This is a genomic window from Bradyrhizobium sp. Cp5.3 (genome assembly GCF_000426265.1).
In the GTDB taxonomy this organism is placed as follows: Bacteria; Pseudomonadota; Alphaproteobacteria; order Rhizobiales; family Xanthobacteraceae; genus Bradyrhizobium; species Bradyrhizobium neotropicale.
In genome coordinates this window covers 115,344-170,219 of sequence record NZ_AUFA01000009.1, presented here as the reverse complement: position 1 = coordinate 170,219, position 54,876 = coordinate 115,344, and the positions used below count along the sequence as shown (strand labels likewise).

57 protein-coding genes, 1 tRNA gene and 1 pseudogene (2 of these 59 running past the window's edge) are annotated in these 54,876 nt (G+C 65.6%); 20 read left to right on the top strand and 39 right to left on the bottom strand.

Annotated elements, in window-relative coordinates:
- From hisD to K289_RS0114755, 4 genes are all read right to left on the bottom strand, one after another.
- A protein-coding gene (gene hisD, locus K289_RS0114770; RefSeq protein ID WP_027552235.1) for a histidinol dehydrogenase crosses the window boundary here: on the bottom strand, positions 1–76 show its start. The gene continues 1,220 nt to the left of window position 1, outside the view; the window shows 76 of its 1,296 coding nt (coding positions 1–76); it begins with the start codon at positions 74–76; the stop codon falls past the left edge of the window.
- 136 nt (positions 77–212) lie between these two features.
- The gene (locus K289_RS0114765; RefSeq protein ID WP_027552234.1) at positions 213–662 is read right to left on the bottom strand and encodes a DUF2948 family protein; all 450 of its coding nucleotides are present in this window, start codon (positions 660–662) and stop codon (positions 213–215) included.
- Positions 663–744: 82 nt separating this feature from the next.
- Positions 745–1,404: an NAD(P)H-binding protein gene (locus tag K289_RS0114760; protein WP_027552233.1), complete on the bottom strand. Its 660-nt coding sequence runs from the start codon at positions 1,402–1,404 to the stop codon at positions 745–747.
- A 17-nt stretch (positions 1,405–1,421) separates the two neighbouring features.
- On the bottom strand, positions 1,422–2,360 hold the full coding sequence (locus K289_RS0114755) for an SDR family oxidoreductase (protein ID WP_027552232.1): 939 nt from the start codon (positions 2,358–2,360) through the stop codon (positions 1,422–1,424).
- 89 nt (positions 2,361–2,449) lie between these two features.
- On the opposite strand from K289_RS0114755, the gene K289_RS0114750 reads away from it, so the two are divergent.
- On the top strand, positions 2,450–3,091 hold the full coding sequence (locus tag K289_RS0114750) for a TetR/AcrR family transcriptional regulator (RefSeq protein WP_027552231.1): 642 nt from the start codon (positions 2,450–2,452) through the stop codon (positions 3,089–3,091).
- A 48-nt stretch (positions 3,092–3,139) separates the two neighbouring features.
- Here K289_RS0114750 and K289_RS0114745 read toward each other — a convergent pair whose 3' ends face one another.
- The 5 genes from K289_RS0114745 to K289_RS0114725 all read right to left on the bottom strand — a co-directional run bounded on the left by K289_RS0114745 (position 3,140) and on the right by K289_RS0114725 (position 7,286).
- Complete coding sequence (locus K289_RS0114745; RefSeq protein ID WP_027552230.1) at positions 3,140–3,964, bottom strand: alpha/beta fold hydrolase; 825 nt, start codon at positions 3,962–3,964, stop codon at positions 3,140–3,142.
- A gap of 124 nt (positions 3,965–4,088) precedes the next feature.
- Positions 4,089–4,598, bottom strand: a complete 510-nt coding sequence (locus K289_RS0114740; RefSeq protein ID WP_027552229.1) for a hypothetical protein — start codon at positions 4,596–4,598, stop codon at positions 4,089–4,091.
- A 232-nt stretch (positions 4,599–4,830) separates the two neighbouring features.
- A complete protein-coding gene (locus K289_RS0114735) occupies positions 4,831–5,139 on the bottom strand; it encodes an EthD family reductase (protein WP_027552228.1) in 309 nt (102 codons plus the stop codon).
- Positions 5,140–5,369: 230 nt separating this feature from the next.
- A complete protein-coding gene (locus tag K289_RS0114730) occupies positions 5,370–7,076 on the bottom strand; it encodes an FAD-dependent oxidoreductase (protein ID WP_027552227.1) in 1,707 nt (568 codons plus the stop codon).
- Between the two features lie 27 nt (positions 7,077–7,103).
- Positions 7,104–7,286 (bottom strand): hypothetical protein, encoded by a 183-nt coding sequence (locus tag K289_RS0114725; protein WP_027552226.1) that lies wholly within the window; start codon positions 7,284–7,286, stop codon positions 7,104–7,106.
- A gap of 320 nt (positions 7,287–7,606) precedes the next feature.
- On the opposite strand from K289_RS0114725, the gene K289_RS0114720 reads away from it, so the two are divergent.
- The 3 genes from K289_RS0114720 (at position 7,607) to K289_RS0114710 (ending at position 11,596) form a co-directional block, all read left to right on the top strand.
- Positions 7,607–7,681, top strand: a tRNA-Thr gene (locus K289_RS0114720).
- Between the two features lie 139 nt (positions 7,682–7,820).
- Entirely contained in the window at positions 7,821–8,831 is a 1,011-nt protein-coding gene (locus tag K289_RS0114715; RefSeq protein ID WP_027552225.1) for a luciferase-like monooxygenase, read from the top strand.
- Between the two features lie 257 nt (positions 8,832–9,088).
- Positions 9,089–11,596, top strand: a complete 2,508-nt coding sequence (locus K289_RS0114710; protein ID WP_245283919.1) for an autotransporter outer membrane beta-barrel domain-containing protein — start codon at positions 9,089–9,091, stop codon at positions 11,594–11,596.
- Positions 11,597–11,882: 286 nt separating this feature from the next.
- Here K289_RS0114710 and K289_RS44400 read toward each other — a convergent pair whose 3' ends face one another.
- Positions 11,883–12,851, bottom strand: coding sequence for an AraC family transcriptional regulator (locus tag K289_RS44400; RefSeq protein ID WP_051310578.1), 969 nt, complete (start codon positions 12,849–12,851; stop codon positions 11,883–11,885).
- A 121-nt stretch (positions 12,852–12,972) separates the two neighbouring features.
- Positions 12,973–13,941, bottom strand: a complete 969-nt coding sequence (locus tag K289_RS47710) for an AraC family transcriptional regulator (RefSeq protein ID WP_051310577.1) — start codon at positions 13,939–13,941, stop codon at positions 12,973–12,975.
- Between the two features lie 231 nt (positions 13,942–14,172).
- On the opposite strand from K289_RS47710, the pseudogene K289_RS53060 reads away from it, so the two are divergent.
- The 4 genes and pseudogenes from K289_RS53060 to K289_RS0114685 all read left to right on the top strand — a co-directional run.
- Positions 14,173–15,009: pseudogene (locus K289_RS53060) on the top strand (adhesin); the annotation flags it as partial.
- Between the two features lie 18 nt (positions 15,010–15,027).
- On the top strand, positions 15,028–15,411 hold the full coding sequence (locus tag K289_RS52245; RefSeq protein WP_245283916.1) for a YadA-like family protein: 384 nt from the start codon (positions 15,028–15,030) through the stop codon (positions 15,409–15,411).
- A gap of 2 nt (positions 15,412–15,413) precedes the next feature.
- Positions 15,414–15,818: a hypothetical protein gene (locus tag K289_RS44385; RefSeq protein ID WP_035684747.1), complete on the top strand. Its 405-nt coding sequence runs from the start codon at positions 15,414–15,416 to the stop codon at positions 15,816–15,818.
- Positions 15,819–15,901: 83 nt separating this feature from the next.
- On the top strand, positions 15,902–16,720 hold the full coding sequence (locus tag K289_RS0114685; RefSeq protein ID WP_245283915.1) for a LuxR family transcriptional regulator: 819 nt from the start codon (positions 15,902–15,904) through the stop codon (positions 16,718–16,720).
- Between the two features lie 85 nt (positions 16,721–16,805).
- Here K289_RS0114685 and K289_RS0114680 read toward each other — a convergent pair whose 3' ends face one another.
- Genes K289_RS0114680 through K289_RS0114655 form a run of 6 tightly spaced genes read right to left on the bottom strand, consistent with a single transcriptional unit; the run spans position 16,806 to position 21,429 of the window.
- On the bottom strand, positions 16,806–17,681 hold the full coding sequence (locus K289_RS0114680; protein ID WP_027552221.1) for an amidohydrolase: 876 nt from the start codon (positions 17,679–17,681) through the stop codon (positions 16,806–16,808).
- A gap of 13 nt (positions 17,682–17,694) precedes the next feature.
- Positions 17,695–18,090, bottom strand: a complete 396-nt coding sequence (locus K289_RS0114675) for a RidA family protein (RefSeq protein ID WP_027552220.1) — start codon at positions 18,088–18,090, stop codon at positions 17,695–17,697.
- A gap of 26 nt (positions 18,091–18,116) precedes the next feature.
- Entirely contained in the window at positions 18,117–18,920 is an 804-nt protein-coding gene (gene hpaH, locus K289_RS0114670) for a 2-oxo-hept-4-ene-1,7-dioate hydratase (protein ID WP_027552219.1), read from the bottom strand.
- Positions 18,921–18,923: 3 nt separating this feature from the next.
- Positions 18,924–19,784 (bottom strand): fumarylacetoacetate hydrolase family protein, encoded by an 861-nt coding sequence (locus tag K289_RS0114665; RefSeq protein ID WP_027552218.1) that lies wholly within the window; start codon positions 19,782–19,784, stop codon positions 18,924–18,926.
- A gap of 58 nt (positions 19,785–19,842) precedes the next feature.
- Positions 19,843–20,460 (bottom strand): flavin reductase family protein, encoded by a 618-nt coding sequence (locus K289_RS0114660; RefSeq protein WP_027552217.1) that lies wholly within the window; start codon positions 20,458–20,460, stop codon positions 19,843–19,845.
- A gap of 3 nt (positions 20,461–20,463) precedes the next feature.
- A complete protein-coding gene (locus tag K289_RS0114655) occupies positions 20,464–21,429 on the bottom strand; it encodes a tripartite tricarboxylate transporter substrate binding protein (protein ID WP_027552216.1) in 966 nt (321 codons plus the stop codon).
- 142 nt (positions 21,430–21,571) lie between these two features.
- Here K289_RS0114655 and K289_RS0114650 point away from each other — a divergent pair, with 142 nt between their 5' ends.
- The 4 genes from K289_RS0114650 to K289_RS0114635 all read left to right on the top strand — a co-directional run bounded on the left by K289_RS0114650 (position 21,572) and on the right by K289_RS0114635 (position 25,127).
- The gene (locus K289_RS0114650) at positions 21,572–22,375 is read left to right on the top strand and encodes an IclR family transcriptional regulator (RefSeq protein WP_027552215.1); all 804 of its coding nucleotides are present in this window, start codon (positions 21,572–21,574) and stop codon (positions 22,373–22,375) included.
- A 97-nt stretch (positions 22,376–22,472) separates the two neighbouring features.
- On the top strand, positions 22,473–23,768 hold the full coding sequence (locus K289_RS0114645; RefSeq protein WP_027552214.1) for an O-acetylhomoserine aminocarboxypropyltransferase: 1,296 nt from the start codon (positions 22,473–22,475) through the stop codon (positions 23,766–23,768).
- A gap of 4 nt (positions 23,769–23,772) precedes the next feature.
- Complete coding sequence (locus tag K289_RS0114640) at positions 23,773–24,555, top strand: alpha/beta fold hydrolase (RefSeq protein WP_027552213.1); 783 nt, start codon at positions 23,773–23,775, stop codon at positions 24,553–24,555.
- 68 nt (positions 24,556–24,623) lie between these two features.
- Positions 24,624–25,127 (top strand): DUF6496 domain-containing protein, encoded by a 504-nt coding sequence (locus tag K289_RS0114635; RefSeq protein ID WP_027552212.1) that lies wholly within the window; start codon positions 24,624–24,626, stop codon positions 25,125–25,127.
- 20 nt (positions 25,128–25,147) lie between these two features.
- Here the strand turns inward: K289_RS0114635 and K289_RS0114630 are convergent, their stop codons facing one another.
- A complete protein-coding gene (locus K289_RS0114630; RefSeq protein WP_027552211.1) occupies positions 25,148–25,369 on the bottom strand; it encodes a hypothetical protein in 222 nt (73 codons plus the stop codon).
- A gap of 390 nt (positions 25,370–25,759) precedes the next feature.
- Here K289_RS0114630 and K289_RS0114625 point away from each other — a divergent pair, with 390 nt between their 5' ends.
- Positions 25,760–26,491: an SDR family NAD(P)-dependent oxidoreductase gene (locus tag K289_RS0114625; RefSeq protein WP_027552210.1), complete on the top strand. Its 732-nt coding sequence runs from the start codon at positions 25,760–25,762 to the stop codon at positions 26,489–26,491.
- A gap of 199 nt (positions 26,492–26,690) precedes the next feature.
- Here K289_RS0114625 and K289_RS0114620 read toward each other — a convergent pair whose 3' ends face one another.
- The 9 genes from K289_RS0114620 to phnG all read right to left on the bottom strand — a co-directional run bounded on the left by K289_RS0114620 (position 26,691) and on the right by phnG (position 33,763).
- Positions 26,691–27,302, bottom strand: a complete 612-nt coding sequence (locus tag K289_RS0114620; RefSeq protein ID WP_027552209.1) for a pyridoxamine 5'-phosphate oxidase family protein — start codon at positions 27,300–27,302, stop codon at positions 26,691–26,693.
- Positions 27,303–27,423: 121 nt separating this feature from the next.
- The gene (gene phnN, locus K289_RS0114615) at positions 27,424–28,020 is read right to left on the bottom strand and encodes a phosphonate metabolism protein/1,5-bisphosphokinase (PRPP-forming) PhnN (protein ID WP_027552208.1); all 597 of its coding nucleotides are present in this window, start codon (positions 28,018–28,020) and stop codon (positions 27,424–27,426) included.
- Positions 28,017–29,174 carry an alpha-D-ribose 1-methylphosphonate 5-triphosphate diphosphatase gene (locus tag K289_RS0114610; protein ID WP_027552207.1) on the bottom strand — a complete coding sequence of 386 codons (1,158 nt, stop codon included), beginning with the start codon at positions 29,172–29,174 and terminating at the stop codon, positions 28,017–28,019. The genes phnN and K289_RS0114610 overlap by 4 nt, the downstream gene beginning before the upstream one ends.
- 13 nt (positions 29,175–29,187) lie before the next feature.
- On the bottom strand, positions 29,188–29,886 hold the full coding sequence (gene phnL / locus K289_RS0114605; RefSeq protein WP_027552206.1) for a phosphonate C-P lyase system protein PhnL: 699 nt from the start codon (positions 29,884–29,886) through the stop codon (positions 29,188–29,190).
- A gap of 8 nt (positions 29,887–29,894) precedes the next feature.
- A complete protein-coding gene (gene phnK, locus K289_RS0114600; protein WP_027552205.1) occupies positions 29,895–30,692 on the bottom strand; it encodes a phosphonate C-P lyase system protein PhnK in 798 nt (265 codons plus the stop codon).
- On the bottom strand, positions 30,685–31,581 hold the full coding sequence (locus K289_RS0114595) for an alpha-D-ribose 1-methylphosphonate 5-phosphate C-P-lyase PhnJ (protein ID WP_027552204.1): 897 nt from the start codon (positions 31,579–31,581) through the stop codon (positions 30,685–30,687). Before K289_RS0114595 ends, phnK begins: the two co-directional genes overlap by 8 nt.
- Positions 31,578–32,681 (bottom strand): carbon-phosphorus lyase complex subunit PhnI, encoded by a 1,104-nt coding sequence (locus K289_RS0114590; protein WP_027552203.1) that lies wholly within the window; start codon positions 32,679–32,681, stop codon positions 31,578–31,580. Before K289_RS0114590 ends, K289_RS0114595 begins: the two co-directional genes overlap by 4 nt.
- 4 nt (positions 32,682–32,685) lie before the next feature.
- Entirely contained in the window at positions 32,686–33,294 is a 609-nt protein-coding gene (gene phnH / locus K289_RS0114585) for a phosphonate C-P lyase system protein PhnH (RefSeq protein ID WP_027552202.1), read from the bottom strand.
- Between the two features lie 4 nt (positions 33,295–33,298).
- Positions 33,299–33,763, bottom strand: coding sequence for a phosphonate C-P lyase system protein PhnG (gene phnG, locus K289_RS0114580; RefSeq protein WP_027552201.1), 465 nt, complete (start codon positions 33,761–33,763; stop codon positions 33,299–33,301).
- A gap of 106 nt (positions 33,764–33,869) precedes the next feature.
- Between phnG and phnF the strand changes: the two genes are divergently transcribed.
- The gene (phnF, locus tag K289_RS0114575) at positions 33,870–34,601 is read left to right on the top strand and encodes a phosphonate metabolism transcriptional regulator PhnF (RefSeq protein ID WP_027552200.1); all 732 of its coding nucleotides are present in this window, start codon (positions 33,870–33,872) and stop codon (positions 34,599–34,601) included.
- Between the two features lie 173 nt (positions 34,602–34,774).
- Here the strand turns inward: phnF and phnE (K289_RS0114570) are convergent, their stop codons facing one another.
- The 4 genes from phnE (K289_RS0114570) to phnC all read right to left on the bottom strand — a co-directional run bounded on the left by phnE (K289_RS0114570) (position 34,775) and on the right by phnC (position 38,384).
- Positions 34,775–35,623 (bottom strand): phosphonate ABC transporter, permease protein PhnE, encoded by an 849-nt coding sequence (phnE, locus tag K289_RS0114570; RefSeq protein ID WP_027552199.1) that lies wholly within the window; start codon positions 35,621–35,623, stop codon positions 34,775–34,777.
- Complete coding sequence (gene phnE, locus K289_RS0114565; RefSeq protein WP_027552198.1) at positions 35,620–36,504, bottom strand: phosphonate ABC transporter, permease protein PhnE; 885 nt, start codon at positions 36,502–36,504, stop codon at positions 35,620–35,622. Before phnE (K289_RS0114565) ends, phnE (K289_RS0114570) begins: the two co-directional genes overlap by 4 nt.
- Positions 36,505–36,580: 76 nt before the next feature.
- Positions 36,581–37,516, bottom strand: coding sequence for a phosphonate ABC transporter substrate-binding protein (gene phnD / locus K289_RS0114560; protein WP_027552197.1), 936 nt, complete (start codon positions 37,514–37,516; stop codon positions 36,581–36,583).
- Between the two features lie 58 nt (positions 37,517–37,574).
- Positions 37,575–38,384, bottom strand: coding sequence for a phosphonate ABC transporter ATP-binding protein (gene phnC, locus K289_RS0114555; RefSeq protein ID WP_027552196.1), 810 nt, complete (start codon positions 38,382–38,384; stop codon positions 37,575–37,577).
- Between the two features lie 174 nt (positions 38,385–38,558).
- On the opposite strand from phnC, the gene K289_RS0114550 reads away from it, so the two are divergent.
- The 3 genes from K289_RS0114550 to K289_RS0114540 are packed head-to-tail and all read left to right on the top strand — an operon-like array spanning position 38,559 to position 41,137.
- Complete coding sequence (locus tag K289_RS0114550; protein ID WP_027552195.1) at positions 38,559–39,230, top strand: chloramphenicol acetyltransferase; 672 nt, start codon at positions 38,559–38,561, stop codon at positions 39,228–39,230.
- Entirely contained in the window at positions 39,227–40,420 is a 1,194-nt protein-coding gene (locus K289_RS0114545) for an alpha-D-ribose 1-methylphosphonate 5-triphosphate diphosphatase (RefSeq protein WP_027552194.1), read from the top strand. Before K289_RS0114550 ends, K289_RS0114545 begins: the two co-directional genes overlap by 4 nt.
- An 18-nt stretch (positions 40,421–40,438) precedes the next feature.
- The gene (locus tag K289_RS0114540; protein WP_027552193.1) at positions 40,439–41,137 is read left to right on the top strand and encodes a DUF1045 domain-containing protein; all 699 of its coding nucleotides are present in this window, start codon (positions 40,439–40,441) and stop codon (positions 41,135–41,137) included.
- A 3-nt stretch (positions 41,138–41,140) separates the two neighbouring features.
- Here the strand turns inward: K289_RS0114540 and K289_RS0114535 are convergent, their stop codons facing one another.
- From K289_RS0114535 to K289_RS0114505, 7 genes are all read right to left on the bottom strand, one after another.
- The gene (locus K289_RS0114535; protein ID WP_156917992.1) at positions 41,141–41,734 is read right to left on the bottom strand and encodes a hypothetical protein; all 594 of its coding nucleotides are present in this window, start codon (positions 41,732–41,734) and stop codon (positions 41,141–41,143) included.
- Positions 41,735–41,817: 83 nt separating this feature from the next.
- Positions 41,818–43,218 carry a selenium-binding protein SBP56-related protein gene (locus tag K289_RS0114530; protein ID WP_027552191.1) on the bottom strand — a complete coding sequence of 467 codons (1,401 nt, stop codon included), beginning with the start codon at positions 43,216–43,218 and terminating at the stop codon, positions 41,818–41,820.
- 275 nt (positions 43,219–43,493) lie between these two features.
- Positions 43,494–44,435 (bottom strand): dihydrodipicolinate synthase family protein, encoded by a 942-nt coding sequence (locus K289_RS0114525; RefSeq protein WP_027552190.1) that lies wholly within the window; start codon positions 44,433–44,435, stop codon positions 43,494–43,496.
- Positions 44,436–44,566: 131 nt separating this feature from the next.
- Positions 44,567–46,648, bottom strand: a complete 2,082-nt coding sequence (locus tag K289_RS0114520) for a methyl-accepting chemotaxis protein (RefSeq protein WP_027552189.1) — start codon at positions 46,646–46,648, stop codon at positions 44,567–44,569.
- Positions 46,649–46,767: 119 nt separating this feature from the next.
- Entirely contained in the window at positions 46,768–47,538 is a 771-nt protein-coding gene (locus K289_RS0114515) for an enoyl-CoA hydratase (protein WP_027552188.1), read from the bottom strand.
- A 13-nt stretch (positions 47,539–47,551) separates the two neighbouring features.
- Complete coding sequence (locus K289_RS0114510) at positions 47,552–47,920, bottom strand: MarR family winged helix-turn-helix transcriptional regulator (RefSeq protein WP_198024712.1); 369 nt, start codon at positions 47,918–47,920, stop codon at positions 47,552–47,554.
- Positions 47,921–48,060: 140 nt separating this feature from the next.
- Positions 48,061–48,735 (bottom strand): TetR/AcrR family transcriptional regulator, encoded by a 675-nt coding sequence (locus K289_RS0114505; RefSeq protein ID WP_027552186.1) that lies wholly within the window; start codon positions 48,733–48,735, stop codon positions 48,061–48,063.
- Between the two features lie 91 nt (positions 48,736–48,826).
- Between K289_RS0114505 and K289_RS0114500 the strand changes: the two genes are divergently transcribed.
- The 3 genes from K289_RS0114500 to K289_RS0114490 all read left to right on the top strand — a co-directional run bounded on the left by K289_RS0114500 (position 48,827) and on the right by K289_RS0114490 (position 53,507).
- On the top strand, positions 48,827–50,101 hold the full coding sequence (locus K289_RS0114500) for an HlyD family secretion protein (protein WP_035684742.1): 1,275 nt from the start codon (positions 48,827–48,829) through the stop codon (positions 50,099–50,101).
- Positions 50,043–51,665, top strand: coding sequence for an MDR family MFS transporter (locus tag K289_RS0114495; RefSeq protein WP_027552184.1), 1,623 nt, complete (start codon positions 50,043–50,045; stop codon positions 51,663–51,665). Before K289_RS0114500 ends, K289_RS0114495 begins: the two co-directional genes overlap by 59 nt.
- A gap of 120 nt (positions 51,666–51,785) precedes the next feature.
- Complete coding sequence (locus K289_RS0114490; protein ID WP_027552183.1) at positions 51,786–53,507, top strand: ATP-dependent Clp protease adaptor ClpS; 1,722 nt, start codon at positions 51,786–51,788, stop codon at positions 53,505–53,507.
- 30 nt (positions 53,508–53,537) lie between these two features.
- Here the strand turns inward: K289_RS0114490 and K289_RS0114485 are convergent, their stop codons facing one another.
- A protein-coding gene (locus K289_RS0114485; protein WP_371260813.1) for a tannase/feruloyl esterase family alpha/beta hydrolase crosses the window boundary here: on the bottom strand, positions 53,538–54,876 show its 3' portion. It continues 272 nt past the right edge of the window; the window shows 1,339 of its 1,611 coding nt (coding positions 273–1,611); its start codon lies off the right edge, out of view; the stop codon is at positions 53,538–53,540.

Here is a 54,876-nt window from a genome sequence, read left to right as displayed (position 1 = left end):
CCTCGCGCTTGGCGGCGAGGAAGGCCGCAAATCGCTGGTCAAAATCGGCGCTGCTGCGGTCGAGACGAACGGGCATTTTGGCGTGGCTTCTGGCTGGTCTTTTGGGGCGGATCGGCTCACCCGATCCCCTGCTCAATGGCGCGGCGGGGAAGCGGCGTCAACCCTTGGTCACCCCTTCGGGGATGTCGCTGGTATACCGCCGAGCGCCGGTTTCACCCCTCCCCCGCGATCCCCAGCCCGGTCCCGAGCACATCCGCCCCCAAATCGGTCAGCTCGCATTCCAGGCACTCGACATCGAGACGGATGGCGCCGCCATCGGCGAACAGGAGCAAGGCACTGCCGCCGGGCTCGTCGGCGCGGCCGTCCCGGGGATGAAACTCGATGCCGATGAGGTCCAGAACCGTCTCCGGCGCGGCGAGATCGATGTTGCGCGACTTGCAGGCGAGCACGCGGTCGAAGCGGAGCGCCGCGACCAGCCGGCGCGGCTCGGCCTCGCCGTCCAGCGTCTGCTCCCAGTCGAGCCGGCTCATGCCGACCACCAGCCGCTTCTCGCCCTGCCGCCAGATGATGTCGGCGGTCTGCACGCGGGCATCCTGCACCTGGGTCGAGATCACGGCGAGATCGTCGGCGTCGAGCGCGATCATCTTGAGTTGGGGAGACATCGCCGGCACCTCTCCTTCGACGCGGAATCAGCTCAACGCGCGGGAGCGCCAAGATTTCCGCGCAAGCTACCCGGCCGGCGGGCTAGAGGCCATTGATATCGACCATCTCCAGCACGTTCCGCGGATAACCCTCCCGGGCGACCCGGATCATGGCGCGACCGACCTGCTCGGTCGAGGTCACGTAGCTGGGCGCGAGGCGGCGCAGCACCGACCAGAGCGGCCCGGTCACGGTGTAGACGGCTTGCACCCAGGCCGTCTTGGAGCGCGCGCCGTGCAGCGGCTGGATCGCGGCGGGCCGGAACATGTAGGCGGCCTTGAACGGCAGCTTGAGCAGATCGTTCTCGGTCTTGCCCTTGATGCGGGCCCACATCCACGCGCCGTGCTCCGTGGAATCGGTGCCGGCGCCGGTGACATAGACGAACGTCATCCGCGGATTGAGCCGTGCGAGCGTCGTCGCCGCCGCAAGCGTGATGTCATAGGTGAGATGGCGATAGCGCTCCTCGCTCATGCCGATCGAGGAGACGCCGAGGCAGAAGAAGCAGGCATCGAAGCCTTCGAGCTGCGGCGCGATGTCCGCATAGTCCAGAAAATTCTGGTGGACGATTTCGGTGAGCTTGGCGTTGCGCACGCCGGTCGGGCTGCGTCCGACCACGAGCACGCGCACGATGCCGCCATCGATCAGGCATTCGCGCAACACGCCCTGCCCGACCATGCCGGTCGCGCCGAAGATGATGACCTTCATCAGGATATCTCAGCAGTTCAAGCTGCGGCCGCGATCTCGTTGAAGGATACCCCGGTCAGGGTGGCCGAAACATCCCACAGCCTCGCTCGGGCCGCAAAGTCCTTCGCCTGCGGCATGATCTTCGCAGGCGCTGGCGCGCCCTTCAATTCATAGAACCCGTTCGGACCGTAATAGCCGCCGGCCTCCACAGCCGCCGAGGTCGCGGCAAGGAGCGTGGGCAACGCGCCTTCCGCGGCGGACTGGCTGATGAAAGGCTGCAGCAGCCGGCCGACGCGCCACTGGAGGGTGTCGGCGCCCGGGCCATTCGCAATGAGATCGGTACGCGCGTAGCCGGGATGCGCGGCAATGCTGCGCAAGCCCCAGCTGGCCGCATCGCTGCGGCGCTGCAGTTCGAGCGAAAACATCAGCATCGCGAGCTTGGACTGGCAATAGGCGCGCCAGGGACGATAGGAGCGCTTGCTCTGCAGATCGTCGAAATTGATCGCGCCGGAGCGGTGCGCGAGGCTGGAGAGATTGACGACACGCGGCACCTTGGCGCGGCGCAGTAGCGGCAACAGGTGCGCGGTCAGGGCATAGTGGCCGAGATAGTTGGTGCCGAGCTGCATCTCGAAACCGTCCGTCGTCTCCTGCCGCCTCGGCAGCGCCATCACGCCGGCATTGTTGATCAGGAGGTCGAGCTGTTCGTGGCTGGCGGCAAAGCGCCTGGCAAAGTCGGCGACGGAGGCGAGGCTTGCGAGGTCGAGAGGCTCATAGGCGATCAGCGCATCGGGAAAGCGGTTGCAGATGGCCTCGATCGCCCGCAGGCCCTTTGCGTCGCTGCGCCCAGTGAGTATGACGATGGCACCGGCGCCCGCCAGCGCCAGTGCCGTCTCGTAGCCGAGACCGCCCGTGGCCCCGGTAATGACGGCGGTCTTGCCGCTGAGGGAGGGAATGTCTGCCGTGGTCCAGTCGGTCATGCCATATCTCCAGGCTTTGAAGGGGGTGGAAGTGCCCCCGCGAACGGCTAAATGTGCACTTGGTGCAAATTTGCAAGAGGTGAAATAGTTTGAAGGCATCCGAGGGCGTGCGCCGACGCGCCAAGCCATTGACTTCAGGAAGCAAATCCGCGGCCACCTCGGGCCTGCGGCAGCGCAAGCGCGAGCAGACCCGCGAGCGGCTGACCCGCGCGGCGATGGCGATGTTCCTGGAGCGCGGCTTCGAGGCCACCACGATCGACGACATCGCGGCTGCCGCCGAGGTATCGCGCCGCAGCTTCTTCCACTATTTCGCCTCGAAGGAGGACGTGGTCGCCGCCTGGCAGGAGGACGCAGCGACCGCACTGGTCGACGCGATCATCGCGAGGCCTATCGAGGAATCCATGCTGACCGCGGCGGAGAACGCGATCGCGGCCGTGGTCAAGCGGGTCGATCCGGCTGAAGCAGCCGCGATGTCGCGGCTCAAGCGCGACAACCCCGCGCTTCAGGCGCGCGACCAGCTCAAATACGAGAAGCTCGAGCGCGCATTGGCCGAGGGGCTCGCCCGGCGTTCGGGGCGCAAATCGGACCGGCTGAAGGCGCGGCTCGTCGCGATGATCGCCACCGGCGCGATGCGCGTCGGCGGCGAGAGCTGGCTCGGCGAAGGCGCGCGCGAGAAGCCGGAGGCGTTCGTGAAGCGCACGTTCGATGCGATCCGGGGGATATTGAAGTGAGGTGTCACCCTCCCCTGGAGGGGGAGGGTAAGCAACGAGGCGTCAGCCTCAGCTCTTGAAAAACGCCAGCAGGTCCGCGTTGATGGTTTCGGCTTCCGTGGTCGGCATGCCGTGCGGAAAGCCCTTGTAGGTCTTCAGCGTACCGTTCTTGAGCAGCTTGACCGACAACGGTGCGGAATCGGCGTAAGGCACGATCTGGTCGTCATCGCCGTGCATCACCAGCACCGGCACGTTGATCTTCTTCAGGTCCTCGGTGAAATCGGTCTGCGAGAACGCGACGATGCCGTCGTAATGAGCCTTCGCGCCGCCCATCATGCCCTGGCGCCACCAGTTCTGGATCACCGCTTCCGAGGGCTTCGCTCCGGGACGGTTGTAGCCGTAGAACGGACCGGCGGCGATGTCGCGATAGAAGCTCGAACGGCCGGCGGCGAGCTGCGCCTGGAAATCGTCGAACACCTTCTTCGGCAGGCCGCCCGGATTGGCCGTCGTCTGCACCATCAGCGGCGGCACCGCTGAAATGATCGCAGCCTTTGCCACGCGGCTCTCGCCGTAGCGCGCGATGTAGTGCACCACCTCGCCGCCGCCGGTGGAATGGCCGACGTGAATGGCGTTCTTCAGGTCGAGATGCGCCGTCACCGCCGCGAGATCATCTGCATAGTGATCCATGTCATGGCCATCAGCGACCTGCGCCGAGCGGCCATGGCCGCGGCGGTCATGGGCGACGACGCGGTAGCCACGGGTCACGAAGTACATCATCTGCGCGTCCCAGTCGTCGGACGACAGGGGCCAGCCGTGGCTGAATACGATCGGCTGACCCGAGCCCCAATCCTTGTAGAATATCTCGACGCCGTCCTTGGTGGTGATGGTGGGCATTGCAAGCTCCTTGTTGGTGAGAGTCAGTTTGGGCACGCGAGGCGTGCCGCGGAATCGGAAAATTGTCGCGCGAGGTTACGGGGTCGATGCCGCGCATTCGACCCACGCGGCGCCGATCGGGCGATCAGGCAAAGGCCATCGGCCTGAAGCGGCGCCAGGCGCCGATGATGACCAGCACGAAGAACACGAGCACGATGCCCTGCACCACGGCAAAAACTGGGCCTGACGGCGGAGCCGGCGGCACCGCGGGCGCGAGCGCGGCAAGCGCCGGCACCTTCAGGAACGACTGGATCACCAGCACGAAGACGTTGAGATAGAGCGAGACCATCGCGGTCACGATGTAGATCGGACGCCACGCGCCCGACAGCTTCATGCCGTAGAGCGCGATGCAGGCGATCGCGAGCAGCACCAGCGACAGAATGCCGACCATGTGCGACGGCAACAGCTCCTTGAACGGAAACAGGAAACCGGTGACGCTGGTCAGGATGGTGAAGAGGAGAAAGATCGCGGTGAGGCCCGGCATCGGCTTCGAGCCGAGCAGCCCGAACATCACGACAAGGCCGCTGGCGATCGCGATCAGGCTGATGATGACATGGACCAACGTGAAGGCGGGCAGGCTCAACCCAAGAACCATGGCATCTCTCCTACTCTGCGCTGAGATCAGAAGAATGGTATTACGGTCCTCATCGAATTGCCACATGCGTTGGCGCCGCACTTGCGCGCCAAGCCATGCGCGGTCGTGCGAATTGACAAACGCATGCCCAGATTTTTTGCATCGCTGTCACAAACGTCAGCAGGTTTTCGCCGAAAGCTGAATCGATTGTCGCAACATCGGCCCGCGATCAGCGGGCCGATGCGACGGGGTCTCAGACTTCCTTGGTGTCGAAGATCAGCAGGTCGGCGCCGCCACTGGCGAATGTCGGCACGTCGCCTGCCGCCGCCTTGCCTTCCGCGCTGCCGAATGCCGCCTGGATATCGGCCACGCTGTCGAAGGTGAGGATGGCAACAAGGTGGACTCCGGAAGGTCCGGCGGGGGAGCCGACCGGCCCCTTGCTGATCGCGTACTTCTTCAAGCCGGGAAGTTTCTTCGCGAGCGGGATGTGCGTTTCGGCATAATGCTTGTCGAAGGCCGCAGCATCCTTGGGCGTCTTGTAGAGCACGACGAGTTCAGCCATTTAGTCCTCCCTTGAACCTAGTTTTGTGTAGACCCTCATGGTGAGGAGCGTGCGAAGCACGCCCCGCGGGCGATGCTTCGCATCGCCGCGCGAACCATGAGACCCCGATGTCCGGGCCTTCATCCTTCGAGACGCCGCTGTCGCGGCTCCTCAGGATGAGGAGATAGTCCGTAGTTGGCGGCGAGATGGCAAGTCACATTCCGCTTGCCGTTCGCTTGTCCTATCCTTGATTAAAGCGCCGGTTTTGCGGCGTCGCCGAGATAACCGTGCAGGGAGGCCACGACCTGCGCGCCCTCGCCGATGGCGCCGCCGACGCGCTTGACCGAGCCGGAGCGGACGTCGCCGACGGCGTAGACGCCGGGCACCGACGTCTCGAGCGGGGCCACGAGCCGGCCCAGATTCTGCTCGGACTGCGCGCCGGTGACGACGAAGCCGCCGCGATCGAGCGTGACGCCGCAGCCGTCGAGCCAGCCGGTGGCGGGATCGGCGCCGACGAACAGGAAGAGATTGCGGATGTCGGCGAAATCCTCGTCGCTCGACAGCCGGCTCTTCCAGCGGATGCGCCGCAGCAGCGAGGTCTCGTCGCCTTCGAGCGCGGTGATCTCGGTGTTGAACAGCAGCTCGATGTTGGGCGTCGCTTCGATGCGCTCGATGAGATAGCGCGACATGCTGGCGCCGAGGCCGCCGCCGCGAATGATCATCCAGACCTTCTTCGCATGGCCCGAGAGGAACACGGCGGCCTGCCCCGCCGAATTGCCGGCGCCGACCAGCGCCACCTCTTCGCCGGAGCAGAGCCGCGCCTCGACAGGTGAAGCCCAGTACCAGACGCCGCGGCCCTCGAACTTTTCGAGGTTCGCGATCTCAGGCCGGCGATAGCGCGCGCCGCTCGCGACCACCACCGCGCGCGAGCGCAAGGTGTCGCCGCAATCCAGCGCCAGCGCGAAGGCGCCACTGGCACGCGAGCAGTCCAGCGACTTCACCGACATCGGGATCATGATGTCGGCGCCGAACTTCTGCGCCTGCGTGAAGGCACGGCCCGCCAGCGCCTGGCCGGAAATGCCGGTCGGAAAGCCCAGATAATTTTCGATACGCGCGCTCGCGCCGGCCTGACCGCCGAAGGCGCGGGTGTCGACGACGGCGACCGAGAGGCCTTCGGAGGCCGCATAGACCGCGGTCGCAAGCCCAGCCGGGCCGCAGCCGACGATCGCGACGTCGTAGATGCGATCGTTCTTCGGGCCGCCGATCATGCCGATGGCGCGCCCGAGCTCGATCTCACTCGGATTGCGCAGCACGGTGCCGTCGGCGGTGACGACGAGCGGCCAATCCTCCGGCTTCGGCGAGTAGCGCGCGATCACCTCGGCCGCATCATGCTCGCTGTCGGGGTCGAGCAGATGATGCGGCTGGCCGTTGCGGGTGAGGAAGCCCTGCAAGCGCACCACGCCGGCGGAATTCGACGGCCCGATCAGCACGGGGCCGCCGACGCCGCCCTGGATCAGGTTGACCCGGCGCAGGATCAGCGCGCGCATGATGCGTTCGCCGAGCTCGGCCTCGGCGACCAGCAGGGCGCGCAGCCGGTCCGGCGGGATCAGGAGCACCTCGACGTCGCCCTCGGCGCGTCCATCGACCAGCGCCGGCCTACCAGAGAGCTGGCCGAGCTCGGCCAGGAACTGGCCGGGCCCCTGATCGATCACCGGCGTGACGTGACCAAGCCCGTCACGCTCGGTGATGGCGACATGACCCGACAGCACCACGAACATGCCCGGCCCGCGCTTGCCGGTCTCGAACAGAAGCTCGCCGTCCTTGTAGTGCCTGACCTCACCAAACAGTCGCAGTCGCTCGATCTCGGCGGCGGCAAGCGTCGGGAATGTCTGCTCGGGGCGGGAGAACCGCGAGATCAGTGCGTCCCCGTCGGCTCGTTGCGATTCGTCCTGCGCCATTGTCGCTCTCACTCATTCCAAGAAAATTCAGCGGCCGGGCTTCCCGGCGGTCTCCTCATCTAGTGAGGGTTCGTCATCGTGCGAGGGGCCGGTCATCTCCGCGCGCTCGCGCGCCTGGGTCTTCCGCCGCTTCAGGTTCTCGCGCAGCGCCGATTTCAGCCGGTCCTGGCGGGCGTCTGCCGTTCGCTTCTTGTCGTTCTCGTCGGTCATCATGGCCCATGGCGTTGGTCGGCGGCAGCATGCCACCGAAAAACGACAGCTCAAGGGGTCGTCGTCCTGCCGGTGCAACGAAGCGGCCAGAATGGGTCGAATCCAAGGGTACGGCCAACTGGCCATTTGGCTGGGGATTTCTTCGGGAACCAAATCGAGCCAAAATCGGTCATTTCGGGACAAAAAGGCCGCCTCCGGCATCCAGCGGGGCCGATTTTATCGATTTCGCGAGGCGGCAAGCTTGCACATGAGGGGGCCTTGTGGCATCCATCGCCCCGCTTGGCGGGCCCATGTCGCGGCCCGATTCTTTGCCAGCATTTGCTGCCGTAGCTCAGTGGTAGAGCACTCCCTTGGTAAGGGAGAGGTCGACAGTTCAATCCTGTCCGGCAGCACCAGTCCTGACATCAGCCCGGCAAATCTGGATGGCATCGTTGCGCTTGCGCGACGCAAGCGCGCTAACATTCTCATGACCGGACACTAGATGTGAGGACCCCGGCGCACGTCCCTCGCGCGCCCTCCTTCCGGTGCCCACGCATGATCCCTTTCTCCGTGCTCGACCTTGCTCCCATCCGAAGGGGTGGGGATGCGGCGCAGGCGTTTCGCAATTCGCTCGATCTCGCCCAGCATGCCGAGACATGGGGCTTCAAGCGGTTCTGGCTGGCCGAGCATCATAACATGACCGGCATCGCCAGCGCCGCGACCTCGGTGGTGATCGGGCATGTCGCTGGCGGCACCAAGACAATCCGCGTCGGCTCCGGCGGCGTCATGCTGCCGAACCATTCGCCGCTGATCATCGCCGAGCAGTTCGGCACGCTGGAGTCGCTCTATCCGGGACGGATCGATCTCGGGCTCGGGCGTGCGCCCGGCACCGACCAGTTCACCGCGCGGGCGCTGCGGCGCGATCTCGCCACGGCTGCCGAAAACTTCCCGCATGACGTGCTGGAATTGCAGGCGCTGCTCGGTGACGTGCAGCCGAACCAGGCCATCCGCGCCGTGCCCGGCATGGGATTGAAGGTGCCGCTCTGGATCCTCGGCTCGAGCCTGTTCGGCGCGCAGCTCGCGGCCATGCTCGGCCTGCCCTTCGCGTTCGCCTCACACTTCGCGCCTGACATGATGATGCAGGCGCTGAACGAATACCGCTCGCGCTTCGAGCCGTCGGCACAGCTCGACCGGCCCTATGCCATGGTCGGCGTCAACGTGTTCGCCGCGGACAGCGATACTGACGCGCAGCGCATGTTCTCCTCGCTCCAGCAGCAGTTCATCAATTTGCGGCGCGGCACGCCGGGCCCGCTGCCGTCGCCGGTCGACGACATGGACGCGCTATGGTCGCCCGCGGAGAAGGCCGGCGTCGGCCAGTCGCTCGCCTGCTCGGTGGTCGGCTCGCCCGCAATCATCGAGCGCGGGCTGAAGGCGCTGATCGATCAGACCGGCGCGGACGAATTGATGACAACGGGGCAGATCTACGATCACACCGCGCGCCTGCGCTCCTTCGAGATCGCGGCCGAGGTGCGGGACAGGCTGGCGGCGGCGCAGCCGGTCGCGTGATCGGGGGGATCGCACCGCCAAGCCGGCACTTGAGAGCCGTCACCCACGTCCGCCGAGCGCCCTGACGTTCATCGGCGGTTCGCCGTCACCCGCGCGCAACATCCGTCCGAATTGCGCAAGGAGTACCGCCCAGTCCGCGCGGCGTGCCGCCCGGCCCAAGCCCGCACATCTTCCGCGCAGTATGCATGAAGGCATCCGCATGGACCGAGGCGATGCCGAGAGTCACTTGGCCCAGCGATGCTTTCTGGGAAGTGATGATGCAGAAGACTGTTGTTGCCGTTGCCACGATCACCACGCGGACTGGAATGCTGACGCGTGCCGCGATGCTGGCGACATGTTCCGCGCTTGCGTTCATGATCCCCGTCACGGCGGCGCGGGCGCAGAATGCCACCTGGAATACGGCCCCCGGGAGCGCCGTTTACGGTACCGGCGCGAACTGGATCCCCACAACGGTGCCGACCGGCACCGCGTTTTTCGGCTCCTCCAGCCAAACCGACATCGCAATCAATGCGGACGTCTCCGTGGGAGGCTGGACCTTCAACGCAGGCGCCGGCAACTACCAGTTTACAACCGCAGTGGTACCAAGCGTCGATATCGCGTTTACAGGCACCGGCATCGTGGTCAACGGCGGCAGCGTTTCCCTCACTAACACCTCCGGTAACCTGAACTTCCAGAACAACAGCAGCGCGGGGGCTGCTACGATCATCAACAACTGGAACCTGAACTTCCAAAACAACAGCACGGCGGGCAGTGCCGCGATCACCAATATCGGCGTCCTGTCCTTTTTTAATAATAGCACGGCGGGCAATGCTGCGATCACCAACAGTCCGGGCTGGGTGACGGATTTCTCCACGACGTCCGGACCCAGCGGCAATCATCAATTGACCGCAGGTTCTATCAATGGCGGTGGCACATTCGATCTTGGCCGCAACCAGTTGACGGTCGGTGGTAACAATCTCGATACAACAGTATCCGGCGTGATCGCCGACGGCGGTGCCGGTGGCGGGACCGGAGGCTCGCTGGTCAAGACCGGCAGCGGCACCATGACGCTCACCGGCACCAACACGTACACTGGTGCGACCACCGTCAATGGCGGCCGGCTGTGGGTCGATGGTTCGATCACCGCATCGAACCTGACCACGGTGAACAGCGGCGCCACTCTTACCGGCCAGGGCACGGTCGGCACTACGCAGATCAATTCGGGCGGCATCCTCTCACCAGGCACCGTCGCGGGGGCGTCGCTTACGATTTCCGGCAATCTCGACTTCCAGTCCGGCGCAATTTACGCAGTTTCGGTGAATCCTTCGGCCGCCTCTTATGCCATTGTCACAGGCGCAGGCGGAGGCATCGCTCAGCTCAACGGCGCCACCGTGAGGCCCTTCTTCGCTCCCGGCAGCTATGTCAGCAAGCAGTACACGATCCTGACCGCAAACGGAATCTTCGGCACGTTTGCATCGGCTTTGGACAACCGCTTCATGCCCGCCAATGTCCAGGACAGCCTCAGCTACGACGCCAACAACGTCTATCTCAATCTCACAGTGAGCTTCAGTGGACCGTCCAACAACGGGCTCAATCAAAATCAGCGGGCGGTCGGCGACGCGCTGGTCGGTTACTTCAATTCCACCGGCGGCATTCCCATGGTCTATGCGAGCCTCTCGCCTGACGGCCTGACGCAGGCCTCGGGCGAGCACGCGACCGGGTCGCAGCAGGCGACCTTCGACGCCATGGGCCAGTTCATGGGCCTGCTCACCGATCCCTTCATGCGCGAGGTCGGCTGCAGCGGCAATTCGGCTTCGGCTGTCGTGCGCGACCGCTGCGGGGCAAATCCGGCGGTCGCGGCGGGGTATGCGGAAGAAGGTGCAGCGAGCGCCTATGCCATGTTCACCAAGGCGCCGCTGCGCGCGCGCCCGTTCGAGCAGCGCTGGAGCGTGTGGGCGGCGGGCTTCGGCGGCTCGCAGACCACCGACGGCAACACCGTCGTCGGATCGAACCGGGCGACCAGCCGCATCTTCGGCACGGCGGTCGGCGCGGACTACCTGTTCTCGCCTAACACGCTGGCCGGCTTTGCTCTGGCCGGCGGCGGCACCAATTTCGGCGTCAACGGGCTCGGCGGTGGACGCTCCGACCTGTTCCAGGCCGGCGCCTATGTGCATCACACCAATGGCCCCGCCTACGTCACCGCCGCGCTCGCCTATGGCTGGCAGGACGTGACCACCGACCGCACCGTGACGATTGCGGGCACCGACCGTCTGCGCGCCGAATTCAACGCCAACACGTGGTCCGGCCGGCTCGAAGGCGGCTATCGCTTCGTTGCGCCGTGGATCGGCGGTGTCGGACTCACGCCTTATGCGGCCGGCCAGGTCACGAGCTTCCAGCTGCCCGGCTATGCCGAGCAGGTGATCTCCGGCGCATCGGCCTTTGCGCTCAACTATGCGGCCAAGGACGCGACGGACACGCGCACCGAGCTCGGCCTGCGCACCGACAAATCCTTTGCGCAACAAAACGGTGTCTTGACGCTGCGCGGCCGCGTTGCCTGGGCGCATGATTTTGATCCCAATCGCGCCATCGCCGCGACCTTCCAGGCGCTGCCGGGCGCGAGCTTCGTCGTCAACGGCGCGGCGCAGGCGCACGACTCCGCGCTCACCACCGCATCCGCCGAGATGAAGTGGCTGAACGGCTGGTCGGCGGCCGCGACCTTCGAGGGCGAGTTCTCGCAAGTCACCCGCTCCTACGCCGGCAACGGCGTGCTGCGCTACGCGTGGTGATGGCGCAGCTTCGTCCGCGATCACATCGCGTGCGTGGCAACGAACGACCGTTTCCAGCATCGCATCGCTGACGTCTGATTCTCGGTGTCATTCCGGGGCGCGACGAAGTCGCGAGCTATGATGCGCAATTGCGCATCTGAGAATCCATTCATCCACATGCCCCGCGGCCCGATGGATTCCGGGCTCCCTCGCTCCGCTCGGGCCCCGGAATGACGGCGCCGGATCGGTGCGACCGGCCGGCACTGTAGCGCGTGGCGGCAGAACACTCCGGCGGATCAGTCGCGGTTCATCGCCGCCGCGCCGCTTCGCGCGCGTCCGACGGCGTCATGCCGTAGCGCTGGCGGAAGGCGCGGTTGAAGTAGGAGAGGTCGCCGAAGCCGCTCTCATAGGCGATTGCATGGATCGGGCGGCGAAGCTGAGAGGCATCGGTCAGCAACCGCCAGGCGCGGGCGAGCCGCGCCTCGCGCACGAAATCGGTGAAGGTCGTGCCGTCATCGGCAAAGAGCCGGCGGATGTAGCGCTCCGAAATCTGCTGGCTGCGGGCGATCTCATCGACCGAGAGAGTGCCCTGCCCAATCCTCTGAAGGATGTCGTCCTTCAACGCCTTCAGCCGGGCAGCGCGAAGTCCACCGGTAAGGTGCGGCTCGGCCTTGCCACCGAGCAGCAGGACTGCGAGGTCGTGCATATGGGCGGTGACGGCGCGGCGAAGATCGGCCGTTGCCAGCGCGCTGTGGTCGTTCAAAACATCGGAATAGCCTGTCAGGAGGCGGAGGACCTGGCTGCCCCCTGCGATTGGGCGGATCACCAGATCGTCGAGATTCGGAACGTGAGGTCGAAGCAGATCCCGGCGGAAGCGGTAGCTGATCGTGTGGGATGTCGTCGGCACCACAAAGCTTGTGGGCGTCCCGTTCGCCGACAGCAGCGTGGCCGCGCCCTCGCCGATCGCTGCCACGCGACCATGCTGGCCCAGTTCGGCCGCACCGCGCGTGACCACAAGAAGGAAGAGATCGTCGTTGTCGACGAGGTCCCTGGTGCGCCGAAGGCGCATCGGCGATCGCGATCCACTCGCCATCGCAAAGTCCGGCAGCGAGCGAAGCACGAAATCAAACTGCAAGGAATGTCCATCCAGCGGCTCGATGTCGAAGCGCAGTATCCTGCGGCCATACGCTTCCCGGAAGGCATCAAGCTCTCCGCTCTTCGCATAGGGCGCCGAAGAGACCCGAAACTGAATCAACTCATTGTCGTCGACTGCCATCCACGGCTCCGAACCTCGCGAGCATTTTGCCGCACGACAGCAAAAGCCGTTCAGACCGCCAAACGCAATACCGCCCAGTCCGTGCCTTGTGCCGCCTGGTCCGTGATCGGAAAAAACCGCGTCAGTTCTGCCGCCGCGCGAGCGTGCGTGCGTCCGACGGCGTCATGTCGAAGCGCCGGCGGAAGGCGCGGTTGAAGTAGGAGAGATCAGCAAAGCCGCTCTCATGGGCGATCGCATGAATCGGCCGGTGAAGCTGAGCGGCATCGGTCAACAGCCGCCAGGCGCGGGCAAGCCGCGCCTCGCGCACGAAATCGGTGAACGTCGTGCCTTCGCTGGCAAAGAGCTGGCGGATGTAGCGCTCCGAAATCTGCTGGCTGGCCGCGATCTCATCGACCGAGAGCGAGCTCTGCGCAATTCTTTGCAAGATGTCGTCCTTCAGCGCCTTCAGCCGTGCCGCCCGAAGCCCATCGGACGACTGCGCTTCGGCCTTGCCGTCCAGCAGCAGGACGGCCAGTTCGTGCATGTGCGTGCTGACGGCACGACGAAGCTCCGCCGTCGTGAGCGCGCTCTGATCGCTGAGAACGCCGGAATAGCCAACGATGAGACGCAGCGCCTGGCTATCCCTTGCGATAGGCCGGGCCACCAGATCGTCGAGATTGGGGATGCGCGGCCGTAAGAGATCCCGGCTGAAGCGGTAGGTGATGGTACGGCTTGGTGTCGGCATCGCAAAGGTCGCGGGAGTGCCGTTGGCCGACAGCACGGCGTCGCCCTCGCCGAGGGCCACCACGCGGCCATGCTGGCGCAGCTCGCCGGCGCCGCCCGTCATCACGATCAGGAGGATATCGTCATGGTCGATGAGCTCCGCGGTACGATGAACACGCATCGGTGATCTCGGTCCGCTCGCCATCGCGAAGTTCGGCAGCGAGCGAAGCATGGCATCGATCCGGAGCGGATGACCGCCAAGGGGCTCGATCTCCATCCGCAGCATCTTGCGGCCCCAGACCTCCAGGAAGGCGTCGAGCTGCCCGCTCTCGGCAAACGGCGCCGAAGAGAGGCGAAACTGCATCAGCTCGTCATTGTCGTGCGTCATCGCTTGTCCGAACCCTCAGGATGGTCAAATTGTCGCACAACAGCAACAGCCGTTCAAATTGAGAAACCAGTGCCGCCCAGTCCGCGCGCTGTGCCGCCTGGCCCAAGCGCGGAAAACCCGACCCGGTAGATTGATGGCATCGGCGAACCGGCTCCGCCCTTGGCGTGGAGCCGCCGATGAACAGGTCTTTTGGCCCATGTCGCGCTTTGCGCGTGGGCCTGGCGGGAGCAGATGATGAATTTGGCGGCAGGCGCAATCTCGGCAGGCTTTGGCGGATCTGGGCGCGGCCCCGGCGACGGTAATACGCGCCTGCGCACGCGGGCCAGGTTGCTCATCATCGCATGCGCCTTGTTGGTCGCGCCACTGCTCATCCCGTCCGCCGCACATGCCGTCGAATGCAGCAACGGCGGCGCTGGCCCGAATCCAGCAGGATTTGACGGTGGCAGCACGAACAGTACGGTCTGCGGCGCCAACGCCAATGCGGCCAGCAACGGCGGCACGGCAATCGGTGCCAGCAGCAACTCGCTCGGAAACAGCAGCACTGCGATCGGCATCGGCAGCACCGGGGGCGGCCTTGACAGCACCGCACTCGGCGTCAGCAGCACGGCGAACGGAGCAAGCAGCTTGGCGAGCGGCGACACCAGCAGCGCGTCCGGCGATTTCAGCACGGCGACTGGCTCAAGAAGCGTTGCTGTTGGTACAAATAGTACCGCGACCGGCGCCCGGAGTTCGGCGCAAGGGATCGGGAGCACCGCCAACGGCTACTTTTCGCTGGCGACCGGCCAGTTCACCGCCGCCATCGGCATCGATAGCAAAGCGTCGGGCACAAGCGCCACGGCAATCGGCGAGGCCAGCGTAGCTGGTGGCGAAATTAGCACTGCCCTCGGTAGCTTCAGCTCGGCGAACGGCAACAATAGCACGGCCCTCGGTAGCCTCAGCTCAGCGACCGGAGCTTCCAGCACTGCGCTCGGCAACGCCGCGTTCGCAAGCGGCAGCAACGCAATCGCAATCGGCAATGGCGCGCAGGCGACCGCCACCAACTCGGTCGCGATCGGGTCGGGCTCAGTCGCATCAGCGCCGAACACGGTGTCGTTCGGCTCGACCGGCAACGAGCGGCGGCTGACCAATGTCGCCGCCGGCATCGCGCCGACCGATGCGGTGAATGTCTCGCAGCTCAACAGCTTCGCGAGCGGGTGGACGGCCGGATTGCAGAACCAGATCAACACCAATCAGACCGAAGCGCGCGCCGGCATCGCGCTGGCGCTCGCCTCGAGCGCCCTCCAGTACGATCCCCGCCCCGGAAAACTCTCGGTCGCCGCCGCGGTCGGCAATTTCCGGGGGCAGAGCGCGCTGGCCTCCGGCCTCGGCTACGCGATCAACAGCCAGTGGCGCGTGAACGCCTCGTTCACCGCAACGCCGCAGGTCAACCAGTATGGCGCCGCGATCGGCAGCTCCTGGACGCTGAACTGACGATGAGGTTTCGGCCCGCGCCGCTGAGGCGACTAGCTTTCATCGTCGCCGCATTGGCGTGCGTTCCGGCATCTGCCCAGCAGGGGCAGCAGGCTCCTGCCCCGCAGGTGCAACAGGCACCGGCCCAGCCGGCGCCTCAGCCATCAGGCGAATGGGCGAAGCTGCCGCGCATGCAGCTCGAGCGGCAGTTCGCGGGGCCATTGCAGGATACGCTGATCCAGCGCTGGCGCGATCCGGTCGACGGCACCGCCTGCTATATGTACCTGCCGATCACGGCCGCGCATTCGCCGCCGGCCCAGGGCGGTTTCGTGCAATACGGGGCCAATGTCATTGGCTCGATCAGTTGCTTCCGTCCTCCCTCACCTGCGGCGGTCCCGACCAGCAGGACGTCTCCAACTCCGCACTGACCCGGCACGGCGACCAGCCTTGAGACACAACTGCGATCGGAAAGGCTCGGCCACCGGAGCCGCCGGGACAATTGCTGTGCAGATTGCCGGCATCGCGCGGCCGTCCTATAAACAGAGAACAGGATGGGCAGAATACCGCGGCGGGCACCCAAGGCCTGATCGAAAGGTCGTCGATGGATGTGATCCAAAGCCGCGCGTTCGAGTTCGCCGAGACGATCGACAAGCTTCCCGACACCACGGGTGTCCTGGACGCAATGGGCCGCATGCTCGGCCAATACGGCTTCGACTATTTTTGTTGCGCCTATGTCGCGCCTCTGCCGACCGAACCGGCGCGCGACGCCGTTCTCGCCGAACGGCTGCCGGCCGGCTTTCTGGATATGTACTCCGCGGAGCAGTTCGTGGGCGACGATCCGGCGCTGCGCCATTGCAGGACGACGCTTCGGCCGTTCCGCTGGTTCAGCGAAGCGCCGTACGATCCGGAACGGGAGCCGCGCGCTGTCGAACTCGTGCGACGCGCCAGCGACTTCGGTATGGTCGACGGTGTGATGGTGCCGGTCGCCTCACCTGCGGGCCGTATCGGCCATGTGTATTTCGGCGGGAGCAAAATCGATCTGCCGGAGCGCCAGCTGCCCGCTCTTCATCTGATGGCGCTCTATGCCTTCGACCGGACACTGAGGCTGGGCGGCCTGCCTGAGGCAGCGAAGCTCGCCCTGTCACTGCGTGAGCGCGAGGTTCTGACGCTGGCCGCGGTCGGGCGATCCACCCAGGAGATCGCCGACGCCTTGACCATCTCGGCGCGCACGGTGAAGGCGCACGTCAAGAGCTGCCGCAAGAAGCTCGGCGCGACGACCCGCACGCAGGCCGTGATGATCGCCATGCGCGACCGGATCATCGCGCCGTGACCGATTCCATCATTCCGGGGCGCGCGTCGGCGCGAACCCGAAATCCATCTTCGCCAGGACGACGATGGTGTGCGTGGCAGCGCGCTCAGTCGGGGAAGCCGAACAGCTGCGCCGGATTGTGCACCAGGATCTTCTCCAGCGTCCCCTGGTCCGGTGCATATCGATACATCAGCTCGAGCAGGTCGGCGTCGTTCGGCGGCTGCTTCACCGAGACCGGATGCGGCCAGTCGCTGGCCCAGACGCAGCGGTCGGGCGCCGCCTCGATATAGGATCGCGCGATCGGGATCACGTCGTCCCAGGGTGGACCGGCCTGCGAGGTCTTCTCGCCGAGCGACAGCATGACCCAGAAATTGCCCTTGGCGAGCAACTCGAGCATCTTGCGCAGGTTGGGATCGTCCTTGCCGCGCGCGGGCTCGGGCCGCGCCATGTGGTCGATCAGCACGGGCACATCGAGGTTCTCGTACTTCGCAACGCTCGAGACGATGCCGTCCTTCTCGGGCTGGATCTTGACGTACCAGCCGAGCTCACGGATCCGCGCGATGGCGCGGGCGAAGTCCTGGTCCGAGAGCACGGCGCCGAGCTCCTGGCGGAAGCTGAAGCGCGCGCCGCGGACGCCGGCGTCATGCAGCTTTGCAAGATAGGCGTCGCTCGCCTCCGCGAACACCAGTGCGTTGGCGCAGCCGCGATAGTTCGGGCCCATCGCCGCGAGACCGTCGAGCACGACGGAGTGGTCGGCGCCATAAGTCGTGGTCTGCACGATGATGCCGCGCTCGATGCCGAGCGCCTTGTGCATGCGCAGCGCCGCTTCCCAGGTCGCGCTCGGCATCTGATAGGCTGCGCCGGGGCGGATCGGATATTTGTCCAGCGGACCCAGCACGTGAAACTGGCTGTCGACGGTCTTCGGCGGCGGCGTCTTCACCGGGCGGCGCGGATTGGGGTCGAACGGCAGATAGGTCGGCATGCGTAATGCTCCCTCAGTCGATCACGGCGGTGAAGTCGCACTGCACCAGCGCGCCGCCATCCATGTTGTCCATCGGCAGCGCGTGGCGCGCCGGGCGCGAATGCTCGTCCGGAAACATCTTGAGCCACTCGATATTCACGGGTCCGCGCTGCGAGCGGTCCTTCAGCCACACCGTCATCTTGATGATGTCGTCAGTCGTACCGCCGGCGGCCTCCACCGTCGCCTTCATATGCGCGAACATGTTGGCGCACTGCGCGTCCAGGCTCTCCGGCATCGCGCCGGTCGCGCCATCGCGGCCGAGGATCACACCGGACATCACGAGATTGCCGATGCGGCAGGCGTTCGGAATCGGGTTGGCATGCTTGAAGCCGCCGATATGGATGCTCTTGCGCCGCGTAGGACCGGTCATGGGCTCGCTCCCTTCAGTTTGTTGGTTCAGACGAATTGGCACGACACCGAGCCGAACCCGCCATAATCGGCATGGAAGGTGTCGCCGCGGCGGATGTCGACCGGCCGCGTGAACGAGCCCGCCAGCACGACCTCGCCGGCGGCGAGATGTTCGTCATGCGGCGCGAGCCGGTTGGCGAGCCAGGCGATCCCGTTGGCGGGATGGTTGAGCACACCGGCGGCAAGCCCGGTCTCCTCGACCTCTCCGTTGCGAAACAGCAGCGCGCCGATCCAGCGCAGGTCCGCGTCCATGGGGCGGAACGGCCGGCCGCCCAGCACGAGCGCGGCGTTCGCCGCATTGTCCGAGATCGTGTCCATGACCTTGCGGGTCTTGCCGGTCTCGGGATCGACGCGATGCATGCGCGTCTCCAGGATCTCGAGCGCCGGCGTCACGTAGTCGGTGGCGTTGAGCACGTCGAAGATGGTGCAGTCCGGCCCGCGCAGCGGCGCCTTCAGGACGAAGGCAAGCTCGACCTCGATTCGCGGCGCGTGAAAACGGTCGAACGGGATCGGGCCGGCGTCGCCGTAGAACATGTCGGCGAACAGCACGCCGTAGTCGGGCTCGGCGATGCCGACCGCGTTCTGCATCGCTTTCGAGGTCAGGCCGATCTTGTGGCCCTTGATGAGGCGGCCGCGGCCGAGCTGAAGCTTCGTCCAGGCGCGCTGGACGGCATAGGCATCCTCGATGGTGATGCCGGGATAGTCCTTCGAAAACATCGGGATCAGCGCCTTGGTGCGCTCTGCCTCATCCAGGCGCGCGGCAAGGCGTTCGATCGTGGCGGCGTCCAGCATGGCTTAACTCTCCGCACCCACTTTGTTGCAGAGCACGCCGATGCCGCGCGACTCGACCTCGACGACGTCGCCGACCTTGAGCCATCGTGGCGGATCAAACCGCGCGCCGGCTCCGGTCGGCGTGCCCGTCACGATCATGTCGCCGGGCTTCAGCGTGGCGAAGGTGGAGAGATAGGAGATCAGGAAATCGAACGGGAACATCAGCCGCTCGGTCGTGTCCTGCTGCCGCACCTCGCCGTTGACGCGCGTGACGATGTCGTGCGGACCGCGCGGATCGAGCTCGTCCGCCGTGACGATCCACGGACCGATGCTGCCGGAGCGATCGAAATTCTTGCCCTGCGTGACGTTGAACTTGCCGTGGCGCAGCCAGTCCCGCACCGTGCCCTCGTTGCACAGCGTCATGCCGAAGATATGCGACCAGGCCTTTTCGCGCGGAATGTGACGGCCGCCCTGGCCGATCACGATGACGAGCTCACCCTCGTAGTCGAGCTGCTCCGACACGTTCGGCTTCTCGATCGGCTGGCCGGAGCCCGTCATCGAGGACATGCTGCGCACGAACAGGCTCGGATATTTGGGCAGGTCGGAATTGTCTTTGTATTCCGCGTTGCGTTCGGCGTAATTGACGCCGATGCACCAGAGCTTTTCCGGCGCAAGGATCGGCGGAAGCAGGACCAGGTCCTCGAGCGCGTAGTCGGGCTTTTGTCCAGCCACGGCTTCTTGCGCATCCGCCAGCGCATTCGCGGCGATCAGCGCCCTCACGTCGGAGAAGTCGCGGCCGATCCGCTTGCTCAGATCGACAACGCCGCCATCGACCGCCGCGCCGTAGCGCAGCTCGCCGTTCAAGAGATAGCTCAGCAGTCGCATTGTCGTTCTCCAAAGATGTTCAGGCGGCATCGGTCCGCCGGCAGGCCCGACTGCGCGCTCAATCGGTCGATTTGGGAGTCTGGAAGACGGCGTGCAACGTCACGATCTCGCCGAGGCGGGCGTAGCGCGGTCCGCCGATGCGGGCGATCGGGTCGAGCGCCTCGGTCTCGACCTTGCCGTTGTTCACGAGGCCGTCGCGCAGGTGAAACATCACGACCTCGCCGACGATCAGCCGGCTGCGGGCCTCGCCGAATTCGAGGCATTGCCGGAAGCGGCATTCCATCGCGACTGGCGCGGCCGCGAGCCGCGGCACCTTGATGCGCTCGCTGGGATGCGTCTCGAGGCCGAGCTCCGCGACCTCGCTGACCTCGGGCGGATGCTCGACGGAGCTGTCGTGCACCGCATTCATCAGCGGCGTATCGGCGATGTGGATGACATATTCCTCGGTGTCGAGGATGTTGTGCGCAGTGTCCTTGTAATCGGCGCCCTTGCGGCCGACGCTGATGGCGAGCATCGGCGGCTTCTGCGAGACGAAGGTGAAGGCGCTGAAGGGTGCGAGGTTGAGCACGCCGCTGCGCGACAGGCTGGTGACCCAGGCGATCGGGCGCGGCACCACGATGCCGGTCATCAGCCGGTAGATTCGCTCGGCGCCGAGATCGGCAGGATCGATCTGCATCGGTCAGTCAGCCCTGATGTTGGCCTTGCGCACGATCGGAATCCACTTGGCATCCTCGCGCTCCAGATAGGCCGTGAACTCGGCCGGCGTCATCGGAGCCGCTTCCGCGCCGAGCTTGTCGAACTTGTCGACGACGCCGGGGTCCTTGAGGATCGCCACCAGGGCCTCATGGAGCTTATCGACGATTGGCGCCGGCGTGCCCGCGGGCGCGAACAGGCCGGTGAAGGTCTGGGCGTCGAAATCCTTGTAGCCGAGCTCGGCGAAGGTCGGCACGTCAGGCAGCGCCTTCAGGCGATGCGGGCTGGTGACGGCAAGTGCGCGGAACAGGCCGGTCTTGATGTATTGCAGGCTGACCGAAAGCTGGTCGAAGGCGAACTGCACCTGGCCGCCGAGCAGGTCGTTGGTCGCCGGCGCATTGCCGCGGTAATGCGCGGTGACCCACTGCAGGCCGAGGGTCGACTGCATCAGTTCGCTGAGCAGATGGTTGGTGGTGCCGGGACCGGGCGAGGCCATGGTCAGCTTGCCGGGCTCGCGCTTGGCGAGGTCGAGAAACTCCTTCAGGTTCTGGGCCTGAACCGAGGGATGAACCTCGAGCACCAGCGGCGTCATCGAGATGGTCGAAATGGGGAGGAAATCCCGCTTCCAGCTATAGGCGTCGCGCTTGTTGATTTCGGTCGCGAACAGCACCGGACCATTGGCACCGACGAACAGCGTGTAGCCGTCGTTCGGCGATTTCGCAAAGGCCTCGCCCGCGATCATGCCGCCCGCGCCGGCCTTGTTCTCGATGATGAAGGGCTGACCGAGGCGCTCCTGGAGCTTATCGGCGATGATGCGGGCCGCGCTGTCGACATTGCCGCCGGCCGGATAGGGCACGATCAGCTTGACGTTGCGCGCCGGCCATTGCTGGCCCGACGCGGGCCCCGCCAGCATCGCCGCCGCCGCTGCCACGGCTATCCAGAACAATCTCATCTCAGCCTCCCGCGGGCGGATCCGGGGGCCGCCCTCTTCTTCTAGAATTTCCATCTTCGCGGCGCGCAGTGCCCGATCGAACCCCAATCTGTCGATTCCGGACTTTACCTGTCGACCGAATTGTGCGGTTCTTGTCCATATTATGGACAAGATACGCAAGCCCGCCAACAGCTCCGCGGAACCGCGACAGGGCGCTCAGGCGATCCGGCGCGCGCTCGCGGTGCTGCGCATTCTTGCCGCAGGCCGCGAGGACGGCGTGCCGCTGGCCGAGGTCGTGCAGGCGACCGGCCTCACCCGTCCGACCGTGCATCGCATCGTTCACGTGCTGATCGAGGAAGGCATCGTCGAACGGCACGGCAAGAGCGGCCGCTATGCGATCGGCAACCAGGTGCCCGAATTGGCGCTCGCCCGCCCGCGGCCCTCGCCGCTGCTGGTTGCGGCACGACCTTCGCTGCGTCGCGCATCCGCCGACATCGGCGACACGCTGTTCCTGACGGTGCGGACCGGAAATGACACGCTGTGCGTCGACCGCAGGATCGGCGCCTACCCGATCCAGGTGCTGCCGATCGAGGTCGGCGCGCGCCGGCCGCTCGGCGTCAGTAGCGCTGGCGTTGCGATCCTCGCCGCGATGGCTGCGCAGGACGCGCGAAGAATCGTCGCGGCCAACGAGAAGCGGCTCGATGCCTACCGGACCGGTGTCGCCACCGTGCTCGCCCAGGTCGCCGCGGCGCGGCGGCGCGGCTACAACCTGCGGGAAATCGGCCTCGTGCAGGGAACGAAATCAATCTCCATTTGGATCAAGACTCCGGACGGGCGGCCGGCGGCGGCGATGACGGTTTCCGCCGTGCGGACACGGCTCGGCCCCCGCCGCGAGCAGGAGGTCGTGGACATCCTGCAGCGCGAGGCCCGCACCATCGAGCAGAACATTCGGGACGGCATGGCCTAGCGCTGCGCGGCGTCACACCGCGCTGTCAATGGGCTGACGCGGCGCGCCGATTTGTGGCACAACGGCCGCCTCCGCCGATCGACCAACGAGGCCAAGCATGCCCGCGCCCAAGCCGCCTGCCTTTGAGACCCTGAGCCTGCATGCGGGCCAGCATCCCGATCCCGCAACTGGTGCCCGCGCGGTGCCGATCTACCAGACCACGTCCTATGTGTTCCAGGATTCCGACCACGCCGCGGCACTGTTCAACCTCGAGCGCGCCGGACACATCTATACGCGCATCTCCAACCCGACCACGGGCGTGCTCGAGGAGCGGCTCGCGGCGCTGGAAGGCGGCGTCGGCGCGATTTGCACCGCGAGCGGCCAGGCGGCGATGCATCTCGCCATCGCGACGCTGCTCAATGCCGGCGACCACATCGTGGCATCGAGCTCGCTCTATGGCGGCACCATCAATCTCCTCGCGCACACGCTGCCGCGTTTCGGCATCACGACGACATTCGTGAAGCCGCGCGACTTTGACGCGTTCCGCTCGGCGATCAAGCCGAACACAAGACTCGTGATCGGCGAGACCATCGGCAATCCCGGCCTGGAGGTGCTGGACATCCCTAAGGTCGCGGCCATCGCGCATGACGCGAAGATCCCACTGCTGATCGACAACACGTTTGCCACGCCCTATCTCAGCCGGCCGATCGAGCTCGGCGCCGACATCGTGATGCATTCGGCCACCAAATGGATCGGCGGCCACGGCATCGCGATCGGCGGCGCCATCGTCGACGGCGGTCGCTTCGACTGGCGCGCGTCCGGCAAGTTCGGCGTGCTGACCGAGCCCTATGGCGGCTATCACGGCATCATCTTCGACGAGCAGTTCGGCACCGCCGCCTTCATCATGCGCGCCCGCACGGAAGGCCTGCGCGATTTCGGCGCCTGCCTGTCGCCGACCAATGCGTTCCAGCTCTTGCAGGGCGTGGAAACGCTCGGCGTGCGCATGGACCGCCACATGCAGAACACGCATCTCGTGCTGGAGGCGCTGAAGGCCAACAAGGCGGTGGACTGGGTGCTGCATCCTTCGCTGGAGGACCATCCCGACTATCAACTGGCAAAACAGCTGCTGCCGCGCGGCGCCGGCTCGATCGTCTCCTTCGGCATCAAGGGCGGACGGGCTGCCGGCCGCAAGTTCATCGAACAGCTGCGCATGATCAGCCATCTCGCCAATGTCGGCGACGCCAAGACGCTGGTGATCCACCCGGCCAGCACCACGCATCAGCAGATGGATGCCGAGCAGCTCAAGGCCGCCGGCGTCGGCGAGGAGCTGGTGCGGCTGTCGGTCGGCATCGAGACGGCAAGCGACATCATCGACGATCTCGCCCAAGCCCTGCGCATCTCGCAAAAGGTCTGAAGCCATGAAGCTCTCCGTCAACGGCGCCGAGGTGTTTGTCGCAACCGGCGGCCGCGAATTCGACAAGTCCCTCCCCGCGGTGGTGTTCATCCACGGCGCAGGCTTCGACCATTCGACCTGGGCGCTGCATACGCGCTGGTTCGCGCATCATGGTTTGGGCGTGCTGGCGCCGGACCTGCCCGGCCACGGCCGCTCGGCCGGCCCCTCGCTCTCCACCATCGCGGAGATGGCCGACTGGACCGCGGAACTGATCGACGCCGCCGGCGCGGCAAAGGCGCATCTGATCGGTCACTCCATGGGATCGCTGATCTCACTGGAGACCGCGGCGCGACATCCCGACAAGGTGTCCGCGCTGAGCTTGATCGGCACGGCCGCGACCATGACGGTCGGGCCGGATCTCCTGAAGGCCGCCGAAGCCAACGATCAGGACGCCATCGACATGGTCTCGATCTGGGGCCTCGGCTTCAAGGCCGAACTCGGCGGCAGCCTCGCGCCGGGCCTGTGGATGCATGGCGGCGCGCAAGCGGTGCTCAGGGATTGCGAGCCAGGCGTTCTGTTCAAGGACTTGTCCGCCTGCAATTCCTACGCGAATGCGCTCGCTGCCGCCGCGAGCGTGAAGGTGCCGACCACGCTCGTCCTCGGCGAGCGGGACATGATGACTCCGGCGAAGGCGGGCAAGGCACTCGCGGCCGCGATCCCGCACGCGAAGACCGTGGTGGTGCCAGGCGCGGGCCACATGATCCTGGCCGAGCGCCCCGACGAACTGCTGGCGGCGCTGAGGAACTGAGACGGATCAATCTTCCGCCTGATGCGTTGCGGTCAGACATCCCTGTGAAACTCAGAGGGAACTGACTCATGCCAAGACAGGAAGTCATTCGCAAAGCCAGACAGGACAAGCGTGCCGGCAAGTCGCCGAGCACGCAGGCCGGCGAATTCGTCAAGGACGAGATCGACAAGATCAGGAAGGGCAGGCACGGCGCGCGTTCGACACGCCAGGCCATCGCCATCGGGCTTTCCGAGGCGCGCCGCGCCGGCGTTGATCTGCCGCCGCCACGCAAGGGACAAACCAAGAAGTCCACGCGCCGCAGCGCCAAATATGCGTACGAGGCCGGTCAAGGCAAACGCCATCCGAAGAAGCGGCCGCGCGTGTCGCGGGTGGTGGAAGGCGTCCTGAAGAAGGAGCCGCGGTCGACCGCATCGCGCCGCGCGCTGTCGAAGCAGGGCAAGCGGGCCGCGAGCCGGCGCAGCGCCGCGTCGCGTTCGGCAGCCGCGCGGAAAGCGAGCCGCACCAAGGGTGCCAAGGCCCGCTCCGCCGCCGCGAAGAAGGCGGCGCGCACCAGAGCACGCCGCCGCAGCTGATCAGGCGCGCCGCCTCGCGTTCAGATAGCGAGAGATAGAGGGTTCGGCCGCCGGCTCCGCTCGGAGAACACCGCGCGCGCAGCGCGCTCAGCCTCGCGAGCCGAGCGGAACTGGCGGCCCTCGAGACTGTCGAACAGGCGCTCGGAGGAGAAGAAGCGGAAGCCGCGTGCCTCCCGGGTGACGATGCCGGCGGCGCGGTCGTGGATTTCGATGATGTAGGCTTGCGTATGTGCTTGGGACATGGCTGCTCGTTCGCCGCGGTTACGGCGTTCCTGTCGGTTGCTTGCGGTGCGGATTGCCAGGCGGCTGCGGTCAGCAACAACGACAGGCGCCGGTCGCCGCCGAGAAACAGCGTCGCATCATGCGCTTGTGCATGTCGCCCAAACTACGCTGGTAATCGGTTCTCATGTCGCGGCTTCGGCCCTGGGAGCAGTTTCGATACTTCGAATATCGAGCGATCGGCGCGATCGGTCAATGAAATGGCTATCCATATTTGCAGCCCGCGCATATCGGCGCTTCTCCCGGCGCAAGCGGCGGCAAATGGATTCATCTCGCGATGAATTCAATCCGGGCGACGCGCTGGCGTGGTAGCGTCTGGCCGGCTGGCGACGAACGAGAAGAAAGGTCGGGACATGGCAGACAGTCTGAAAGGGCGCACTGCGCTCGTTACCGGCGGCTCGCGCGGGATCGGCGCGGCGGTCTGTCGCGCGTTGGCCGAGGCCGGCGCGACCGTGGCGATCAACTGCCGCGAACGAATCGGACAGGCCGAGCAATTGGCGGACGAGATTAGCAAACGCGACCGCCGCGCGATGGCCGTGGCCGCCGACGTCTCGCAACGCGAGGCCGTCGCCGCAATGATCGAGCAGGTGACCGCCGAGCTCGGGCCGGTCGACATCCTCGTCAACAATGCCGGCATCGCCATCACGCGCGGCGTCGAAGATCTCACCGAGGACGATTTCGACCGCACGATCCTGACCAATCTGAAATCCGCCTTCCTGTGCACACAGGCGGTGCTTCCGGCGATGCGCGCGCGGAAATGGGGCCGCATCGTCAACATCTCCTCCGGCGCCGCGCGTGGCGCCGGCTCGATCGGCCCGCACTACAATGCATCGAAGGCCGGGATGGAGGGTCTCACGCGCGGCTATGCGGCGCGCCTGGTGAAGGACGGCATCACCGTCAACGCGGTGGCGCCGTCGCTGATCGAGACCGACATGATGAGCGGACAGCCACAACTCATCAGCCGCATCCCGCTCGGCCGCTTCGGCACCGCGGACGAGGTCGCGAAAGCCGCAATGCTGCTGGTCGATAACGCCTACATGACCGGACAGACGATCGCGCTGAGCGGCGGGATGGCGTTTAATTGAGCGCGAAGTGGCGCCTTCCTTCACCTCGCCCCGCTTGCGGGGAGAGGTCGGATCGCATCGTCAGATGCGATCCCGGGTGAGGGGGAGCTTCAGCGAGTCTTTCTCTCACCGTGTTTGCGGAGACAGCCCCTCACCCCAACCCTCTCCCCGTAAGGACGGGGAGAGGGAGAAGAGGCAGCGGGGAGAGGATAAGAAGGACTCACCACATCGTCGCCGCGGCGCGCTCGGGCCAGATGCGGTCGTACTCCTCGCCGCCGACCTTGTTCTGGCTCATCTCGGCGAGGATCTGGCCGGGTGTCGGCAGCGTCTTGGGATCGACGCGCTTGTCGGGATTCCAGAGGTCGGAGCGCACGATGGCGCGAGCGCACTGGAAATAGATCTCCTCCACACTCATCACCATCACGCTGCGCGGCGCCTTGCCGTCGACCTTGAACGAGGCCAGCAGATCGGGATCGACCGAGAGATGCGCGCGGCCGTTGACGCGGATCGCGTTGCCCGAGCCGGGGATCAAGAACATCAGCGCCACGCGTGGATCGCGCACGATGTTGCGCAGCGAATCGACCCGGTTATTGCCGCGGCGATCCGGCAGCATCAGCGTTCTGGAATCATGAATTCGGACGAAGCCCGGCAGATCGCCCCGCGGCGAGCAGTCGATGCCCTCCGGTCCGATGGTCGCAAGTGCTGCGAACGGCGCCTTCTCGATGAAGATGCGATAGAGCGGCGTGACGTGGTCGGCGACTTTCACGGTCGAGGCGTCGTTGGTGACGCCATAGATGGCTTCGAGTTGTTCGACCGTTTCAATCACCGACATTCCGCTCTCCTTGTTGCGCCCTAAGGCGCGATGAGATTGGGGTAAATCGTCATCGCGCTTTAGCTTGTTGTTTTGAGCATGATCTTTTCGGAAAACCGCGCACACTTTTCCGGATCATGCTCTACTGGCTCCAGCATTCGTTCCTGATCACACGCACGAGATGGCGACCGTGATACTCGGCGCTGCCGGCGTTGACGATGGTGACATCGGCCTGTGCCGCCGCGTCATCGACGTTGCGCGCCAGCCGCTGCGCGATGTTGCCGTCGCTAAGGCGCGCCCGCGCGGCGAGCCGCTCGGCCAACACGTCCGGCGGCGCGGTGATCGCGACCACCACGACATTGGCATAGGTGCTGCGCAGCACACCGATCACCGTGCGCGAGACGTTGACGACGACCGTGCGGCCGGCGCGGATGTCGTCGTTGATTTCGAGCGGCAGGGCGTAGGAATGCCCGTGCGCCTCCCAGTGCACGGCGAAGTCGCCATGGTCGAGCCCGCGCCGGAATTCATCGGCGCTGACAGCCACATTGTCCTCGGCCGCAGATGATTCCCGCGTCACGACGCGGCGCGGGAAGACGACATCGTGATCGTCGATGCAGGCCGCCTGCGCAAGCCGCAGCAGCGTGTCCTTGCCGGCGCCGCTGGGACCGACCACGAGCACAAGCCGCCCCGGCCCGATCGCCGCCACCGGATCCTGCGCAATCGTCACCGCCTCGCTCATGCGACGCGGCTCCCTTCGCGCCAGACGCTGCGAACCGCGGGAACGCGGCCGGTGACGTGCACGCGGATCAGGTCGGCGCGCTTGCCGACTGCGATTTCGCCGCGGTCTGAGAGGCCTACCGCATCCGCCGGAGCCTTGGTCACGGTGCGGATGGCCGCCGGCAGATCGATCGCCGGCACATGCTCCGGCAGTTGCAGCGCGGCCATCAGCAGGCTGGAAGGGATGTAGTCGGACGACAGGATGTCGAGCAGGCCTTCACGCGCGAGATCGACCGCGGCGATGTTGCCGGAGTGAGAACCGCCGCGCACGACGTTCGGCGCGCCCATCAGGATGTCGATGCCGGCCCGATGCAGGCCTCGCGCAGCCTCGAGCGTGGTCGGGAATTCCGCCACCGCGACGCGGTCGCGCAAGGCATCCGCGACGTTCTCCTCGGTGGTGTCGTCGTGGCTGGCGAGCGGAATGTTGCGCTCGTGCGCCAGCGCCACGATCGCGCGCATGTTGGCCGCGGCATAGGCCTTCTGATACTCGAAGCGCCGTGCGAACAATTCATCGAGCTCGGCGTCGGTCTTGCCGCCGCCCTTGCCGCGATAATAGTCGCGCAGCTTGACCTCGTCGCGGAACTGGCGCTGGCCGGGCGTGTGGTCCATCAGCGACATCAGCCGCACGTCGGGACGGTCGACCAGCTCCTTGGCCTCCTCGACCACGCTCGGCATCGGGATCTCGCAGCGCAGATGCAGGAAGTGATCGGCGCGCAGCAGATTGTTGTCGCGCGCGATGGAGATCGCCGCGGCGAGCGTGCCGGCGCGACCGTCGACTTCCTCCGCGCCGTCCTCGCGCCAGACGCGTAGCGAGTCGAGCACGGTGGTGATGCCCGACGTCGCGAGCTGGCCGTCATAGGAAAGCACGGCCGCAACGGGATCCCAGAATACCTTGGGGCGCGGCACATAATGCGCTTCGAGATGGTCGGTGTGGAGCTCGATCAGGCCGGGCGTGATCAGATCGCCGCCGGCGTCCTCGGCACCCGCGGGCGCCCTGCCCTCGCCGATCTCGGCGATGCGCCCGTCCGCGACGGCGACCCAGCCCTGCTCGATGACCCGGTCGGCCAGCACGACTCTGGCGTTGGCGATCACGGTTTCGTTCGGCTTCGCGTTCATTTCCATTCGTCCTTCAGGCCGCGGCGGCAAAGCTGGTGACGTCGACAATGCGGTCGGCGATCCGATGGCGGATCTCGTCGTCATGGACAATCGCAACCATGGCGACGCCCTGGCGCTTCTTCTCGCCGATCAGCTCGACCACGACCGCACGATTGGCGGCATCGAGCGAGGCGGTCGGCTCGTCGAGCAGCAGGATCGGCAGGTCCGAGATGAAGCCGCGCGCGATGTTGACGCGCTGCTGCTCGCCGCCGGAAAAGGTTGCCGGGGGAAGCTGCCAGAGCCGCTCAGGGATATTGAGACGATGCAACAGGACGCCCGCGCGCGCCTGCGCATCGGCCCGGCTCATGCCGTTCACGATGAGAGGTTCAGCGACGACGTCGATCGTCGCGACCCGCGGTACCGCGCGGAGGAACTGGCTGACATAACCGATGGTCGAACGGCGGATATTGAGGACCTGCCGCGGCTCGGCGGTGGCGAGGTCGATTAGCGCGCCACGGTGCCAGATACCGATACGGCCGGAGTCGCAGCGGTAGTTGCCGAAGATCATCTTCAGGATCGAGGACTTGCCGGCGCCGGAGGGGCCGGACAGCACAACGCATTCACCGGGCTCGACGCGGAAGGTCACGCCGCGCACCACCGGCAATTCGATGCCGCCCTGAAGGTGCATCGTAAAGGTCTTCTTCGCATCGGCGATGTCGATCATGGCGGTCATAGGCGGGCTCATGGCGGCAGAATCGAGGAAACGAGGAGCTGTGTATAGGGCTCGCGTGGATCGTCGAGCACCTGGTCGGTGAGACCGGTCTCGATGACGCGGCCGCCTTTCATCACCATCACGCGATGCGACAGCAATCGCGCCACCGCGAGATCATGGGTGACGATGACGACGGCGAGATGCAGCTCGGCGACGAGGTTGCGCAGGAGATCGAGCAGACGGGCCTGCACGGAGACATCGAGGCCGCCGGTCGGCTCGTCCATGAACACCAGCCGCGGCTCGGTGACGAGGTTGCGCGCGATCTGCAGGCGCTGGCGCATACCGCCGGAATAGGTGCGCGGCGCGTCGTCGATGCGCGCGACGTCGATCTCGACCCGCGTGAGCCAGTCGGACGCGGTGTCGCGGATGCGGCCATAGTGATTCCATCCGACCGCCATCAGCCGCTCGCCGACATTGGCGCCGGCCGAAACCGCCATGCGCAGGCCCTGCGCGGGATCCTGGTGCACGAAGCCCCAATCGGTGCGGAACAGGAAGCGCCGCTCGGCTTCGCCCAGCGTCGCAAGGTCACGCGTGACGCCGTCGCGCATCCGGTAGGACACCTGGCCGCCGCTTGGCGCGAGTTGGCCCGACAGCAACTGCAGCAGCGTCGACTTGCCGGAGCCGGATTCACCGACGATCGCCAGAACCTCGCCGGGATAGAGCGCGAAGGAGACGTCGCGACAGGCCGCGATGCGACCGTAGGACTTGCTCAGGGAGTCCGCGACCAGCAGCGGCTGATCGTTCTCGATCATGTCCTGGTCAGCCATTTGATTCCCCTTGCGCCCTCTCCTTGTACGGCGCGGCGCTCAGGCTGCCGTGATGGCCGGCGGCCTGGCGGCCCTCGCAATAGTCGGTGTCCGAGCAGACGAACATACGCCCGCCCTTGTCGTCGGTGACGACCTCGTCGAGGTAGGAGTTTTCCGCTGCGCATAGCGCGCAAGGCGCGTTGAAGCGATAGGGCTCGAACGGATGGTCCTCGAAATCGAGCGACACCACCTGCGTATAGGGCGGGATCGCATAGATGCGCTTCTCGCGGCCGGCGCCGAAGAGCTGCAGCGCCGGGCAATTGTCCATCTTCGGGTTGTCGAACTTCGGCGTCGGCGATGGATCCATCACATAGCGCGCGTTCACCTTCACCGGATAGGCATAGGCGGTCGCGATGTGGCCGAAGCGGGCGATGTCCTCATAGAGCTTCACATGCATCAGGCCGTATTCGGCGAGCGCGTGCATGCGCCGCGTCTCGGTCTCGCGCGGTTCGAGGAAACGCAGCGGTTCCGGGATCGGCACCTGATAGACCAGCACCTGATTTTCGTGCAGACCCGTCTCCGGGATGCGGTGACGGGTCTGGATCACGGTCGCCTCTTCCGTCGCGGTCGTCGTGGCAACGCTGGCGGTCTTGGCGAAGAACTTGCGGATCGAGATCGCATTCGTGGTGTCGTCGGAGCCCTGGTCGATCACCTTCAGCACGTCCTGGGGACCGAGGATCGCCGCAGTCACCTGCACGCCGCCGGTGCCCCAGCCATACGGCATCGGCATTTCGCGGCTGGCGAACGGCACCTGATAGCCGGGGATCGCGATCGCCTTCAGGATCGCGCGGCGGATCATCCGTTTGGTTTGTTCGTCGAGATAGGCGAAGTTGTAGGCGGGCGCGTTCATTCCGCGGCCTCCTTCATGGGCTCGGCTTCATTGGCCTCGGCGAATTCCTGGCGCAGCTTGCGCAGCAAGCCGAGCTCGGACTGGAAGTCGACATAATGTGGCAGCTTCAGATGCTCGACGAAGCCGGTCGCCTGGACGTTGTCCGAATGCGACATCACGAATTCTTCATCTTGCGCCGGTGCGAGCGCCTCCTCGCCGAGCTCGCGGGCGCGCAACGCGCGGTCGACCAGCGCCATCGACATGGTCTTGCGCTCGCTCTGACCGAAGGCTAGGCCATAACCGCGCGTGAAGCTCGGCGCTTCGGTGACCGAGCCCTTGAACTGGTTGACCATCTGGCACTCGGTGAGCTCGATCGCGCCGAGCGGCACCGCGAAGCCGACGTCCTCAGCCGCGAATTCGACCTCGACCTCGCCGAAGCGAATTTCACCGGCGAAGGGATGGTTGCGGCCGTAGCCGCGCTGGGTGGAATATCCCATCGCCAGCAGGAAGCCTTCGTCACCGCGCGCCAAATTCTGCAGGCGCAGATCGCGATCGGCCGGAAAATTCAGCGGCTCACGCGTAAGATCGGCGACACTTGCACCCACCTCGGCCTGGGGCGAGGATTCGATCAGCCCGTCGCGGCCGAGAATATCGGTTACGCGCGGCGTCGCCGCGGTCGAAGCTTCCGCCGTCGCTGGCGCTTCCGGCACAAATCCTTCCGCCAGCGTCGGATCGAGCAGGCGATGCGTGTAATCGAAGGTCGGCCCGAGAATCTGGCCGCCTGGAATGTCCTTGAAGGTCGACGACACCCGCCGCTGTACCCGCATGGCGCCGGTGTCGACCGGCTCGCTGGCGCCGAAGCGCGGCAAGGTGGCGCGGAAGGCGCGGACCAGGAAGATCGCCTCAATCAGATCGCCGCGGGCTTGCTTGATCGCGAGCGCCGCGAGTTCGCGGTCATAGAGCGAGCCCTCGCTCATGACGCGGTCCACGGCGAGGCCGAGTTGCTCGGAGATCTGGTCGAGCGTGACTTCCGGAACGCTCTGGTCGCCGCGCCGCGCATGCGCAAGCAGGCGATGGGCGTTCTCGATGGCGCGTTCGCCGCCTTTGACTGCGACATACATGCTTCTAGCTTCCCTTGTTCACGACACGCGTGGTGCGCGGGATCGCAACCACGGCCTCATCCGCCACCAGAACCACGTCGATGCCGCGTGGAAACAGCGCCTCATTGACGCGCAGCCGCTCGAACAGATCGGCGGGCCTTATCGCCGCCTGAAGCGTCGCGACGCCATCGATGCCCGGGCCGTGCAGCTCGAAGGCGCGTCCTGCCTCGAGGCTGTCGACCTGGAGGATCAATGTGGTCGAACGATCCGGATATTCGCTGGAGCCGAGCGCAAAGCGCTCAAGCGGCGGAAGCGCCAGACCGTCGGCGATCAAAGCAAATGCGGCGATCGAGGAATCCTGCACGACCGGCGCGCCGGTGTGGAACTTCAGCCACTTCACCACATCAAAGCTTTCCGACATCCGTGCATCGAGCCAGAGCGGCGTGTCGTGATCGAACAGCGTCAGCGCGATCGCGGCCGTGCCGCGCATCATCGGCCCGGGCGTTCCGGCCATCGGCACGATGCGCTGCACCGAACCCGGACGCGCCATTGCGTCCATGACCGAGCGAAAGGTCGATTGCGCCGACAAGACCTTGTCGGCGAATCCCGGCGGCAGTTCCGCAATCGTGGTCATGGCCTCACCCCTCACCGCGCACCATGGTGTAGAAATCAACCTTCGTCGCGGCCGTCTCTGCCGCCACTTTCTTGCGCCGCGCCAGAAGTTGTTCGCGCAGCGGCGCGATAACGTCCCGCTCGACGGCCGCGCCAAAATCCCTCGACTGCACCAGCGCGTCGCACAGCGCGATCAGCCTCACCTTCTCGCGGTCGCGCCCAAGGGTGTAGCCGAAGCCGACCTCGCCGCTCACGAGCCGCACCGCGGCACGCGATACCGTCGCTTCGCCGAGATTGAACGGGGCGCCGTCGCCGCCGATCCGGCCGCGCAACATCACCAGACCGTTCTCCGGCTCGCGCAGGTCCTGATGGTCAGGCAAAGCGAGAGAGCGGAGGCGAGCGGCGATCTCGCCCGCCTCCGCGTGCGCCAGCACGGCCATCGCGGCCTTGCGCTGGGCTTGCTGGTCGTTGTGTTGCGTCACCCGATCCACCGAACTTGCCGAATTCAAGTTGTCTATGATAATAGACAACTTGATACGGAAGCGCCATGACTGTTTCGTGACAAACGTGTGATTTCTGGGGTAGCCTACCGTCGACATGAGTATGCAGGACACCGCTTCTTCCGGAGTCGCGCTGTGGCGCCTGGTCGCCGATGGCATCGAGCGCGGCATCGCCGACGGCCGCTTTGCCGCCGGGGACAAACTGCCGGGCGAGATGGAGATCGCCGAAACCTATCGCGTGAACCGCCACACCGTGCGACGCGCGCTGGCCGCGCTTGCGGAGCGCGGCCTCGTGCGGGCCGAGCGCGGCAGCGGAACCTATGTCGAGGCACAGCGCCTCGCCTACCCGCTGCGCTCGCGCACGCGGTTTTCCGAGATCGTCGGCGCCGGCGGCCGCGAGCCACGCGGCCAGTTGATCGAAGCTTCGAAAGACGTCGCAACCCGTGAGCTCGCGCGGGAACTCGGCCTGAAGGTCGGCGCACCGCTCGTCCGGATCGAAGCTATTCGCCTCGCCGACCGCACGCCGATCTGTGTCTCCACCACCTGGCTGTCAGCAGAGCTGTTTCCGAACGCGGGCACCGTGTTCGCGGCCACGCGCTCGATGACAAAACTGCTGGAGCATTACGGCGTCCGCGACTACCAGCGCGGCGCGACCCGGATCACCGCCGGCATCGTCGACGCGACCGACGCCGCGCGGCTCGATCTGGCGCTCGGTCGGCCGATCCTGGTGGTCGACGCCACCGACCTCGATCTCGACGGCAAACCGCTGGTAACCAAGCACTCGCGCTTCGCGGCGGAGCGCGTGGAGTTCCTGGTGGAGAACGGGTGAGCTGCCTGTTCTCCCTCTCCCCGTTCCTACGGGGTCGCGACGAGCTTCGCTCGCGGTGAGAATCGTAGGGTTGGCAAAGGCGCGCCCTTCGCGCGCCGTGCCCACCATCTTTCCCGCGATGTCGACGTGAACGGTGGGCACGCTTGGCTTTGCCCACCCCACGGGGTCTGTGATCAGGCCACCGCGCGCCGCCCGATGATGGCGAAGCGGAGTTTTCCCGAGATGAAATCGATCGCGGCGACCGCGACCAGGATCATCAGGATCAGAAACGACACCTTCTGCCACTCCAGCACCCGGATCTGCTCGGCGAGTTGAAGACCGATGCCGCCAGCGCCGACGATGCCGATGATGGTGGCCGAGCGCGTGTTCGATTCGATGAAGTAGAGCACCTGGCCGGCGATCACGGGCAGCACCTGCGGCAGCAGGCCGAACCTGATCTCATGCAGCGCACTGCCGCCCGAGGCGCGGATGCCTTCGACCTGCTTCTGGTCGGCGCCCTCGATCGCCTCCGAGAACAGCTTGCCGAAGGCACCGAAATCCGACACCGCGATGGCGAGCACACCGGCAAACGGACCGAGCCCGACGACATTGATCCAGACCAGCGCCCAGATCAACGTATCGACGCCGCGGATCGAATCGAGGAAGCGCCGGACCGGAAAGCGAAAGATGTTCGACGGCACCACGTTGCGCGCGGCGAGCAGACTGACCGGAAGCGCAAACAGCGCGGCGAGCGTGGTGCCGAGCAGCGCGATCGACAACGTCTCGCCCAGCGCCTGCAGATATAGCGGCAGCGACGCACCGGGATCTGGCGGGATCATCATCATGCTGATCCAGCCGAGCTGGCTCAGCCCCGAGATGAGGCGCGACGGCGAAAAGTCGAGATCGACCAGGCCGAACACGAAGACGGCCAGAGCGGCGGCGAGCACCAGAGGCGTTGCGAGGTGTGCAGCGGCCGGCCGGTCGAACACATCGGGATAACGCGCGCGAAGCCGTGCGGTGTCGACCTCCTGAGGCTTGCTCACGTCCGCGCCTCCTTGCCGAACAGGCGGCCGCGCAGCCAGCCGGTCGTGATGTCGATGATGAAGACCGTCACGATGATGGTGAGCAGGATCGCGCTGACGTCCGAATAGTAGAACTTGCGGATGGCGACGACGAGCTCCTGACCGATGCCGCCGGCGCCGACGAAGCCCATGACGGAAGCCTCGCGGACGTTGATCTCGAAGCGCAGCAGGGCATAGCTGGCATAGCCGGCAGTAACCTGCGGCACGACGGCGAAGCGCATGCAGGAGAGCCAGCTCGCGCCGGTCGAGCGGATGCCTTCCACCGGCTTCATGTCGGCATTCTCGACGATCTCCGAGAACAGCTTGCCGAGCGCGCCGGTGGAGTGGATCGCAATCGCGAGCACGCCAGCCATCGGTCCGAGGCCGAAGGCAATGACGAAGATGAGCGCGAACACGATGCCCGGCACCGTGCGCGCGAATTCAAGCAGTCGACGCACGAGGAAGCGCAGCCAGGGCCCCGGCGAGGTGTTCTCCGCGGCGAAGAAGTTGAGCGCGAAGGCGAAGACGGCACCGATCAGCGTGCCAACATAGCTGATCAGCAGCGTCTCGCCGAGCATCCTCAGCCATTTGCGCCAGCCCCAGAGCCACTCGCCGACATCGGTCCAGACGCGCTGGCCGCTGTCGAGCGTGAGGATGCGGTCGAAATAGCTGACGAAGTTGCCGAAATAGGTGAAGAGCGTGCGCAGGTTCACTTCTGCGCCGATCGCCGACAGGATCAGGGCGGCGATGAACAGCGCGATTCCAAACAGGAGACGAAGCCGCTTGCGCGTGACCGCCTGGCGGTAGGCGGCATTCAGCGCGGCCAATTGCTGTTCGGGGAGGATCGAAACCGCGAGCGTCATTTGATCAGGAAACGTTGCCCGTCAAAAGAGAAGGAGCCGGGTCCATCGACCCGGCTCCAGTGCGTCGTCCCGAAACTCAGGACGCCTTCTTCTTACGCAGCGCATCGACGAACTTGATCAGCTCGATCGTGCCATCCCAATCCTTGGTGGTCGCGGGATGAAAACCCTTCTTTTGGCCGTCGGAGAGGCGCTCGAACGCCGCCTTGTCCTTGGTCGGCGCCTCGAAAAACGCCTTCGCGATCGCCGCCTTGGCGTCTTCCGGCAGGTCGGTGTTGTAGGCGTAGGGGCCGTTGATGATCGGCGCCGACTTGTGGATGATGCGGAAATCGTCCTTCTTCATCGCCGAACCGTCGGCGTTCTTCAGCATGCCCTTGGTCAGCATCTGCGCCAGCGTGGAATCATCGTCGCTGGTCCACTGGTTGGCCGCGACGTCCACCGTGCCCTGCGCCAGCGCCAGCATCGCGTTCTCATGGCTGCCCGTGAAGACGACCTTGCTGAAATAGGTGTCGGCGTCCGGAATGCCCATCTTGTCGAGCTCGAAGCGCGGCACGTTGTTGCCGGAGGTCGAGTTCGGATCGACGAGGCCGAGATTCTTGCCCTTGAGCTGATCGACGCTCTTGTAGGGGCTGCTCGCCTTGACGAAGAACACCGAGTAATAGCCGGTCGAGCCGTCGGCGTTGATGTCATTGGCGAAGGCGTCGGTCTTGACGCCGGTCAGGCGGGCGCGCGCGAACGATGCCGAGCCGTAGCTTGCGATGTGGATGTTGCCGGCGCGCTGGCCTTCGATCACGGCGGCATAGTCGTTGGCGATCCGCAGCGTGACCTTCACGCCGAGCTGCTTCGACAGATATTCCACGAACGGCGTCCAGCGCTCGGTGACGCCGGAGGCGTTTTCGGCCGGAACGACCGCGAAGGTGAGTTCGGGATATTTGGCTTTCCAGTCTTCGGCGGAGGCGGATCCGGCAAAGGCCAGCGCGGCGGCGCCGGCAAGGACTAGTCTGCGAGTGATCATGATACCCTCTTCATCGGTTGGGGTCGGTTGACGCAAAACTGAAAACGTAGGCGCGGGTTCAGGCGGCCGCCGCGGTCCCGAGCGCGGGGACGCCTGCGGGCGCCGGCACGGGCAGGCCGCCCATGACGTCGGCGGCTTCGAGGTCATAAAGCTCGCGCGCGACATGATCGGTCAGCGCGGACGGTGCGCCGTCGAACACCACGCGGCCCGCCGCCATGCCGATCAGGCGGTCGCAATAGCTGCGCGCCAGATCGAGCGAATGCAGGTTGCACAGCACGGTGATGCCGAAGTGCTTGTTGATGCGGAGCAGCGCATCCATCACGATCTTGGTGTTGCGCGGATCGAGCGAGGCGATCGGCTCATCGGCGAGAATGATGTCGGGCTGCTGGACCAGCGCGCGTGCGATCGCAACGCGCTGCTGCTGGCCGCCGGAAAGCTGGTCTGCACGCTGGGCGGCAAGCGAGGCGATGTCGAACTGCTCGAGCGCCGACATCGCCAGCGCCCTGTCCTGCTCGGGCCAGACCTGCGTGAGCGAACGCCAGGCAGGGATCGCCGCGAGTCGCCCCATCAGAACGTTGGTCAGCACATCGAGCCGGCCGACCAGGTTGAACTGCTGGAAGATCATTGCCGATCGCGCCCGCCAGTGCCGCAGCTCCTTGCCGCGCAGCGCGGTGACGTCGACGCCCTCGAACAGGATGCGACCCTGCGTCGGCGTCACGAGGCGATTGATGGTCCGCAGCAAAGTCGACTTGCCGGCGCCGGATCGTCCGATCACGCCAACGAAGCCGCCGGGGGAAATTTGAAACGAAGCGTCGTCCACCGCGGCTTTTGCGCCGAAGCGGCACGTCAGGCCTTCCACCACCAGCATGCAGTGCTCCAAAGTAGCTGGCTGCCACCGCTAACGCCGACGCTTGACACTTGTGTGACACGTGCGTGGCCGTGCGGCGATCCAACACACCTCGTCCCCTGTCATCATTGCGTCATGACGTTGTCATCGAGCCGCTCGAAGACGGACGCCCGCCCTCGCGCTTTCGGATGCAACATGGCCGCCAAAATGCTTTCGGTCGAACCGACCATTGATCCCTCGGCGAAGCTGCATGAGACGAGGCTCGGCGCCTACACCGAGGTCGGCGCGCGCACGATCCTGCATGAAGTGGCGATGGGCGATTACTCCTACGTCGTGAACGACGCGCAGATCACCTACACCACCATCGGAAAATTCTGCTCGATCGCGGCGATGACGCGCATCAATCCCGGCAATCATCCGATGCATCGCGCCACGCAGGCCCATTTCACCTATCGCTCGAGCGCCTACTTCGCGGGCGAGAGCGACGATTCCGAGTTCTTCGACTGGCGGCGCCAGCATCACGTCCATATCGGCCACGACGTCTGGATCGGCCATGGCGCGATCGTGCTGCCCGGCCGCAACATCGGCACCGGCGCGGTGATCGCGGCCGGCGCCATCGTCACCAAGGACGTGCCGGCTTATACTATTGTCGCAGGCAATCCGGCGCGGATCGTCCGGCGGCGTTTCTCGGAAGAGATCGCCGGACGGCTCGCCAGGCTCGCGTGGTGGGATTGGGATCACGACAAATTGCGTGAGGCCCTGCCCGATTTCCGCAAGCTCGGGATTGAAGATTTCCTGTCAACATACGAACCACGGGCGAGTTCCATTACAAGTTCTCTTGCCAGCCAACGAAGCGCGGTCGCGTGACAGACATTTTCCTTGAAGGTGGCCGGACCCTGATCGGCTCCGAGCTCGTCGAAACTTCACTTGCGGTGTCCGGACAGGACATTGCAGGGATCGATGCTCCTCGCGGCCGTGCCCGGCTTGCAATAAGCGCGCGCAACCTGCTCGTCCTGCCCGGCATCGTCGATCTGCACGGCGATGCCTTCGAGCGGCAGATGATGCCGCGCGCCGGCGTCGACTTTCCGATCGACGTCGCGCTCGCCGACAGCGACCGCCAGGCGATCAGCAACGGCATCACCACAGTGTTCCACGCCACGACCTGGTCGTGGGAGCCGGGCCTGCGCAGCGGCGACAATGCGCGGCGCCTGCTCGAGGCGATCGAGCGCCAGCGCCCGCAATTCGCCGCCGACACCCGCTTCCATCTGCGGCACGAGACCTACAATCTCGATGCCGAGACCGAGATCGGCCAATGGCTCGCCGAAGGACGTGTCGACCTGTTCGCCTTCAACGACCACATGGACGGCACCGTTGCCGACATGGCCAAGCCGCGCAAGCGCAACCGCATGGTGGAGCGCACGGCACTGTCGAACGAAGACTTCGACCGGCTGGTCGATCACGTGGTGTCGCGCGCCACTGAGGTGCCGGCCTCGATCGCGCGACTCGCTGCGGCTGCACGCGCTGCCGAGGTGAGGATGCTGTCGCACGACGACGGAACGCCGGCGATGCGCCGGGAATATCGCACCATGGGCGCGACGATCGCCGAGTTTCCGATCAATGAAGAGACGGCGCGGGACGCCGCTGCCAACGGCGACGCCATCGTCTACGGCGCGCCGAACGTCGTGCGCGGCGGTAGCCACACTGGCTGGACCAAGGCGTCTGACATGATCGCCAAGGGGCTCTGCTCCGTGCTGGCGTCGGACTATTATTATCCCGCGCCGCTGCTCGCCGCATTCCGGCTCGCCGCCGACGGCGTCTTGCCGCTCACCGAAGCCTGGAATCTGGTCTCGGCCGGGCCCGCGCACGCAACCGGTCTTGCCGATCGCGGCACCGTTGCGGAAGGACGGCGCGCCGACATCCTTCTCGTCGACGACACCGTGCCGCTGCGGCCGCGGCTCGTTGCGGTGATCGCCGCAGGCCGACTGGTGCACCTGACCGATGCGACACGATTGCTCGGCCCGGCGGCCACGCCGCGCGAAGCTGTCGTTGCGGCTTAGACCGGCTATGCTGAAGCAATGACAGCTTTCCCCCGCTACGCGATCTACTACGCCGCCGACGCCGACAGCGCCCTCTCGCGCTTTGGCGCCGAGCTGCTGGGCTATGACGCTCACTCCGGCAACGAGCTGCCCTTCCCCGAGGACGCACGGCGCGTCGCGCCGGACTGGCGCGACGTCAGCGCCGATCCCCGCAAATACGGTTTTCACGGCACGCTGAAGGCGCCGATGGCCTTGGCGCCCGGAAAGACCGAGGCCGAGCTCGCCGCGGCCTGCGCGACATTCGCCGCGAAGGTGCGGGCCATTCCGGTAATCCGCCCCGTCGTCGACTCCATCAGCGGCTTCATTGCCGTCATTCCGGCCGAGCCGGTCGACGCACTCCAGCAGCTTGCCGCCGATTGCGCGCGCGATTTCGACGCTTTCCGCGTCGCCCTGACTGCCGACGATCGTGCGCGGCGCAAGCCCGAGAAGCTCAGCGAGCGGCAGCGCGACTATCTCGACCGCTGGGGCTACCCCTACGTGATGGAAGAGTTCCGCTTCCACATGACGCTGACGGGACGGCTTGAAGCTGAGCGTCGCGGACCGATCCAGGAGATGCTGCGGTCGCGGTTTGCCGCGCTCAATCTCGACACGCTAGCGATCGATCGCCTCGCGCTGTTCAAGCAGGACGATGCGACGGCCCGCTTCCGCATCATCGGCGAGTGGGCCTTGACAGGGTAGACGTCAGCGCCAGCTCGCAACATTGAAAGCGAGCGCCACGGCGCCGACCAGAACGAGGCTGGCCGCCCAGATGGCATCGAGATTGAACCAGCTTCGCGCGACGAACCGCAATCCCAGATAGCGGTAGACCAGCCACGCCAGAGATCCGCCGGCGCCGATCATGGCGGCAACGTGCACCAGGGACACCAGCACGGCCATCGCGAGACTTGCCTTCATCAGCGCGCCGGCGGCCTCGTGGCCGGCATCGAGGTCGAAGGCCTGGCAGAGCCCGAGATAGATCGGCACGAGCATCAGGGCGGCGCCGTGAGCAATGGCGACCGCAAACGACCAGAGCGCCAATTGCGTCGGCGGAATTCGTGCCAGTGCGCGCGGATGGCGCCGCACGATCAGCCGATAGACGCCGAAGCCGATGACGAGAAGGCTTGCACTGATCTGGATCGAACGCTGCCACTCGGCCAGCACCAGCAGGAACGCGAATGGCAGCAGCACGAGAAGCGTTGCCAGCAGATGCCCGGCCGACAGGGCCCACAGCGCACGGAACAGCGCGCGCGGGCTCTTGTCCATGAGCCCGGCTGAAACGGCGAGCGGCCATCCCATCCCCGGATTGACCCCGTGATAGAGACCGCTCGCAACAAGCGCGAGCCACAGCCAGCCGAGCGTCGGGCTCGCGTGCCCCCAATCTAGGCCGACGGGTAGCAAAAGGAATCCGTCGAACAATCGCCGCCCTCCAGCCTGATCTGGTGCGCACGATATCCGTCGGGGAAGCTCACGAAATAGTCCTTGGCGAGCTCGAGGCCGCCGCTGCCACCGACATTGGCCATGACTTCGACGCCCGGCATCCCATCGGGATAGAACTGGTCGTCCCAGGTGGAATAGAGCGAATTGGTCCAGTACACGCGCCTGCCGTCGCGGCTGATCTCGACCATCTGCGGGCCACCTGCATATGCCTTGCCGTTCGGATGCGACGCGCGGCGCACGATGCCTCCGGTATGCACCGAGCCTGCAAGCTTGGGCTTTCTGGGATCGCTGACATCGTACTGGCGCATCTCGCCGGTGCCCCAACAGGAGACGTAGAGAAACCGATCGTCCATCGACAGATCGATGTCGGTCACCAGTGGCGGGACGGCACCAAACCCCTGCAAGAGCGGCGGAAGCTTCTCTTTGGCTGCGGGCTCCGGCGGGATGGTCGCCGTCTTCTCGGCATGGAAATTCCCGCCCTCGCGCCACCAGGTCCAGATCGAGCCTTCGAGATTGGTGGTGTCGACCACCACGCCGGCAAAGCCGTATTCGCGAACCGGATCGTGCGCGGGCCGTACCTCCAGCGCCATCTGATGATTGGCGCCGAGGTCGATCGTCTGCACGTTGCGCCGGGCGCGGAGATCCCAGAAGTGGAGACGATGGCCATATTTGTTCGACAGCAGGTCCTCCGGGACGATCCCGTTCTCGAACTGGGGCGGCAAGCCCCATTCGCTCGTCACCATGTAGTCGCGGGGCAGGTTCCACCAGAAATCATAGTGCAGCGTCTGCGGACCGCGATCGATCTCCCATCGTCCAAGTACCTCGAACGTCTCGCAATCCATGATGAAGACGCCCGGAGGCCCGTTGGTGCCGTCCTTGCCGCCGCCGCCCAGCGTGCTCACATAGACGCCGTCCGGCCCGCAATGGATGGTATGCGGTCGCGAATAGCCGGTCTTCTTGAAGACCTCCTCGGGTTCGATGATCTTGTGGATCTTGGCTTTGGTCGGATCGGGCTTGGTATCGATGATGTAGATCCGCGACGAGCGCAGCCCGGGGATGATGAGATAGCGCCGCTCGATGAAGGCGTGTCCCGCGAGCGGCGACAGCGCGGAGGAGCAGGCATTCCAGCCGAAGTGATGAAACTCGTCGCCCCTGTTGGGCATCGTCACGGTGTGGACGATCTGGCTGTAGGTTGGCGATCCCGGCTTGACGTCGACGACCGCCAGAGCGTCCGGCTTTGAGAAATCCGGACTGAGCAGCAGCGTATAGGCAAAGTTCTCCGCAGGAGCTTCCATCGCCAGCTTGGGCGATGCGTGAAAGGTCGGATCTGGCCTCATCGTCATGGCACTGCCTCCCTGTTTCGTCGGTTCGCGCCAACCTGGCTCGGGATAACGACATAATGAAGAGGTGTTGCGCGATGTCTTGAAAGTGCTCCGCAGGGCCCGGTTGGCCGGCATACAATACGTGATCGCCGGGCTGCAGAAAACCGGCCGAACCGCGCCAATTCGACGCCGTCGGCCGAGATGGTGCTCGAGTGCGCACCTCACCCTCCGTCGTCGTCCCGGCGAAGGCCGGGACGACGACGGAGGAATCTAAGGCCAGCAGAATAAGTGGCGCGCTACTTCCCCCACCGCAGCGCCAGCGCATCGCGCTCCTTGGCGAGTTCCAGCAAGCCCGCACGCGTTGCCGGATGCAGCGGTTGAAGCGGGTGCCGCACGGCATCCGACCTGATCACACCGCCGGCCTGCATCATGACCTTGCAGGCGACCAGGCCGCACTGGCGGTTCTCGTAGTTGATCAACGGCAACCAGCGCTCATAGGCGGCTTTCGCCTCCTCGCGCTTGCCGGCGAAATAAGGATCGATGATCTGGCGGATGCCGTCGGGATAGCCGCCGCCGGTCATTGCCCCGGTCGCGCCGGCATCGAGATCGGCGAGCAGCGTGATCGCTTCCTCGCCGTCCCAGGGCCCCTCGATGTCGCTGCCGCCCGCCTCGATCAGGCTCCTCAGCTTCGCAGCGGCGCCGGGCACCTCGATCTTGAAGTAACGGATGTTGGAGAACTCGCGCGCCAACCGCGCAAGCAACTCGACCGGGAGCGGCGTGCCCGCCACCGGCGCATCCTGGATCATGATGGGAATATTGATCGCATCCGAGAGCACGCGGAAGAATTCGACGATGCCCTTCTCGGGCACCCGGAACGTCGCGCCGTGATAGGGCGGCATGACCATCACCATGGCCGCACCCGCAGCTTCAGCCTGCTTGCTGCGCGCGGCGCAGACGGCCGAGCTGAAATGGCTGGTGGTGACGATGACGGGAACCCGCCCCGCAACATGCTCCAGCACCGCATGCATCACGGTTTCCCGTTCGGCATCGGTGAGCACGAACTGCTCGGAGAAATTGGCGAGGATGCAGAGGCCGTTCGAGCCGGCATCGATCATGAAATCGATGCAGCGGCGCTGGCCCTCGAGATCGAGCTCGCCGCGATCGTCGAAGATGGTGGGCGCGACCGGGAACACGCCGCGATAGGGGCGCTGGGCCTTGGGTGTTGGCGTGACCGGCATCGAACTCTCCATCCCTGATGATCTCGTAACTCTGTCGCAGCGCGCGCTTGGCGCGGCGGCACAGATGTACTCGGGGCGAGGACCTGCGGCAATGCCGATCCGCGCACCAATGGGACGGAGAAATATTGTGGCTAAGCGGTCTTCACTGCCCCGAGGAAGCCCTCGACCGCGACGCGGAGGCGGTCGGCATCGACCGACATCTTCCTGACCGATTCGAACAGCACGTTTCCGGCATTGCCGGTCTCGCGGTTGAGGCTGGCGACGCTGCCGATGGTGTCGGTGACCTCGCGGGTGCCTTGTGCAGCCTGCTGGAAGTTGCGCGAGATCTCGGTGGTCGCCGCACGCTGTTCTTCGACGGCGGCGGCAATCGCCGTCATCTTCTCGTCGATGCCGCTGATGGCGCCGCCGATGGATCGGATCGCGGCAACCGCCTGCCCCGTAGCGCCCTGGATCTCCTCGACCTGCCGCGAGATCTCTTCCGTCGCGGTCGCGGTCTGCGCCGCAAGGCTCTTGACCTCGCCGGCGACGACGGCAAAGCCGCGGCCGGCTTCACCGGCGCGCGCCGCCTCGATGGTCGCATTCAGCGCCAGGAGGTTGGTCTGGCCGGCGATGGCATTGATCATCTTCACGACTTCGCCGATACGGCTCGCGGTCTGGTCGAGGATCTCGACCGTCGCGTTGGTCTGCTCGGCCTGCGACACCGCTTCGCGCGCCTCGCGTGCGCTCGCCTGCACCTGCGCGGAGATTTCGCCGACGGAGGCGGAGAGCTCTTCGGTCGCAGCCGCGATGGTTTCGAGATTGTTGGTGGCCTGCTCGGCGGCGGAGGAGACCGCCGCGGTCCGGCTGCTCGATTCCGAAACCAGCGAACGCATGCCCGTCGCCGTGGCATCAAGCTCCTTGGCCGATGCCGCAACACTCTGAATGACGGCCTGCACGGTGTCGTCAAAGCTGTGGCAGGCGGCATCGACGGTGCCGGAGCGCGCGAGCTGCAAGGCTTGCTGCGATTCGCGCTCCTGGCCCAGCCGCTCGGCGGTCGCCGCGCTCTCGCGCAGGCTTTCGAGCGCAGCTGCCATGGTGCCGAACTCGTCGGGATATTTCGACTGCGGAACCGAGGTCGCAAAATCACGCGCGCCGATGCGCGCGATGGCGTCCAGGATGGCGCGGACCGGGCGGACCAGGCGACTACGCACCACGAACACGCCGGCCAGAGTCACGGCCAGCGCAAGCAGGAACGCGAGCGACTGCACGACGAGGTTGGTGAGAGCCCTCTCCCGAACCGTCTCCGCGCGCGCGATCGACTGGTCCAGCGCCTCGTTCGCCACAGCGACGATCGGCGCAAACGGCGACTGGCAGAGCGCGTTCCATTCCGACGCAGGCAGCGCCGGACGACCACTGCCGTCGAGATTCCTGGTGAGGTCACCGATCTGCTTGAGAACGCCGTCGGTCTTGACCCGTGCGGCCTTCGCCGCGTTGACCAGTTCCGGCGTCACGTCAGGCGCGGCCAGGAGCTCGCCCATACCGGTCCAGCCGGCGCTAACGATGCCGTTCCAGCCGGCAACGGTCTGCTTCTGGGCCTCGTCGAGCGGCTTGCTGCTGTTGATATTGGGGCGCAGCGTCGAGCATTGGATGCCGTAGCGATCACGCACCTGCCAGGCGAGGCGGCGGACCTGAATCATGCGAGCGATGAAAGGGTCGTTCATCCAGGCGCGGTTCGACACCGCCGTGGATGCCAGGTTCGCGGTGTCGATGACCTTGGTGACGGCATCGTACCAGGCGCCGGTCCGCTCCATCTTGCGCTCGGCACGCGGGTGCCTCGCCTCGTCATAGAACAGCTGGAATTGCGGCGCGGCTTCGTTCCAGCGCTGCTTCAGCGTGCTCGCGAGCTCGTCGCGCCCGGCAAATTCGATGGTGGAAAGCGCCGCGACGATGGCCTCAAAGCCCGCCTGCTCGGCCTTTTCGGCTTCGCCGAGCTTGGTGCGCGGATCGTCCTCGCCGAGCAATGCGCTCTGGGCGTCGCCGCGATTGTTGCGCAGTGACAGCACGCCATGGAAGATTGCCTTGTCGGCAGCCGCCAGTCGTCCGGTCTCGAGGCTGTCGCGATAGCGGCCGAAGGCGCCGGCCATTTGGATCGCAGTGCTGGTCAGGGCCCCGACGGCCAGCAAGGCCATCAAAACCAGAAGGAGCGTGCTTACCGATTTCTTAAACATTGCCATGCGCAAGGGGCCAAGTCTTCACTGGTGGCCACCTTGCATCGCGACATGCCAACGTTTCGTTAAGGTTTCAATCGAATTGCGGACAACTCCCGATCTCCCGGCGCTTCAGGCCTCGGACATCATGCGACTTTGGTGAAATCGGGCGGACGGCGCTCGGCGAAGGCCGTGAATGCTTCGCGCGCCTCGGCCGTGCGGAGGCGCTGCGCGAACTGCTCGCCCTCCGCATTCATCTGCGCGACCAGGGCCTCGCCGTTGCGCATCAGCCGCTTGGTGGCGGTGAGCGCGCCGGCCGGCTGGCGAGCCAGGCGCTGGGCCAGCGCGAGCGCTTCGGCGTCGAGCTTGTCGAGCGGCACGACGCGATTGGCCAAGCCCCATTCCAGCGCAGATTTGGCAGGGACAGTTTCGCCCAGCGCGAACATTTCATAGGCACGTGCGTAGCCGATGCGCGCCGGCATCAGCAGGCTCGAGGCCGCTTCCGGCACCAGCGCCAGGCTGACGAACGGCGTCGACAATTGCGCATTGTCGGCGAGCACGACGAGGTCGCAATGCAGCAGCATGGTGGTGCCGACGCCGACGGCCCGGCCCTGCACGGCAGCGACCAGCGGGCGGGTGCAGCGCGCCAGCGACTGGATGAAGCGCACAACGTTGCGGCTGCCTTCGGACTTGCCGCTCGCCACCGCCGCGAACTCTCCCACATCGTTGCCGGCAGTGAACATGTCGCCTTCCCCGCGGATCAGCAGCACGCGCACTGAGGTATCGGATTCGGCGGATTCGATGGTATCGGCGAGCTTGCCGTACATCGCATCCGTCAGCGCGTTCTTCTTGTCGGGACGCGCCAGGGTGAGAGTGAGAATTCCGCCGCTGTTCTCGATCCGCACTTGCTCGGCCATTGGTCTGCTCCTCTTATTCCTCTGGGCTTCTTGGAAACTTGTCCTGAATGCTCGTCAGCCAGCGCGCGACGACGTCGATCTCCGCGCTGGTAAATCCTTGCGTCAGCGCCGCATTGACCTCCGCCGCGGCGGCCTTGGCCTGCGCCAGCGCAGAGCGGCCCTTCGGCGTCAGCCACACGCGCCAGGCCCGACCGTCCTCGCGATCGGCCCGCCGCTCGACCAGCTTGGCGGCGGCCGAGCGGTCGACGAGACCGGAAATGCCGGCCGGCCCGAGATCGAGCGCAGCCCCCGCCTCGCCCATCAGGATGCCATCCTGCCTGCCAAGGATGAACAACAGACCCGCCTGCGCCGGCGTCACCTCGCCTTCGGGCTGCGACGCCATCCAGCGCTGCAGCCGCCGCTGCGCGACGCTCAACAGGTAGATCAGCCGGTGATGCCTCGGCGCGCTCACGCGCCCACCAATTTACTTCGCATACGAAATATATAGCCCGACGCGACAGGATTGTCAAAGAGCGGCGGCCGCTAGGGCGATTTCGCGCGACAGCCGTCGAGGAACAGCGCGGCACAGACGCGCACGCGCCGCTGGATGTCCTTGCGCGACGGCAAAGGCACGCCGCCGAAGATCGCGGCACGCTGCGGCGCCGAGGCAATCATGCCGATCAAGATGCCGGCAACTTCCTCGACATCGTCGATCGCAATGCGCTTGCGCTTGACCTGGGCGCGCAGCCAGCCGGCGAGCGCGGCGACCGTGCGCATGATGCCGTTCTTGTAGAAGGTCGCGGCGAGCTCGGGGAATTCGGCGGACTCCTGCAAGATGATGCGCTGAAGCGCGACGACTTCGGGATCGAGCGCGAGATCGGCGCAGGCGAGCAGCGCCGCGCGCAGGCCCGTTTCGATATCGACCTCGTCGTTCGCCTGGAGATGGACGTCTGAGAGCAGCCGCTCGAGCCGATCCGCGCACATGGCCTCGAACAATGCGGCCTTGCCCGGAAACAACCTATAGAGCGTCTTGGTGGAGATGCCGGCGCGGCGCGCCAGTTCTTCGGTGCTGGTCGCGGCGTAGCCGTCGACGGCGAAAGCGTGCCGGGCGGCGTCGAAAACGATCTGCTTCGTCTCCTCGTCGCTGCGCAGTTGCGGTCGCCCGCGCGGGCGGCATTCCCTTGAAGAACTTGCCGCTGAAGATTTTGCCTGAGCCATGTTTTTACATGATGCCTGTCATTCCATTGACAGTCTCAAAGCTAGTCCTATTTTGGAAATCGTCAAGTTTCCTAAATCAGGGGAGCCGGTCATGACCGTCCACACCAGCCCGTCCAAGTCCGAAGCCACTGTGGTTCCAACGACTGCGCTAGAGGGCATTCTGCCCGCTCCGGCGTCCTCGGCTGTTCGTCAAAAGCTAAACTTTCGCAAGGTGTTGCTGGCGGGGGTGGCGGCGGTCGCGCTGGCGGGAGCGAGCTGGTACGGCTACGACTACTGGACGGTCGGCCGCTTCCTGGTCTCCACCGATGACGCCTATGTGAAGGCCGACAACACCACCATCGCGCCGAAGGTGAGTGGCTATCTCGACCGCGTCCTGGTCGGCGATAACGAGCATGTGAAAGCCGGCCAGGTGCTGGCGCGGATCGACAGCCGTGACTTCAAGGTCGCGCTCGACCAGGCCCGGGCCGATGTCGCCGCCGCGAACGCGACGGTGACGAGCAAGGAGGCCCAGCTCGAGGTGCAGCAGGCGGTAATCGCGGCGGCCAAGGCGACCATCGACGTCGACACCGCGTCAAAGAAATTCGCAAGCCAGGAGAACAAGCGCTACACCGACCTCGCCGCGACCGGCTATGGCAGCGTGCAGAATGCGCAGCAGGCGCAGGCGCGCGATGCCGGCGCGGACGCCGCGATCGCACGCGACAACGCCAATCTCGTCTCCGCCCTCAAGCAGGTGGACCTATTGAAGGCCGAGATCGTGCAAGCCAGGGCCGCGGCCGCGCGCGCCGTGGCGATCGAGCAGCAGGCCGAGCTCAATCTCAGCTACACCACGATCGTCGCCCCGCTCGACGGCGTCGTCGGCAACCGCACGCTCCGCGTCGGCCAGTATGTGCAGGCCGGAACCCAGTTGATGTCGATCGTGCCGGCCGAAGGCGCCTATGTGGTCGCCAATTTCAAGGAGACCCAGCTCACCAACGTGCACGCCGGGCAGACCGTCGAGATCGAGGTCGACACGTTCCCGGGCCAGATCGTGCACGGTCATGTCGATTCCATCGCGCCGGCCAGCGGCCAGGAGTTCGCGCTGCTGCCGCCGGACAACGCCACCGGCAATTTCACCAAGGTGGTGCAGCGCATCCCCGTCAAGATCGCGCTGGATGCCGAGACTACGCCAGCGATCGCGCTGCGGCCCGGCATGTCCGTGATTCCGACGATCGCAACGCGCTCAGCGCCGACCACGCAAGCGGCCGCGACGCCCAAGCCAGAGATCAAGGCGGAGATCAAGGTCAAGCCTGTTTCCGGAGGATCGTGCCATGTCAAACAGCCTCACACTATCGACGCAAATAGCCGCATCGCCGGCCGCGACGCCTGATCGCGCGGCCGTCGATCCGAACCGCGCGAGCGCCACGATCTGGGTCGCCGTGTTTGCGGCGATGATCGGCGCCTTCATGGCGATCCTGAATATCCAGATCACCAACGCTTCGCTGCTCAACATCGAAGGCGGCATCGGCACCGGCGTCGACAACGGATCATGGATCTCGACCTCCTACCTGATCGGCGAGATCATCGTCATTCCGCTGACCGACTACCTGTCGCGGGTGTTCTCCTTCCGCAACATCATGCTGAGCTTCGCGACGCTGTTCGCGGCATTCTCGGTCGCCTGTGCCTTCACCCACGATCTGCCGTCGATGATCGCGATGCGCGGCTTCCAGGGCTTCTTCGGCGGCGTCCTGATCCCGATGGCCTTCACGCTGGTCTTCACCAAGCTGCCGAAGGCCCAGCAGCCGATTGGGCTGGCGATGTTCTCTCTGGCCGTCACCTTTGCCCCGGCGATCGGCCCGACCATCGGCGGCTATCTCACCGAGAATTACGGCTGGCAGACCATCTTCTTCGTCAACGTCGTGCCCACCGCGGTGATGGTGATCACGCTGTTCTTCACGCTGGAGCGCCAGCCGCTGCAGCTCGGGCTGCTGCGTGAGGGCGACTGGTTCGGCATCGCGACCATGGCGGTCGGCCTCGCCTCCCTTCAGGCCGTGCTGGAGGAGGGCAACAAGGACGACTGGTTCGGCTCGCCCTTCATCGTCCGGCTTGCCGTCATCGCGGCGGTCAGCCTGACGCTGTTCATCTATAACGAGCTGGTGGTCGAAAAGCCGCTGCTGCGCCTGCGGCTGCTCACGCAGTGGAATTTCGGCGTCGGCACGATCGCCTCGGTGTTCCTCGGCTTCGCGCTGTTCGGCTCGGTCTATCTCCTGCCCGCCTATCTCGGCCAGGTGCAGGGCTACAATGCCGAGCAGATCGGCAACGTGCTGGCCTGGACCGGTCTGCCGCAGCTTCTGTTGATTCCGCTGGTGCCGAAGCTGATGCAACGGTTCGACACCCGCTACATCGCGGCAGTCGGCCTGCTCTTGTTCGCCGCGAGCTCATTCATGAATATCATGATGTCGCTCGACTATTCCGGCGATCAGTTCTTCGCCCCCAACGTCGTCCGCGCGATTGGCCAGGCGCTGACGCTGGCGCCGCTCTCCGCGCTCAGCCTCGGCAGCGTCGCGCCGCAGGATGCGCCCGCCGCCTCCGGCATTTCCAACATGATGCGCAATCTCGGCGGCGCGATCGGCACCGCCGTGCTCGCAACCATCGTCACCAAGCGCGAGCAGTTCCATTCCAACATCATCGGCCATTCGGTCACGCTCGGCCGCGAGGAGGTTCGCACCCGCATCGCGCAGCTCACCAACTACTTCATGGCGCACGGCGTGCCCGACCCCAACGCCGCGCGCGAGCAGGCGATCATCGCGCTCGGCAAGACCGTCAAGCGTCAGGCGCTGGTGATGGGCTATTCCGACACGTTTGCGGTGATCGGCGTGGTTCTGGTGCTGGCCGCTATCGCCGTGATGCTGATGCGGCGCGTGAAGGGGGCAGCCGGCGGACCGGCGCACTGAGGGCTTCGGTCCTCTCATATCCCTGATTAAACGTTTGCGCGGCCGTCTCACTTGACGGCTGCCTCACTTTGTGTTCCTTATTTGTTCTATCAATTATAGATTGTGGAAGAGGAGCAATTCATGAGCGATGCCCGGGCCGAGACCGTGCCGGCCCAACTCGTGTTCCATGGCGACGACGATACTCCGCATGAATTCATTATTGACCTGTTGCGCCGCGTCTTCGGCAAGTCGGAGAGCGAAGCAGCCTCCGTTGTGGCCGGCATCGAGAAGCATGCGACCGCCGTCTGTGGTCCCTATCCGCCGTCCGTCGCGGGCGCTCTGCTCGAATCTGCGCGGCAGCGTATAGCCTCCGCCGGCCATCCTCTCCTGATCACGAGCGAGACGGCGAGGTCCTGCTGCGAGCTTTGCGGCCAGCCTACCGCGCAATCGGAAGTGCAATTGATGGACCGTACAGTCTGGCTGTGCGCCGATTGCGTGCTTGCGGCAGCAACGGCATCCCAGGAGCTGCCCGAGGAGACGTTCAACTACGCATTCGGCGTCTTGAATTGGCATTTCGCCCACGTCCCGCGCAGCGAGCTCGTGACCACGGTGCGCCAGTTTCCCGGCCACATGCGGGCAGACGTCCAGGCCGCCATCGACAGACTGTTCGCATCACCGGTCCGGCTGTTCGGTCTCGCCGAAGACCGGCGTTACGAAACGCTATCCATGTCGAGATTGATGCAGAACGACAATTTCGCTGTGACGATCGCACCGCTTCAGTACAACGACGTGGACATCGGCGAACGAGCACCGGCCAAGTGCCTTGACAATGGTCTTTGGCTTTGCGCAGCGTCCGGCCTCCGCTACGCGGTGCTTCTGGCCATTCACCGGGAATATAGCCGTGAGATCGGCGTGCGGATCGAGGTCATGGTGCCGGCCGGGGCCGGTGGTGCGGCGCTTGTCCAGCAATGCTTCAGCGCGCTGGAGGACGCAGTGCAGGCCGCGCGCACCTATCGCGGCAAGATCCTCTCGCTCGATACCGATCCCGACTACCGCGGCCGCTCGCGCGCGATTACCGTGCACCGGCTTCCCTCGATCGGGCGTGACGAGGTGATCCTGCCCGAACAAACGTTGCGGCTGCTCGATCGCAACGTGCTGAACTTCGTGGGCACACGAGACATGCTGCGCCACCTCGGGCAGTCGACTCGCAAGGGAATTTTGCTTTACGGACCGCCCGGCACCGGCAAGACCCACACGATCCGCTATCTCGCGACACACTTGCCCGGGCATACGACGCTGATCATCGCCGCGGAGCAAATGGGCCTTCTCGGCGCCTATATGAGACTCGCGCGTTTGCTTCAGCCCTCGATGGTGGTGATCGAGGATGTCGATCTCATTGCCCGCGACCGTGACGACATGGGACCGTGCGAGGAAACCATGCTGAACAAGCTGCTCAATGAGATGGACGGGCTGAAGGAGGATGCGGACATCCTGTTCGTTCTGACCACCAACCGGCCGCGGGACCTCGAGGGCGCGCTCGCGGGTCGTCCGGGTCGCATCGACCAGGCCATCGAAGTTCCGCTTCCCGACGAGAGCGGCCGCAGCAAGCTGGTCCGGCTCTACGGCAAAGGATTGCCGCTCGAGGACGCGATCGTCGCTGAGGCTGCCCGGCGCAGCGAGGGCACGAGCTGTGCGTTCATCAAGGAATTGATGCGGCGGCTGGCGCAGGCCAGCCTCGCGCGCGATGGTGGCAACTCCGTCATCTCCGCCGACATCGACGAGGCACTCGACGACATGCTGTTCTCCGGCGGCCGGCTCAATGCGCGGCTGCTGGGCGGTGCGCAGCGGATGGCGGCGGGGTGAAGCCTGCCGCCATGGCCGTTCAGTCGAGCCTCACGGCGCGCAGGTGAAGCTCGACGCCTCCGTCACCGGGCCGCTCTTGTAGTGCGGCCATGTCGGCCAGCGGCACAGCGGCAGCGCGCGCAGCACTGCGAATGACGGCGCCTCGACCTTCTGCTCGGTGACCTCCAAGTCACCTGGCGCCTTGCCCTTCTCGACCCAGTCGACCAGCACGCTCAACATGTCGACATTGGCCGGCGCGCCGGAGCCGACATGGTCGACGCCCGGTGCGGTGTAGAGCCGCGCGAACTCCGCGGTCTCGGCCTTGCCGAGCTTGCGCTCGACGCTCTCGAAGTAGCGGATGCCGGCATAGGGGCTCTGCGCGTAGTCGGCCATATGCTCGAGCATGATCAGCCGGCTGCCGTGGGCGCGGAAGCGGCTGAGATCGGGATTGGTCGAGTCCATGAGGTTCGAGACCTCGAGCAGCCGCGCCTTGTGCTCCTCTACCTTGTAGGTGGTGACGTCAAGCTTGGGATCGCGCGCGAACACATATTGGATGCCGCCTGCGCCGTAGATCCAGGCGATGCCGTTGTTGGGCACAGGCGGCTGCGCCGGCGGCGCCGTGCCGAGCCACCATGCGACCCAGCCGCCGGTCGAGCCGGCAGCCGGCGTATCCTCGCCCGAAATACCCCAGCCCGGATAGTCGTCGAGACCGTTGGCGAGCGCGAACGGGAATTTGTAGGTCGCATGCAGCGTGTCGATCGCCTTGATCTGCGCGTCAGTCAGGCACTGGTCGCCACTCTGGCCGCTGGCACAGCGCAGCGTCTCGGCCTTGAACGCCGCCTTGCAGGCGACGGGATCCTGCACCAGCGCGTCATCGGAGCCATCGGCCTTGTCGCAAGCCGTACGCACGGCATCGCCCACGAGCTTCACCTGCGCCGGATTGATCCAGCCCGCGCCCATGGTCACGAGGCCCGAGCGCGTGCCGGCATGCTGCAGGCCGACCCAGTTGATCACGGGAACGCGCGAGAAGATGCCGTCGAAATCCTCCGGATAGCACTGCGCCATGGTGAGGCCTTCGCGGCCGCCTTCGGAGGAACCCATGAAGTACATCCTTTCGGGCCGCTTGCCGTAGGCGCGCTCCATCAGCGCGACGGCTGCATCGCGCACCTTCTTGTAGGCACGGTGCGCGAAATTCTCGAACGCTTCGTCGTTGAGCGCGAAGAGCTGCGGCGGCGCGCCGGGCTTGGATTCGTGGCCGGAGTCGGTGCCGTAGGTGACGAAGCCGCGCGCCAGCGGCGACGGCTTGTCGAAGGGATAGGCAGGCGGCAGCGCAAGGCCGGTGATCAGCACGCCATTGAAGCCACCGCCGCCATACTGCACGGACCGCCCG

What these genes read in the sequence shown, in the direction of transcription:
- K289_RS0114765 (WP_027552234.1), bottom strand. Translation starts at nt 662, where the DNA reads ATGTCTCCCCAACTCAAGATGATCGCGCTCGACGCCGACGATCTCGCC.
- K289_RS0114760 (WP_027552233.1), bottom strand. Translation starts at nt 1,404, where the DNA reads ATGAAGGTCATCATCTTCGGCGCGACCGGCATGGTCGGGCAGGGCGTG.
- K289_RS0114755 (WP_027552232.1), bottom strand. Translation starts at nt 2,360, where the DNA reads ATGACCGACTGGACCACGGCAGACATTCCCTCCCTCAGCGGCAAGACC.
- K289_RS0114745 (WP_027552230.1), bottom strand. Translation starts at nt 3,964, where the DNA reads ATGCCCACCATCACCACCAAGGACGGCGTCGAGATATTCTACAAGGAT.
- K289_RS0114740 (WP_027552229.1), bottom strand. Translation starts at nt 4,598, where the DNA reads ATGGTTCTTGGGTTGAGCCTGCCCGCCTTCACGTTGGTCCATGTCATC.
- K289_RS0114735 (WP_027552228.1), bottom strand. Translation starts at nt 5,139, where the DNA reads ATGGCTGAACTCGTCGTGCTCTACAAGACGCCCAAGGATGCTGCGGCC.
- K289_RS0114730 (WP_027552227.1), bottom strand. Translation starts at nt 7,076, where the DNA reads ATGGCGCAGGACGAATCGCAACGAGCCGACGGGGACGCACTGATCTCG.
- K289_RS0114725 (WP_027552226.1), bottom strand. Translation starts at nt 7,286, where the DNA reads ATGACCGACGAGAACGACAAGAAGCGAACGGCAGACGCCCGCCAGGAC.
- K289_RS0114715 (WP_027552225.1), top strand. Translation starts at nt 7,821, where the DNA reads ATGATCCCTTTCTCCGTGCTCGACCTTGCTCCCATCCGAAGGGGTGGG.
- K289_RS0114710 (WP_245283919.1), top strand. Translation starts at nt 9,089, where the DNA reads ATGCAGAAGACTGTTGTTGCCGTTGCCACGATCACCACGCGGACTGGA.
- K289_RS44400 (WP_051310578.1), bottom strand. Translation starts at nt 12,851, where the DNA reads ATGGCAGTCGACGACAATGAGTTGATTCAGTTTCGGGTCTCTTCGGCG.
- K289_RS47710 (WP_051310577.1), bottom strand. Translation starts at nt 13,941, where the DNA reads ATGACGCACGACAATGACGAGCTGATGCAGTTTCGCCTCTCTTCGGCG.
- K289_RS44385 (WP_035684747.1), top strand. Translation starts at nt 15,414, where the DNA reads ATGAGGTTTCGGCCCGCGCCGCTGAGGCGACTAGCTTTCATCGTCGCC.
- K289_RS0114680 (WP_027552221.1), bottom strand. Translation starts at nt 17,681, where the DNA reads ATGCCGACCTATCTGCCGTTCGACCCCAATCCGCGCCGCCCGGTGAAG.
- K289_RS0114675 (WP_027552220.1), bottom strand. Translation starts at nt 18,090, where the DNA reads ATGACCGGTCCTACGCGGCGCAAGAGCATCCATATCGGCGGCTTCAAG.
- hpaH (WP_027552219.1), bottom strand. Translation starts at nt 18,920, where the DNA reads ATGCTGGACGCCGCCACGATCGAACGCCTTGCCGCGCGCCTGGATGAG.
- K289_RS0114665 (WP_027552218.1), bottom strand. Translation starts at nt 19,784, where the DNA reads ATGCGACTGCTGAGCTATCTCTTGAACGGCGAGCTGCGCTACGGCGCG.
- K289_RS0114660 (WP_027552217.1), bottom strand. Translation starts at nt 20,460, where the DNA reads ATGCAGATCGATCCTGCCGATCTCGGCGCCGAGCGAATCTACCGGCTG.
- K289_RS0114655 (WP_027552216.1), bottom strand. Translation starts at nt 21,429, where the DNA reads ATGAGATTGTTCTGGATAGCCGTGGCAGCGGCGGCGGCGATGCTGGCG.
- K289_RS0114650 (WP_027552215.1), top strand. Translation starts at nt 21,572, where the DNA reads ATGGACAAGATACGCAAGCCCGCCAACAGCTCCGCGGAACCGCGACAG.
- K289_RS0114645 (WP_027552214.1), top strand. Translation starts at nt 22,473, where the DNA reads ATGCCCGCGCCCAAGCCGCCTGCCTTTGAGACCCTGAGCCTGCATGCG.
- K289_RS0114640 (WP_027552213.1), top strand. Translation starts at nt 23,773, where the DNA reads ATGAAGCTCTCCGTCAACGGCGCCGAGGTGTTTGTCGCAACCGGCGGC.
- K289_RS0114635 (WP_027552212.1), top strand. Translation starts at nt 24,624, where the DNA reads ATGCCAAGACAGGAAGTCATTCGCAAAGCCAGACAGGACAAGCGTGCC.
- K289_RS0114630 (WP_027552211.1), bottom strand. Translation starts at nt 25,369, where the DNA reads ATGTCCCAAGCACATACGCAAGCCTACATCATCGAAATCCACGACCGC.
- K289_RS0114625 (WP_027552210.1), top strand. Translation starts at nt 25,760, where the DNA reads ATGGCAGACAGTCTGAAAGGGCGCACTGCGCTCGTTACCGGCGGCTCG.
- K289_RS0114620 (WP_027552209.1), bottom strand. Translation starts at nt 27,302, where the DNA reads ATGTCGGTGATTGAAACGGTCGAACAACTCGAAGCCATCTATGGCGTC.
- phnN (WP_027552208.1), bottom strand. Translation starts at nt 28,020, where the DNA reads ATGAGCGAGGCGGTGACGATTGCGCAGGATCCGGTGGCGGCGATCGGG.
- K289_RS0114610 (WP_027552207.1), bottom strand. Translation starts at nt 29,174, where the DNA reads ATGAACGCGAAGCCGAACGAAACCGTGATCGCCAACGCCAGAGTCGTG.
- phnL (WP_027552206.1), bottom strand. Translation starts at nt 29,886, where the DNA reads ATGACCGCCATGATCGACATCGCCGATGCGAAGAAGACCTTTACGATG.
- phnK (WP_027552205.1), bottom strand. Translation starts at nt 30,692, where the DNA reads ATGGCTGACCAGGACATGATCGAGAACGATCAGCCGCTGCTGGTCGCG.
- K289_RS0114595 (WP_027552204.1), bottom strand. Translation starts at nt 31,581, where the DNA reads ATGAACGCGCCCGCCTACAACTTCGCCTATCTCGACGAACAAACCAAA.
- K289_RS0114590 (WP_027552203.1), bottom strand. Translation starts at nt 32,681, where the DNA reads ATGTATGTCGCAGTCAAAGGCGGCGAACGCGCCATCGAGAACGCCCAT.
- phnH (WP_027552202.1), bottom strand. Translation starts at nt 33,294, where the DNA reads ATGACCACGATTGCGGAACTGCCGCCGGGATTCGCCGACAAGGTCTTG.
- phnF (WP_027552200.1), top strand. Translation starts at nt 33,870, where the DNA reads ATGAGTATGCAGGACACCGCTTCTTCCGGAGTCGCGCTGTGGCGCCTG.
- phnE (WP_027552198.1), bottom strand. Translation starts at nt 36,504, where the DNA reads ATGACGCTCGCGGTTTCGATCCTCCCCGAACAGCAATTGGCCGCGCTG.
- phnD (WP_027552197.1), bottom strand. Translation starts at nt 37,516, where the DNA reads ATGATCACTCGCAGACTAGTCCTTGCCGGCGCCGCCGCGCTGGCCTTT.
- phnC (WP_027552196.1), bottom strand. Translation starts at nt 38,384, where the DNA reads ATGCTGGTGGTGGAAGGCCTGACGTGCCGCTTCGGCGCAAAAGCCGCG.
- K289_RS0114550 (WP_027552195.1), top strand. Translation starts at nt 38,559, where the DNA reads ATGGCCGCCAAAATGCTTTCGGTCGAACCGACCATTGATCCCTCGGCG.
- K289_RS0114540 (WP_027552193.1), top strand. Translation starts at nt 40,439, where the DNA reads ATGACAGCTTTCCCCCGCTACGCGATCTACTACGCCGCCGACGCCGAC.
- K289_RS0114535 (WP_156917992.1), bottom strand. Translation starts at nt 41,734, where the DNA reads ATGGGATGGCCGCTCGCCGTTTCAGCCGGGCTCATGGACAAGAGCCCG.
- K289_RS0114530 (WP_027552191.1), bottom strand. Translation starts at nt 43,218, where the DNA reads ATGACGATGAGGCCAGATCCGACCTTTCACGCATCGCCCAAGCTGGCG.
- K289_RS0114525 (WP_027552190.1), bottom strand. Translation starts at nt 44,435, where the DNA reads ATGCCGGTCACGCCAACACCCAAGGCCCAGCGCCCCTATCGCGGCGTG.
- K289_RS0114520 (WP_027552189.1), bottom strand. Translation starts at nt 46,648, where the DNA reads ATGGCAATGTTTAAGAAATCGGTAAGCACGCTCCTTCTGGTTTTGATG.
- K289_RS0114515 (WP_027552188.1), bottom strand. Translation starts at nt 47,538, where the DNA reads ATGGCCGAGCAAGTGCGGATCGAGAACAGCGGCGGAATTCTCACTCTC.
- K289_RS0114510 (WP_198024712.1), bottom strand. Translation starts at nt 47,920, where the DNA reads ATGGCGTCGCAGCCCGAAGGCGAGGTGACGCCGGCGCAGGCGGGTCTG.
- K289_RS0114505 (WP_027552186.1), bottom strand. Translation starts at nt 48,735, where the DNA reads ATGGCTCAGGCAAAATCTTCAGCGGCAAGTTCTTCAAGGGAATGCCGC.
- K289_RS0114500 (WP_035684742.1), top strand. Translation starts at nt 48,827, where the DNA reads ATGACCGTCCACACCAGCCCGTCCAAGTCCGAAGCCACTGTGGTTCCA.
- K289_RS0114495 (WP_027552184.1), top strand. Translation starts at nt 50,043, where the DNA reads ATGTCAAACAGCCTCACACTATCGACGCAAATAGCCGCATCGCCGGCC.
- K289_RS0114490 (WP_027552183.1), top strand. Translation starts at nt 51,786, where the DNA reads ATGAGCGATGCCCGGGCCGAGACCGTGCCGGCCCAACTCGTGTTCCAT.